70 protein-coding genes, 2 rRNA genes and 2 other annotated features are annotated in these 54,556 nt (G+C 48.0%); of the genes, 71 read left to right on the top strand and 1 reads right to left on the bottom strand.

What is annotated here, in order from left to right; genetic code table 11:
- The 67 genes from rrf to rpsI all read left to right on the top strand — a co-directional run.
- Positions 1 to 87, top strand: a 5S ribosomal RNA gene (gene rrf / locus AYO36_RS16080); the annotation flags it as partial.
- Positions 88 to 218: 131 nt separating this feature from the next.
- Complete coding sequence (locus AYO36_RS16075; protein WP_023466578.1) at positions 219 to 674, top strand: CtsR family transcriptional regulator; 456 nt, start codon at positions 219 to 221, stop codon at positions 672 to 674.
- A gap of 25 nt (positions 675 to 699) precedes the next feature.
- Positions 700 to 1,128 (top strand): hypothetical protein, encoded by a 429-nt coding sequence (locus AYO36_RS16070; protein WP_064300987.1) that lies wholly within the window; start codon positions 700 to 702, stop codon positions 1,126 to 1,128.
- Positions 1,121 to 2,194 (top strand): protein arginine kinase, encoded by a 1,074-nt coding sequence (locus AYO36_RS16065; RefSeq protein WP_064300986.1) that lies wholly within the window; start codon positions 1,121 to 1,123, stop codon positions 2,192 to 2,194. The genes AYO36_RS16070 and AYO36_RS16065 overlap by 8 nt, the downstream gene beginning before the upstream one ends.
- Positions 2,194 to 4,641 (top strand): ATP-dependent protease ATP-binding subunit ClpC, encoded by a 2,448-nt coding sequence (gene clpC / locus AYO36_RS16060; protein ID WP_023466588.1) that lies wholly within the window; start codon positions 2,194 to 2,196, stop codon positions 4,639 to 4,641. The genes AYO36_RS16065 and clpC overlap by 1 nt, the downstream gene beginning before the upstream one ends.
- A gap of 76 nt (positions 4,642 to 4,717) precedes the next feature.
- Positions 4,718 to 6,094 carry a DNA repair protein RadA gene (gene radA, locus AYO36_RS16055; protein WP_029343076.1) on the top strand — a complete coding sequence of 459 codons (1,377 nt, stop codon included), beginning with the start codon at positions 4,718 to 4,720 and terminating at the stop codon, positions 6,092 to 6,094.
- A gap of 127 nt (positions 6,095 to 6,221) precedes the next feature.
- A complete protein-coding gene (locus AYO36_RS16050; RefSeq protein ID WP_023466590.1) occupies positions 6,222 to 7,307 on the top strand; it encodes a PIN/TRAM domain-containing protein in 1,086 nt (361 codons plus the stop codon).
- 132 nt (positions 7,308 to 7,439) lie between these two features.
- Positions 7,440 to 8,123, top strand: coding sequence for a 2-C-methyl-D-erythritol 4-phosphate cytidylyltransferase (gene ispD / locus AYO36_RS16045; RefSeq protein ID WP_064300985.1), 684 nt, complete (start codon positions 7,440 to 7,442; stop codon positions 8,121 to 8,123).
- A 2-nt stretch (positions 8,124 to 8,125) separates the two neighbouring features.
- Positions 8,126 to 8,608: a 2-C-methyl-D-erythritol 2,4-cyclodiphosphate synthase gene (ispF, locus tag AYO36_RS16040; protein WP_029343079.1), complete on the top strand. Its 483-nt coding sequence runs from the start codon at positions 8,126 to 8,128 to the stop codon at positions 8,606 to 8,608.
- Positions 8,609 to 8,651: 43 nt separating this feature from the next.
- Complete coding sequence (gene gltX, locus AYO36_RS16035) at positions 8,652 to 10,100, top strand: glutamate--tRNA ligase (RefSeq protein ID WP_023466595.1); 1,449 nt, start codon at positions 8,652 to 8,654, stop codon at positions 10,098 to 10,100.
- Positions 10,100 to 10,318: a binding site (T-box leader), on the top strand. (Overlaps the previous gene by 1 nt.)
- Positions 10,319 to 10,327: 9 nt before the next feature.
- Complete coding sequence (epsC, locus tag AYO36_RS16030) at positions 10,328 to 11,047, top strand: serine O-acetyltransferase EpsC (protein WP_255343794.1); 720 nt, start codon at positions 10,328 to 10,330, stop codon at positions 11,045 to 11,047.
- Positions 11,001 to 12,398 (top strand): cysteine--tRNA ligase, encoded by a 1,398-nt coding sequence (cysS, locus tag AYO36_RS16025; RefSeq protein WP_058705176.1) that lies wholly within the window; start codon positions 11,001 to 11,003, stop codon positions 12,396 to 12,398. Before epsC ends, cysS begins: the two co-directional genes overlap by 47 nt.
- On the top strand, positions 12,395 to 12,799 hold the full coding sequence (locus AYO36_RS16020) for a Mini-ribonuclease 3 (RefSeq protein WP_023466600.1): 405 nt from the start codon (positions 12,395 to 12,397) through the stop codon (positions 12,797 to 12,799). Before cysS ends, AYO36_RS16020 begins: the two co-directional genes overlap by 4 nt.
- An 85-nt stretch (positions 12,800 to 12,884) precedes the next feature.
- Entirely contained in the window at positions 12,885 to 13,649 is a 765-nt protein-coding gene (gene rlmB, locus AYO36_RS16015; protein WP_035399377.1) for a 23S rRNA (guanosine(2251)-2'-O)-methyltransferase RlmB, read from the top strand.
- The gene (locus tag AYO36_RS16010) at positions 13,646 to 14,176 is read left to right on the top strand and encodes an NYN domain-containing protein (protein WP_050677145.1); all 531 of its coding nucleotides are present in this window, start codon (positions 13,646 to 13,648) and stop codon (positions 14,174 to 14,176) included. Before rlmB ends, AYO36_RS16010 begins: the two co-directional genes overlap by 4 nt.
- A 187-nt stretch (positions 14,177 to 14,363) precedes the next feature.
- Complete coding sequence (gene sigH, locus AYO36_RS16005; RefSeq protein ID WP_029343084.1) at positions 14,364 to 15,005, top strand: RNA polymerase sporulation sigma factor SigH; 642 nt, start codon at positions 14,364 to 14,366, stop codon at positions 15,003 to 15,005.
- Positions 15,006 to 15,160: 155 nt separating this feature from the next.
- Positions 15,161 to 15,307: a 50S ribosomal protein L33 gene (gene rpmG / locus AYO36_RS16000; RefSeq protein WP_023466603.1), complete on the top strand. Its 147-nt coding sequence runs from the start codon at positions 15,161 to 15,163 to the stop codon at positions 15,305 to 15,307.
- A 44-nt stretch (positions 15,308 to 15,351) separates the two neighbouring features.
- Positions 15,352 to 15,522, top strand: coding sequence for a preprotein translocase subunit SecE (gene secE / locus AYO36_RS15995; protein ID WP_023466605.1), 171 nt, complete (start codon positions 15,352 to 15,354; stop codon positions 15,520 to 15,522).
- Positions 15,523 to 15,541: 19 nt separating this feature from the next.
- Positions 15,542 to 16,093, top strand: a complete 552-nt coding sequence (nusG, locus tag AYO36_RS15990; protein ID WP_023466607.1) for a transcription termination/antitermination protein NusG — start codon at positions 15,542 to 15,544, stop codon at positions 16,091 to 16,093.
- 149 nt (positions 16,094 to 16,242) lie between these two features.
- On the top strand, positions 16,243 to 16,668 hold the full coding sequence (gene rplK, locus AYO36_RS15985) for a 50S ribosomal protein L11 (RefSeq protein WP_023466609.1): 426 nt from the start codon (positions 16,243 to 16,245) through the stop codon (positions 16,666 to 16,668).
- A gap of 117 nt (positions 16,669 to 16,785) precedes the next feature.
- The gene (gene rplA / locus AYO36_RS15980) at positions 16,786 to 17,472 is read left to right on the top strand and encodes a 50S ribosomal protein L1 (protein WP_064300983.1); all 687 of its coding nucleotides are present in this window, start codon (positions 16,786 to 16,788) and stop codon (positions 17,470 to 17,472) included.
- 55 nt (positions 17,473 to 17,527) lie between these two features.
- Positions 17,528 to 17,679, top strand: a sequence feature (ribosomal protein L10 leader region).
- Between the two features lie 50 nt (positions 17,680 to 17,729).
- Positions 17,730 to 18,236 carry a 50S ribosomal protein L10 gene (gene rplJ / locus AYO36_RS15975; RefSeq protein ID WP_023466611.1) on the top strand — a complete coding sequence of 169 codons (507 nt, stop codon included), beginning with the start codon at positions 17,730 to 17,732 and terminating at the stop codon, positions 18,234 to 18,236.
- 76 nt (positions 18,237 to 18,312) lie between these two features.
- Entirely contained in the window at positions 18,313 to 18,681 is a 369-nt protein-coding gene (gene rplL, locus AYO36_RS15970; RefSeq protein WP_023466613.1) for a 50S ribosomal protein L7/L12, read from the top strand.
- Positions 18,682 to 18,763: 82 nt separating this feature from the next.
- A complete protein-coding gene (locus tag AYO36_RS15965; protein WP_023466614.1) occupies positions 18,764 to 19,360 on the top strand; it encodes a class I SAM-dependent methyltransferase in 597 nt (198 codons plus the stop codon).
- A gap of 231 nt (positions 19,361 to 19,591) precedes the next feature.
- A complete protein-coding gene (gene rpoB, locus AYO36_RS15960) occupies positions 19,592 to 23,149 on the top strand; it encodes a DNA-directed RNA polymerase subunit beta (protein ID WP_064300988.1) in 3,558 nt (1,185 codons plus the stop codon).
- 20 nt (positions 23,150 to 23,169) lie between these two features.
- Positions 23,170 to 26,769 carry a DNA-directed RNA polymerase subunit beta' gene (gene rpoC / locus AYO36_RS15955; protein ID WP_050677143.1) on the top strand — a complete coding sequence of 1,200 codons (3,600 nt, stop codon included), beginning with the start codon at positions 23,170 to 23,172 and terminating at the stop codon, positions 26,767 to 26,769.
- An 80-nt stretch (positions 26,770 to 26,849) separates the two neighbouring features.
- Complete coding sequence (locus AYO36_RS15950; RefSeq protein ID WP_023466620.1) at positions 26,850 to 27,101, top strand: ribosomal L7Ae/L30e/S12e/Gadd45 family protein; 252 nt, start codon at positions 26,850 to 26,852, stop codon at positions 27,099 to 27,101.
- A 125-nt stretch (positions 27,102 to 27,226) separates the two neighbouring features.
- Positions 27,227 to 27,646, top strand: coding sequence for a 30S ribosomal protein S12 (rpsL, locus tag AYO36_RS15945; protein WP_023466621.1), 420 nt, complete (start codon positions 27,227 to 27,229; stop codon positions 27,644 to 27,646).
- A gap of 49 nt (positions 27,647 to 27,695) precedes the next feature.
- On the top strand, positions 27,696 to 28,166 hold the full coding sequence (gene rpsG / locus AYO36_RS15940) for a 30S ribosomal protein S7 (protein WP_023466623.1): 471 nt from the start codon (positions 27,696 to 27,698) through the stop codon (positions 28,164 to 28,166).
- Between the two features lie 124 nt (positions 28,167 to 28,290).
- Positions 28,291 to 30,369, top strand: a complete 2,079-nt coding sequence (gene fusA, locus AYO36_RS15935) for an elongation factor G (RefSeq protein WP_050677142.1) — start codon at positions 28,291 to 28,293, stop codon at positions 30,367 to 30,369.
- Positions 30,370 to 30,486: 117 nt separating this feature from the next.
- Positions 30,487 to 31,674 carry an elongation factor Tu gene (tuf, locus tag AYO36_RS15930; RefSeq protein ID WP_064300982.1) on the top strand — a complete coding sequence of 396 codons (1,188 nt, stop codon included), beginning with the start codon at positions 30,487 to 30,489 and terminating at the stop codon, positions 31,672 to 31,674.
- A 316-nt stretch (positions 31,675 to 31,990) separates the two neighbouring features.
- Positions 31,991 to 32,299 (top strand): 30S ribosomal protein S10, encoded by a 309-nt coding sequence (gene rpsJ / locus AYO36_RS15920; RefSeq protein ID WP_029343090.1) that lies wholly within the window; start codon positions 31,991 to 31,993, stop codon positions 32,297 to 32,299.
- 68 nt (positions 32,300 to 32,367) lie between these two features.
- Positions 32,368 to 32,994 carry a 50S ribosomal protein L3 gene (gene rplC, locus AYO36_RS15915; protein WP_023466629.1) on the top strand — a complete coding sequence of 209 codons (627 nt, stop codon included), beginning with the start codon at positions 32,368 to 32,370 and terminating at the stop codon, positions 32,992 to 32,994.
- Between the two features lie 29 nt (positions 32,995 to 33,023).
- On the top strand, positions 33,024 to 33,647 hold the full coding sequence (rplD, locus tag AYO36_RS15910) for a 50S ribosomal protein L4 (protein ID WP_023466630.1): 624 nt from the start codon (positions 33,024 to 33,026) through the stop codon (positions 33,645 to 33,647).
- Complete coding sequence (gene rplW, locus AYO36_RS15905) at positions 33,647 to 33,931, top strand: 50S ribosomal protein L23 (RefSeq protein WP_023466631.1); 285 nt, start codon at positions 33,647 to 33,649, stop codon at positions 33,929 to 33,931. The genes rplD and rplW overlap by 1 nt, the downstream gene beginning before the upstream one ends.
- A gap of 32 nt (positions 33,932 to 33,963) precedes the next feature.
- Positions 33,964 to 34,794: a 50S ribosomal protein L2 gene (rplB, locus tag AYO36_RS15900; protein ID WP_023466632.1), complete on the top strand. Its 831-nt coding sequence runs from the start codon at positions 33,964 to 33,966 to the stop codon at positions 34,792 to 34,794.
- A gap of 63 nt (positions 34,795 to 34,857) precedes the next feature.
- Positions 34,858 to 35,136: a 30S ribosomal protein S19 gene (gene rpsS / locus AYO36_RS15895; protein WP_012369013.1), complete on the top strand. Its 279-nt coding sequence runs from the start codon at positions 34,858 to 34,860 to the stop codon at positions 35,134 to 35,136.
- A 20-nt stretch (positions 35,137 to 35,156) separates the two neighbouring features.
- Positions 35,157 to 35,489 carry a 50S ribosomal protein L22 gene (gene rplV / locus AYO36_RS15890; RefSeq protein WP_012369014.1) on the top strand — a complete coding sequence of 111 codons (333 nt, stop codon included), beginning with the start codon at positions 35,157 to 35,159 and terminating at the stop codon, positions 35,487 to 35,489.
- A 12-nt stretch (positions 35,490 to 35,501) separates the two neighbouring features.
- Complete coding sequence (gene rpsC, locus AYO36_RS15885; protein WP_023466633.1) at positions 35,502 to 36,158, top strand: 30S ribosomal protein S3; 657 nt, start codon at positions 35,502 to 35,504, stop codon at positions 36,156 to 36,158.
- Between the two features lie 33 nt (positions 36,159 to 36,191).
- On the top strand, positions 36,192 to 36,629 hold the full coding sequence (gene rplP, locus AYO36_RS15880; RefSeq protein ID WP_012369016.1) for a 50S ribosomal protein L16: 438 nt from the start codon (positions 36,192 to 36,194) through the stop codon (positions 36,627 to 36,629).
- Positions 36,616 to 36,819 (top strand): 50S ribosomal protein L29, encoded by a 204-nt coding sequence (rpmC, locus tag AYO36_RS15875; RefSeq protein WP_012369017.1) that lies wholly within the window; start codon positions 36,616 to 36,618, stop codon positions 36,817 to 36,819. The genes rplP and rpmC overlap by 14 nt, the downstream gene beginning before the upstream one ends.
- A gap of 31 nt (positions 36,820 to 36,850) precedes the next feature.
- Positions 36,851 to 37,114, top strand: coding sequence for a 30S ribosomal protein S17 (gene rpsQ, locus AYO36_RS15870; protein WP_023466634.1), 264 nt, complete (start codon positions 36,851 to 36,853; stop codon positions 37,112 to 37,114).
- A 48-nt stretch (positions 37,115 to 37,162) separates the two neighbouring features.
- Positions 37,163 to 37,531 (top strand): 50S ribosomal protein L14, encoded by a 369-nt coding sequence (rplN, locus tag AYO36_RS15865; protein ID WP_012369019.1) that lies wholly within the window; start codon positions 37,163 to 37,165, stop codon positions 37,529 to 37,531.
- Between the two features lie 34 nt (positions 37,532 to 37,565).
- Complete coding sequence (gene rplX, locus AYO36_RS15860; protein ID WP_012369020.1) at positions 37,566 to 37,877, top strand: 50S ribosomal protein L24; 312 nt, start codon at positions 37,566 to 37,568, stop codon at positions 37,875 to 37,877.
- Between the two features lie 31 nt (positions 37,878 to 37,908).
- Positions 37,909 to 38,448, top strand: a complete 540-nt coding sequence (rplE, locus tag AYO36_RS15855; RefSeq protein WP_023466635.1) for a 50S ribosomal protein L5 — start codon at positions 37,909 to 37,911, stop codon at positions 38,446 to 38,448.
- 14 nt (positions 38,449 to 38,462) lie between these two features.
- A complete protein-coding gene (gene rpsN, locus AYO36_RS15850) occupies positions 38,463 to 38,732 on the top strand; it encodes a 30S ribosomal protein S14 (RefSeq protein ID WP_023466636.1) in 270 nt (89 codons plus the stop codon).
- A 31-nt stretch (positions 38,733 to 38,763) separates the two neighbouring features.
- Positions 38,764 to 39,162 (top strand): 30S ribosomal protein S8, encoded by a 399-nt coding sequence (gene rpsH, locus AYO36_RS15845; RefSeq protein WP_012369023.1) that lies wholly within the window; start codon positions 38,764 to 38,766, stop codon positions 39,160 to 39,162.
- 31 nt (positions 39,163 to 39,193) lie between these two features.
- Positions 39,194 to 39,730 (top strand): 50S ribosomal protein L6, encoded by a 537-nt coding sequence (gene rplF / locus AYO36_RS15840; RefSeq protein WP_023466637.1) that lies wholly within the window; start codon positions 39,194 to 39,196, stop codon positions 39,728 to 39,730.
- A gap of 37 nt (positions 39,731 to 39,767) precedes the next feature.
- Entirely contained in the window at positions 39,768 to 40,118 is a 351-nt protein-coding gene (gene rplR, locus AYO36_RS15835; protein ID WP_023466638.1) for a 50S ribosomal protein L18, read from the top strand.
- Between the two features lie 22 nt (positions 40,119 to 40,140).
- The gene (gene rpsE / locus AYO36_RS15830; protein WP_023466639.1) at positions 40,141 to 40,641 is read left to right on the top strand and encodes a 30S ribosomal protein S5; all 501 of its coding nucleotides are present in this window, start codon (positions 40,141 to 40,143) and stop codon (positions 40,639 to 40,641) included.
- An 18-nt stretch (positions 40,642 to 40,659) separates the two neighbouring features.
- A complete protein-coding gene (gene rpmD / locus AYO36_RS15825) occupies positions 40,660 to 40,845 on the top strand; it encodes a 50S ribosomal protein L30 (protein ID WP_023466640.1) in 186 nt (61 codons plus the stop codon).
- A gap of 35 nt (positions 40,846 to 40,880) precedes the next feature.
- Positions 40,881 to 41,321: a 50S ribosomal protein L15 gene (gene rplO / locus AYO36_RS15820; RefSeq protein WP_035399353.1), complete on the top strand. Its 441-nt coding sequence runs from the start codon at positions 40,881 to 40,883 to the stop codon at positions 41,319 to 41,321.
- Entirely contained in the window at positions 41,321 to 42,610 is a 1,290-nt protein-coding gene (gene secY / locus AYO36_RS15815; RefSeq protein WP_023466642.1) for a preprotein translocase subunit SecY, read from the top strand. Before rplO ends, secY begins: the two co-directional genes overlap by 1 nt.
- 71 nt (positions 42,611 to 42,681) lie before the next feature.
- Positions 42,682 to 43,329, top strand: a complete 648-nt coding sequence (locus AYO36_RS15810) for an adenylate kinase (RefSeq protein ID WP_023466643.1) — start codon at positions 42,682 to 42,684, stop codon at positions 43,327 to 43,329.
- Positions 43,329 to 44,081 carry a type I methionyl aminopeptidase gene (map, locus tag AYO36_RS15805; RefSeq protein ID WP_023466644.1) on the top strand — a complete coding sequence of 251 codons (753 nt, stop codon included), beginning with the start codon at positions 43,329 to 43,331 and terminating at the stop codon, positions 44,079 to 44,081. Before AYO36_RS15810 ends, map begins: the two co-directional genes overlap by 1 nt.
- Positions 44,082 to 44,230: 149 nt before the next feature.
- Complete coding sequence (gene infA, locus AYO36_RS15800) at positions 44,231 to 44,449, top strand: translation initiation factor IF-1 (RefSeq protein WP_012369032.1); 219 nt, start codon at positions 44,231 to 44,233, stop codon at positions 44,447 to 44,449.
- 33 nt (positions 44,450 to 44,482) lie between these two features.
- On the top strand, positions 44,483 to 44,596 hold the full coding sequence (rpmJ, locus tag AYO36_RS15795; protein ID WP_003156543.1) for a 50S ribosomal protein L36: 114 nt from the start codon (positions 44,483 to 44,485) through the stop codon (positions 44,594 to 44,596).
- A 20-nt stretch (positions 44,597 to 44,616) separates the two neighbouring features.
- Positions 44,617 to 44,982: a 30S ribosomal protein S13 gene (gene rpsM, locus AYO36_RS15790; RefSeq protein ID WP_023466646.1), complete on the top strand. Its 366-nt coding sequence runs from the start codon at positions 44,617 to 44,619 to the stop codon at positions 44,980 to 44,982.
- 16 nt (positions 44,983 to 44,998) lie between these two features.
- Positions 44,999 to 45,394, top strand: coding sequence for a 30S ribosomal protein S11 (gene rpsK / locus AYO36_RS15785; RefSeq protein ID WP_023466647.1), 396 nt, complete (start codon positions 44,999 to 45,001; stop codon positions 45,392 to 45,394).
- Between the two features lie 137 nt (positions 45,395 to 45,531).
- Positions 45,532 to 46,476 carry a DNA-directed RNA polymerase subunit alpha gene (locus AYO36_RS15780; protein ID WP_023466648.1) on the top strand — a complete coding sequence of 315 codons (945 nt, stop codon included), beginning with the start codon at positions 45,532 to 45,534 and terminating at the stop codon, positions 46,474 to 46,476.
- 33 nt (positions 46,477 to 46,509) lie between these two features.
- Positions 46,510 to 46,881 (top strand): 50S ribosomal protein L17, encoded by a 372-nt coding sequence (gene rplQ / locus AYO36_RS15775; protein ID WP_023466649.1) that lies wholly within the window; start codon positions 46,510 to 46,512, stop codon positions 46,879 to 46,881.
- Positions 46,882 to 46,979: 98 nt separating this feature from the next.
- A complete protein-coding gene (locus AYO36_RS15770) occupies positions 46,980 to 47,810 on the top strand; it encodes an energy-coupling factor ABC transporter ATP-binding protein (protein ID WP_029343095.1) in 831 nt (276 codons plus the stop codon).
- Positions 47,798 to 48,652 carry an energy-coupling factor transporter ATPase gene (locus AYO36_RS15765; RefSeq protein WP_064300981.1) on the top strand — a complete coding sequence of 285 codons (855 nt, stop codon included), beginning with the start codon at positions 47,798 to 47,800 and terminating at the stop codon, positions 48,650 to 48,652. Before AYO36_RS15770 ends, AYO36_RS15765 begins: the two co-directional genes overlap by 13 nt.
- Positions 48,649 to 49,440: an energy-coupling factor transporter transmembrane component T family protein gene (locus tag AYO36_RS15760; RefSeq protein ID WP_064300980.1), complete on the top strand. Its 792-nt coding sequence runs from the start codon at positions 48,649 to 48,651 to the stop codon at positions 49,438 to 49,440. The genes AYO36_RS15765 and AYO36_RS15760 overlap by 4 nt, the downstream gene beginning before the upstream one ends.
- Entirely contained in the window at positions 49,440 to 50,174 is a 735-nt protein-coding gene (gene truA, locus AYO36_RS15755) for a tRNA pseudouridine(38-40) synthase TruA (RefSeq protein WP_035399345.1), read from the top strand. The genes AYO36_RS15760 and truA overlap by 1 nt, the downstream gene beginning before the upstream one ends.
- 168 nt (positions 50,175 to 50,342) lie before the next feature.
- Positions 50,343 to 50,780, top strand: a complete 438-nt coding sequence (rplM, locus tag AYO36_RS15750; protein ID WP_023466654.1) for a 50S ribosomal protein L13 — start codon at positions 50,343 to 50,345, stop codon at positions 50,778 to 50,780.
- Positions 50,781 to 50,804: 24 nt separating this feature from the next.
- The gene (gene rpsI / locus AYO36_RS15745) at positions 50,805 to 51,197 is read left to right on the top strand and encodes a 30S ribosomal protein S9 (protein WP_023466655.1); all 393 of its coding nucleotides are present in this window, start codon (positions 50,805 to 50,807) and stop codon (positions 51,195 to 51,197) included.
- Between the two features lie 92 nt (positions 51,198 to 51,289).
- On the opposite strand, the gene AYO36_RS15740 is transcribed toward rpsI, so the two are convergent.
- The gene (locus AYO36_RS15740; protein WP_064300979.1) at positions 51,290 to 51,577 is read right to left on the bottom strand and encodes a hypothetical protein; all 288 of its coding nucleotides are present in this window, start codon (positions 51,575 to 51,577) and stop codon (positions 51,290 to 51,292) included.
- Positions 51,578 to 51,672: 95 nt separating this feature from the next.
- Here AYO36_RS15740 and AYO36_RS15735 point away from each other — a divergent pair, with 95 nt between their 5' ends.
- From AYO36_RS15735 to AYO36_RS15720, 4 genes are all read left to right on the top strand, one after another.
- Complete coding sequence (locus AYO36_RS15735; protein ID WP_064300978.1) at positions 51,673 to 52,323, top strand: M15 family metallopeptidase; 651 nt, start codon at positions 51,673 to 51,675, stop codon at positions 52,321 to 52,323.
- Positions 52,324 to 52,467: 144 nt separating this feature from the next.
- On the top strand, positions 52,468 to 53,499 hold the full coding sequence (locus AYO36_RS15730; protein WP_023466657.1) for an Mrp/NBP35 family ATP-binding protein: 1,032 nt from the start codon (positions 52,468 to 52,470) through the stop codon (positions 53,497 to 53,499).
- Between the two features lie 2 nt (positions 53,500 to 53,501).
- The gene (locus tag AYO36_RS15725) at positions 53,502 to 54,104 is read left to right on the top strand and encodes a KinB-signaling pathway activation protein (RefSeq protein ID WP_064300977.1); all 603 of its coding nucleotides are present in this window, start codon (positions 53,502 to 53,504) and stop codon (positions 54,102 to 54,104) included.
- A 343-nt stretch (positions 54,105 to 54,447) separates the two neighbouring features.
- Positions 54,448 to 54,556: ribosomal RNA gene (locus tag AYO36_RS15720) — 16S ribosomal RNA — on the top strand; the annotation flags it as partial.

Below are 54,556 nucleotides of genomic sequence, written 5' to 3'. Positions count from 1 at the left end.
CGTTCCCATGCCGAACACGGAAGTTAAGCACTTGAACGCCGAAAGTAGTTGGGGGCTTCCCCCTGTGAGGATAGGACGTTGCCAGGCACTTGACCGATCTGCAGATTGCAGGTCGGTCTTTTTGTGTTTTCTAAAAAGCCTTATCAGTTGCATTTCTTTTTTTAGATGATTACTATTAAATCAAACAATAGTCAAAGATGGTCAGAGAGGTGGTGCCAATGCAAAACATCACAGATATCATCGAAGCCTATTTAAAGCAAATTTTACACGACGAAAAGACGATTGAAATCAAACGTCAAGAAATTGCACAACGTTTTGACTGTGTTCCATCACAAATCAACTACGTCATCAATACTCGTTTTACGGTCGAAAAGGGTTATTTTGTTGAAAGTAAACGGGGTGGCGGTGGATACATTCGGATTCAAAAAATCGTTGTGCTCGATAGTCACGATCTATTAGACGAAGTCAGTTCATGGATTGGTGATCATTTGACGGAACAAGCTGCAGAAGATTATTTGATTCGTTTGATGAACGAACAATTATTGACGCGGCGGGAAGCTATTTTGATTCAATCGCTGTTGCAAAAAGAGAGTTTGCCAATGGCGGTCGAAGATCAACACCGGATGCGTGCCCACTTGATGCGGACGCTTCTTCAAACCATGAAGCGACTCTAGTCGTCGGACATTGGAGGAATGCATGATGCGTTGTCAACGATGTGGCGAACGAGAAGCAATCGTCCGTGTCAAACTTCCACAAGAATCGGAAACCGATGAGAAGTTCTTATGCTCGGTTTGTGTGCGGGAGTTAGCACGTGAATATCAAGGGACGGCGTGTCCGTCTTGTGGTATGACCCGTCAACAATTGCTTCATCTTCGTAAAGTCGGTTGCCCGACTTGTTATTCATTTTTTAAAGACGAAGTCGACGGCATGGTTCGTCAGTTCCAACACGGTCATACGCAACATTATGGCTCACGGCCTGATGAGGAATCCGTTGAAAAACGATTGAACCAGCAGCTCAGTCGATTGAAAGAACAACTTAACCGCAAAATCTTAGCAGAAGATTATGAAGAAGCAGACATCATAAAACAACAGATTGAGAGTGTCGAGGAGGATTTGCGTCATGTTTGAAGAGTTGCTCCAACACCCTTTAAGCGAATCGATGAATCAATCTTCTCCCTTTGACGACATCGTCGTTTCGACACGGATCCGGTTGGCGCGTAATACGACACGTTATCCGTTCTCAACGATGTTGTCAGAAACACAAGCGAATGCGCTCATTGAAGAGACAGAACGCCAACTAAACGGGATGAAAGGGTTCCGGTTTGGTCGCGTCGATCAAGCAGATGTCCTGACGCGAACCGCTTTAGTAGAAAAGCATCTGATCAGTCCAGCGTTAGCAAGTCATCCACGGACAGGACTCTTCATTAGTGAGGATGAGCAGATCAGTGTCATGGTAAACGAAGAGGATCATTTCCGAATTCAGACGTTATTACCGGGACTTCAACTTGAAGAAGCGTTTCGGATCGCAAAACAAGTCGATCGTTTGATCAGTGAACGATTTAAAATTGCTTTTGATGATACGCTTGGTTATTTAACGACATGTCCGAGTAACGTCGGAACAGGTCTTCGTGCTTCCGTGATGTTGCACTTACCGGGACTGGTCCTGACGAATCAGATTCAAGGCTATATCAAACACTTACGACAGCTCGGATTCGCGATTCGTGGGCGTTACGGCGAGGGAAGCGATGCCTCTGGTCGCATGTTCCAACTTTCGAACCAACGGACGCTTGGGGCAAGTGAGGATATGCTGATTACGGACTATCAATTTGCCGTCGAAGCATTAATTGAAGCAGAACAGGCAGCACGAAAAGGATTATTGGAGATGTATCAAGAAGAACTAGAGGACAGACTATATCGTTCCTACGGTATCCTGACATCAGCTCGACTGATTACAGCGCGGGAAGCAACGGAACGACTATCGGATGTTCGCTTAGCAGACAGTCTGGGACTAGAGGTCAATCTTCCTCCAAATCTTTTTCATCAACTGCTCGTTTCATTACAAACAGGTTTTCTACAAAAGCATTTCGGGAAACAATTAACATCTAGAGAACGGGACATCGAACGGGCGAAACGAATCCGGACGATGTTAACCGAACAGACAAACAGGGATCACACACAAGGAGGTTTTGCATAATGATGTTTGGACGATTCACAGAACGTGCACAACGTGTATTGGCACTTGCTCAAGAAGAGGCAGTACGGTTGGGGCACCACAATATCGGAACAGAACACATTTTACTCGGACTTGTACGTGAAGGAGACGGAATCGCTGCGAAAGCCTTAACAGCACTCGGTCTCAGTTCAGATAAAATTCAGATGGAAGTCGAAGCATTAATCGGTCGCGGACAAGATGGTGCAACGACGATTCACTATACACCACGTGCGAAAAAAGTCATTGAGTTATCAATGGATGAGGCACGTAAACTAGGTCACTCTTACGTTGGAACAGAACACCTCTTGCTCGGATTGATTCGAGAAGGAGAGGGCGTTGCTGCTCGTGTCTTGAACAACTTGGGTATCAGTCTTTCAAAAGCCCGTCAGCAAGTACTCCAGTTGCTCGGGAACAGCGAAACGACAGCAAACGCGTCGCAAGCAGGTTCAGGTGTCGCAACACCAACACTTGATGGTCTTGCTCGTGATTTGACACAACAAGCGCGCGAAACACGTCTTGATCCAGTTATCGGTCGTGCGAAAGAAATTCAACGCGTCATCGAAGTCTTGAGCCGCCGGACGAAGAATAACCCGGTCTTGATCGGGGAACCAGGGGTCGGTAAAACGGCTGTCGTCGAAGGTCTCGCTCAACAAATCATCAACAATGAAGTACCGGAGACGTTACGCAATAAACGCGTCATGGTACTCGATATGGGGACACTCGTCGCCGGTACAAAATACCGTGGTGAATTCGAGGATCGTTTGAAAAAGGTCATGGATGAGATTCGTCAAGCGGGGAACATCATTCTCTTCATTGATGAGTTGCATACATTGATCGGAGCGGGTGGAGCAGAAGGTGCGATCGATGCATCGAACATCCTTAAACCATCGCTCGCACGAGGCGAACTCCAGTGTATCGGAGCAACGACTCTTGATGAGTACCGAAAATACATCGAGAAAGATGCGGCACTCGAACGTCGTTTCCAACCGATCCAAGTCGCAGAGCCAACAACGGATGAAGCAACACAAATCCTATTTGGTCTTCGCGATCGTTATGAAGCACACCACCGTGTGACGATCACAGACGAAGCGATTCAAGAAGCCGTCACATTGTCAGATCGATACATTTCGGATCGTTTCCTTCCGGATAAAGCGATCGATTTGATTGATGAAGCGGCATCGAAAGTTCGGTTGCGTTCATACACAGCACCACCGAACTTAAAAGAAGTCGAAGCGAAACTTGAAGGCATCCGCAAGGACAAGGACGAAGCTGTCCAAAGCCAAGAGTTCGAAAAAGCAGCAAGCCTCCGTGATACGGAACAAAAATTACGCGATGAGCTTGAGCGTTTGAAAGAGGAATGGCAGAATAAACAAGGCAACGAAAAACTTGAAGTCACAAAAGATGACATCGCACAAGTCGTTGCCAACTGGACAGGTGTACCGGTCACGAAGATCGCGGAAGAAGAGACGGATCGTCTCCTTCGCCTCGAAGAAATCCTTCACGATCGTGTCATCGGTCAAAATGAAGCCGTTAAATCAATTTCAAAAGCCATCCGTCGCGCACGTGCCGGACTCAAAGATCCAAAACGTCCGATTGGTTCGTTCATCTTCCTCGGTCCTACTGGGGTTGGTAAGACAGAACTCGCCCGTGCGGTTGCCGAAGCGATGTTCGGAGATGAGGATGCGATCATCCGGATCGACATGTCAGAGTACATGGAGAAACATGCAACGAGCCGTCTCGTCGGATCACCTCCAGGATATGTCGGTTACGAAGAAGGCGGTCAATTAACGGAAAAAGTTCGCCGGAAACCATACTCAGTCATCTTACTTGATGAAATCGAGAAGGCGCACCCGGAAGTCTTCAACATTCTCTTGCAAGTACTTGATGATGGACGCTTAACAGACTCGAAAGGTCGGACGGTTGATTTCCGTAACACGATCATCGTCATGACATCGAACGTCGGTGCAAGTGCCCTTAAACGTAATAAATATGTCGGATTCGCTGTTTCTGAAGATACGGATCGCGAATACAAAGACATGAAAGATAAAGTCATGGAAGAACTCAAACGGGCGTTCCGTCCAGAGTTCTTGAACCGGATTGATGAAACGATCGTCTTCCACTCACTCGAGAAACAACACATCGAAGAGATCGTGAAGTTGATGGCGAAAACCCTTGAAAAACGTTTGGCTGAACAGGAAATTCATTTCGAATTGACACCAGCTGCCCTCTCGAAGATTGCCGATATCGGATACGATCCAGAGTACGGCGCACGTCCAATCCGTCGTGCCCTTCAACGGGAAGCGGAAGACCGGTTGTCAGAAGCATTGCTCGCAGGCGATATCCAAAAAGGAGAACGTGTTGCGCTTGATGTCGAAGAGAACGAATTCATCGTTCGCCGGAATCACGTGAGTTCTGCCGCAACGGAATAAGCACTGAGCACAGGGCCAGCTTTCGCACTTTCTGAGCGAAGCTGGTTCTTTTTTTGAAATAGAAAGGATGAATCGATTGGCTAAGTTAAAAACAAAATTCGTTTGTCAAAGCTGTGGGACCGAATCTCCGAAATGGATGGGACGTTGTTCAGGATGCGGGGAATGGAACACGATGGTCGAAGAAGTCGTCGAAGAAAAAAAAGGACGGCGCGGTGCCGCTTTCGTTCATACGACGACAAAACAATTGAAGCCAGAGCGCCTCGCGAACATCGTCTCGCAAGAAGAGAGTCGCGTCTTTACCGGAAGTGGTGAATTCGACCGTGTCCTCGGAGGCGGTATCGTTCCAGGTTCGATGGTGCTTGTTGGAGGAGATCCGGGGATCGGGAAGTCGACGATCTTACTTCAGACGAGTGCACGTCTTGCCCAACGCGGCGAAAAAGTGCTCTACATCTCAGGAGAAGAATCGCTCAAACAAACTAAATTGCGCGCAGAACGGCTTGGCTTACCGACTCAGGATTTGTTCGTCCTTAGTGAGACGGATATGAACATGATTGAACGTGTCGTCGATGAAGAACAGCCACGTTTTTTAATCATTGACTCGATTCAAACCGTCTACATTGATGAAATCCAGTCTGCACCCGGGAGTGTGACACAGGTACGTGAATGTACGGCGATGCTGATGAAAATTGCGAAGAGTCGCGGTATTGCGATCTTCATCGTCGGTCACGTCACGAAACAGGGTTCGATTGCTGGACCACGTTTACTGGAGCACATGGTGGATGCTGTCTTGTATTTCGAAGGCGAACGTCATCATACGTTCCGGATTCTGCGTGCCGTCAAAAACCGATTTGGTTCAACGAATGAGATCGGAATTTTTGAGATGCGGGAGTCTGGTCTTGAAGAGGTCTTGAATCCATCAGAAATTTTCCTCGAGGAGCGGACATCCGGTGTATCCGGTTCGACGATCGTCGCTTCCATGGAAGGTACACGGACGGTCCTTGTCGAACTGCAAGCACTGATTTCACCGACGTCATTCGGAAATCCAAGACGGATGGCGACCGGAATCGATCAAAACAAGGTAGCCTTATTGATGGCTGTGCTTGAGAAACGGTCGGGTCTTCTCCTTCAGACACAAGATGCGTACCTCAAGGCAGCCGGTGGTGTGAAGCTGGATGAACCGGCGATTGACTTGGCGGTTTGTGTGGCAATTGCTTCTAGTTTCCGTGACAAGCCGACGCGTCCGACGGATGTCGTGATTGGTGAAGTCGGATTGACAGGTGAGGTTCGCCGTGTATCGCGGATTGAACAACGTGTAGCAGAAGCAGCTAAACTCGGTTTCACGCGGGCGATCATTCCGAAAAACAACTTGGGTGGTTGGACGTATCCGGACGGAATTACGGTCGTCGGTGTCGAGAGTGTGGACGAAGCATTACGTGAAACGATTCCGTTTTAAGCTGGAATGACGCAAAAAATGGGGGAACTGTAATGGATATGTAAACAGTTTCCCCTCCTTCCGGCGTAGGTAGTTCAAATCAGTACATGTTACAATGAACTTAAAATAAGCAAAGGAGGTGAGAAGATTGAAAATCGTCATTCGGGTATTTTTTGCATTACTCGGACTTGCCCTCGGGATTTTGTTGCTTCCTCAGTTCTTCCAATTAATTGAAACGGCAACGAATACGACATTCCCTGCATGGTTGATGAGCGAATACGTAACTGGAACGATTGGTGCACTCATATTCTTATTAATTGGATTATTCATTACGGATTCGGTAATTCGACTTCTCCGATTTTTAGAAGAACGACTCGTCAAAGCCCCAGTAGCAGATCTCTTTTTTGGAACATTTGGTTTGTTGATTGGGTTGGTACTGGCCTTTCTCGTCAGTACATTGATTGATTTAGTAGGTATTCCTGTCCTCAGTAACGTCTTAACAATCTTCGTGACCGCGTTATTCGGATATCTTGGCTTTACGGTCGGATATCGTAAACGTCATGAATTGACGAAAATCTTCTTACGTAGCAACCAAAGTGAGAAAAAGGCGACGCCAGAAGTCGTTGTCCCAGTTAAATCAAACAGCAAGGTACTTGATACGAGCGTCATCATCGACGGACGAATTACGGATATCACAAAAACCGGCTTCGTCGAAGGAAAACTGATCGTCCCGCAATTCGTCATCGGTGAGTTGCAATACATTGCCGATTCTTCGGATACGTTGAAACGAAACCGTGGACGTCGTGGACTCGATGTCTTAAAAGAGTTACAAGAGATTCCTGGAGTCGAAGTCGAAATTTATGATGGCGATTTCGAGGATGTACCGGAAGTCGATATTAAACTGATCAAACTCGCGGAACTCGTCAAAGGGATCGTCGTCACGAACGACTATAACTTGAACAAAGTCTGTGAAGTCCGACATGTTCCTGTTCTTAACATCAATGATCTGGCGAATGCCGTCAAACAAGTCGTCATTCCAGGAGAAGAGATGACCGTCCTTGTCATCAAGGAAGGAAAAGAACAAAAACAGGGCATCGCCTATCTCGAAGATGGGACGATGGTCGTTGTTGAAGGAGGCAAACACCTCATTTCGAAAACGATTGGCGTTGTCGTCACGAGTGTCTTGCAGACGTCAGCTGGACGAATGATTTTTGCGAAACCACAAGAAAAATGAGACACTATGCCTAGAGAGACATCGAGAGGCATTCGGATAGACCCCGCAACGGATTCGATTTCATGATCGAGTCCGTTTTCGGTGTGATGGAATGGATCACGATGATCAGTGAGAGAGAAAAGAGGGAATGGGATGTCTACAGCCACATATCGCGTCGTCATCCCCGCTGCCGGTGCCGGTAAGCGGATGGGCGCAGATCGTAATAAATTGATGCTTGAACTAAGAGACCGTCCAATCATCGCTTGGACACTGGATGTCTTCGAGGCAGATCCGGCATGTACGGAAATCGTCCTTGCGATCAATCCACTAGAACAAGAATGGTTTACAAGTATTATCGCGTCTTATAAGACATCGATTAGACTTGTCGCGGGTGGTGCCGAACGTCAGGAAAGTGTGCTCCGTGGTCTTGAGGCGTTAGAAGGCGAAGGGATCGTTCTGATCCATGATGGTGCCCGACCGTTCATTTCACAAGCAGCGATTCATGCGGTCGTCCAAGCGGCAGTCCTAGATCAGGCGGCGATTCTTGCCGTACCGATCAAAGACACGGTCAAACGGGTTGAAGCGAACCATATCAGCGAGACCGTCCCGCGGGAACACCTGATGGCAGCGCAGACACCACAAGCGTTTGATCTTACGACGATTCGCACGGTTCACGAAAAAGCGGCAACGAAATACCTAGGAACCGATGATGCAAGTTTGATAGAATGGGACGGAGGAAAAGTAACGATCGTCCACGGTCACTACGAAAATATCAAGATGACGACACCGGACGATTTGTGGTTCGGTGAAGCGATTCTAATGAAACGAGGGAAATGACGATGATTCGAATTGGACAAGGTTTTGATGTACATGCCTTTGCAGAGGATCGGAAATTGATTTTAGGCGGCATCGAGATTCCGCACACGAAAGGATTGCTCGGTCACTCGGATGCAGACGTCTTGTTACATACGATTGCCGACGCGGCACTTGGTGCAATCGCAGCAGGGGATATCGGAAAACATTTTCCGGACACGGATCCGGAATTCAAGGATGCCGATTCAGCAAAATTGCTGCAGCATGTCTACGCGCTCGTTAAACAACAAGGGTATGAGCTTGGCAACCTAGATGCGACAGTCATCGCACAGGCACCAAAGCTTCGTCCGTACATCGACACGATGCGTGCGCGAATCGCGGAATTACTCGAAGCGGACATTGAACAGATCAATGTCAAGGCAACGACGACGGAATGGTTAGGTTTTACGGGACGAGAAGAGGGAATCGCTTGTCAAGCAGTGATTCTACTGAAACGAATCGAAGAATAAGGTATACTAGATAAGCGAATTTTAGTCGAAGGAGTGATTGGCAATGGCAGAAGTACGAGTACGTTATGCCCCAAGTCCAACAGGACACTTGCATATCGGGAATGCCCGGACTGCATTATTTAACTATCTCTTTGCGCGCCACTTAGGCGGTAAGATGGTATTACGAATCGAGGATACGGACCAAAAGCGGAACATCGCAGGTGGTGTCGAGAGTCAAATGAAGAACCTCGAGTGGCTCGGTGTCGATTGGGACGAAGGTCCAGGTCGCGGTGGCGAGTACGGTCCTTATTCACAAATGGAGCGTCTCGATATCTATCAAAAGTACACGGATGAGTTACTTGAAAAAGGACTTGCTTACCGTTGCTACATGACATCGGAAGAGCTCGAAGCAGAACGCGAAGCACAAATCGCACGCGGAGAAGCACCACGTTATTCAGGAGCGCACCGTAACCTGACAGCAGAACAAGAAGAAGCGTTCCGCGCAGAAGGTCGCACGCCGTCGATTCGAATTCGTGTACCGGAAGATGTCACGTATACATGGAATGATATCGTCAAAGATGACGTCTCGTTCGAATCAAAAGACTTCGGTGACTGGGTCATCGTCAAAAAAGATGGCATTCCGACGTACAACTTTGCCGTCGTCATCGACGATCATTTAATGGCGATCAGCCATGTTCTTCGTGGGGATGATCATATTTCGAACACACCGAAACAAATGATGATCTACGATGCGTTCGGTTGGGAATACCCGACGTTCGGTCACATGACATTGATCGTCAACGAATCACACAAGAAACTCTCGAAACGTGATCACTCGATCATTCAGTACATCGAGCAGTATAAAGAACTCGGTTATCTCCCGGAAGCATTGCTCAACTTCATCACGCTTCTCGGTTGGTCACCAGTTGGCGAACAAGAAATCTTCACGAAAGAAGAGTTCATCGAAATCTTTGACGCGGATCGTCTCTCGAAGAGTCCAGCTGTCTTTGACCAAAACAAACTAGCTTGGATCAACAGCCAGTACATGAAACATCAATCGTTCGAAGAAGTATTCGAAGCCAGTCTTCCGTTCTTACAAGAAGCAGGTCGCGTCGAAGCGTCACCTTCAGAAGAAGAGCTCGCTTGGGCACGTGATCTCGTCGCGTTATACCGCGAACAGATGACACATGGCGCGGAAATCGTCAAGCTTTCAGAGATGTTCTTTGAGGACGAAGTGGTGTATGATGAAGAGGCAAACACTGTCTTGAGTGGCGAGACGGTTCCGACTGTACTTGCAGAATTCGCGAACCAGTTACGCGCTCTCGAAGAGTGGACACCAGAAGCGATTAAAGCATCGATCAAAGCGACGCAAAAAGCGACTGGTCAAAAAGGTAAAAACTTGTTCATGCCAATTCGTGTCGCGACGACAGGACAGACGCATGGTCCAGAACTCCCGAACACGATTCAATTACTAGGAAAAGACCGTGTGCTTGCACGGCTTGAAGCAGAATAACGAAAGCGTAGACGAGGAAAGTAACGATGCGTCTTCTTCTCCAGAGACAAGCTCGAATGGTGCGAGGGCTTGAAGAAGCGAATCATGAAATGCCCCTCTGAGTGCTGCCCGAAATCCGTGAGAGTAGGCGCAGACGTATCTCCGGCGTTAACGGACGTCGAGAGGGACGAGTCAATCGTCCAAACAGAGTGGGACCGCGCTTCGTTAGCGTCTCTGTGCAGCAATGCATAGAGGCGCTTTTTCTTATGGAGAGGAGAACGTATATGACACGGATACGAGAAGATATCCGCAATGTGTTTGAGCAAGATCCAGCTGCCCGCAGCACGTTAGAAGTCATTTTGACATACCCGGGCTTACATGCGATTTGGATGCATCGTCTGGCCCATCGACTCTGGAACGCAAAGTTCCGCTTACTCGGTCGATTAATTTCGCAGTTCAGTCGCTTTTTGACAGGCATCGAGATTCATCCAGGAGCGACGATCGGACGCCGATTCTTTATTGACCACGGGATGGGTGTCGTCATTGGTGAGACGACGATCATTGGTGATGACGTCACGTTGTTTCAAGGCGTGACACTCGGCGGAACGGGGAAAGAAACAGGAAAGCGTCATCCGACGATTGAAGACGGCGTACTTGTCTCTGCCGGTGCCCGTGTCCTTGGTGATATCACGATTGGGGCATACTCAAAAATCGGTGCTAGTTCTGTCGTCTTAAAACACGTTCCTCCCAATGCGACTGTCGTCGGCATTCCGGGACGTGTCGTCATTCAAGACGGCATGAAGGTCGAAGCACCACTTGATCATCGTTTCCCGGATCCGGTCAGCGAATGCCAAGAGCGGATTGAAATGGAACTAGAAGTATTAAAACAAGAAATTGAACGGATTAAAGGAGGGCGACGTCATGATTCAACTGTACAACAGCATGACCGGAAAAAAGGAACCATTTAAACCATTAGAAGAAGGAAAGGTCAAGATGTATGTCTGTGGCCCGACGGTTTACAACTACATTCATATCGGGAACGCGCGTCCAGCAATCGTTTTCGATACGGTCCGTCGCTACTTCACATACCGCGGATACGAAGTTAAATATGTCTCGAACTTCACGGACGTCGATGATAAGATCATCCGGACAGCAAACGAACTCGGAGAAGACTATCATGCGTTGACGAAACGTTTCATCGAGGCGTATCACGCGGATACGGGCGCCTTGAATGTCCAAAAAGCGGATATCCATCCACTCGTCACGGAAACGATGGACGATATCATCGCCTTCATCGAAGTCCTCGTCGAAAAAGGCAATGCCTACGCATCGAGCGGGGATGTCTACTTCCGGACGCGTAGTTTCAAGGATTATGGTCAATTGAGCCAACAGTCGATCGATGAATTGCGTGCAGGCGCACGAATTGAAGTCGGAGAGAAAAAAGAAGATCCGCTTGATTTCGTGCTCTGGAAAGCAGCAAAACCAGGTGAGCCGGCATGGACGAGTCCATGGGGCGAAGGACGACCAGGCTGGCACATCGAGTGCTCGGCGATGGCGAAGAAATACCTCGGGGAGACGATTGATATCCATGCTGGTGGACAAGACTTGAAGTTCCCGCACCATGAGAATGAGATCGCCCAGTCGGAAGCATGCAACTCACAGAAATTCGCGAACTACTGGATGCATAACGGGTTCTTGAACATCGAAAACGAGAAGATGTCGAAGTCGCTCGGTAACTTCTTGACGGTCCATGAAGCGATCCAAGCGGTTGATCCGATGGTGTTACGTTTCTTCATGTTATCGGTTCAGTATCGTCACCCGATCAACTACAGTCGTGAACTGATCGATCAAGCAGCGAATGGTCTCGCACGGATTCGGGAATCGGTCGCAAACATCGAACACCGCCTTGAAATGACGGCCGATCTCGGAACAGGTGACGAGAAGTGGTTGAATCGTCTAGCGGCGATCAAGGAACATTTCATCACATCGATGGATGATGATTTCAATACAGCGAACGCTGTGACGGATTTATTCGATCTCTCGAAAGAAGCCAACTTGTACCTTGGAGAAGCACATGTGTCGAAACAGGTGCTCGAACAGTTCCTCGCACTCTTCTCGGAATTATCAGATGTCCTCGGTGTCACGTTGACAGTCGACAAAGGCTTACTCGATGAAGAAGTCGAACAGTTGATCGAAGAGCGGAACACAGCCCGTCAAAATCGTGACTTCGCACGAGCGGACGCAATCCGCGATCAGCTACGTGATCAAGGGATCTTGCTGGAAGACACAGCGCAAGGGATGCGGTGGAAGCGCGGATGAAGAATTACAAACAACTGAATGCACTCGCGTTAGCGTACATGGGCGATGTCGTCTATGAGATTCGTGTGCGGGAGCGATTGCTCGAACAAGGTTATGTGAAGCCGGGCGAGTTGCATAAAGCAGCTGTCCGGTACGTTCGGGCTCAAGCACAAGCGACGGTCGTGACGCACTGGTTGAACACGGATGCGCTGACGGAAGAAGAAGCAGCGGTCGTTCGGCGCGGAAAGAACGCGAAATCCGGTTCTGTTCCGAAGAGCACGGACGTCCACACGTATCGCTACGCGACAGCATTTGAAGCATTGCTCGGTTATATTTATCTTTCAGAAGGAGGGGATCGCCTTGAAGAACTCATCGGACAAGCGTTCGAACTACTCGAAGCCGAAAAAACAGACGAATCCTAAGGCTACCGGTGCGAAGCCGAAAACGAAGGCACAGCGCCCAGCACAAGAGAAACGAAAAGCCGCTCCAGTCAAGGAACAGCCCGTCGTGATCGAACCGCTCGAAGAAGGACAAGATTTCTTGTCAGGTCGTAATCCGGTCCTAGAGGCATTGCGGAGTGGACGAGAGATGAACAAGCTGTTCTTGCAGGAAGGACAACAAAAAGGACCGCTCGCCGTCATCCATGCGATGGCGCAGGAAGCGGGCATTCAAATCCAGCTCGTCCCGCGTTCGCGGTTAACCGGTTTAGCTGGAACGGAAAATCACCAAGGTGTCGTCGCAGCGGTTGCTGCGTATGAATACGCCGAGATGGAAGACATCTTCGAGCTTGCACGTCAAAAGGATGAAACACCGCTCTTGATCATGCTTGATGAGCTCGAGGATCCACATAACCTCGGATCAATCTTGCGGACAGCAGATGCTGTCGGAGCACACGGAATCATCATTCCGAAGCGTCGCTCAGTCGGGTTGACGCAAGTCGTCGCCAAGGCATCAACGGGCGCGATCGAACATATCCCGGTCGTTCGTGTGACGAACCTCGCTCGGACGATGGAGGATCTAAAGAAACAAGGTATCTGGTTCGTCGGAACGGATGCACGTGAAAGTGACGACTACCGGACACTCGATGGTACGATGCCGCTCGGAATCGTCATTGGAAGTGAAGGAAAAGGAATGAGCCGGCTCGTCCGTGAGAAATGTGACTTCCTCGTCCACCTCCCGATGGCAGGACATGTCACGTCGCTCAACGCATCGGTCGCGGCTTCGCTATTATTATATGAAGTCTACCGGACTAGAAAGCCGTATGCGCGATGAAATATGATCGCCTCATCGTAGATGGCTACAATATCATTGGCGCATGGCCAGAATTTCGGACGTTGCGGGAGCAAGACTTTGAATTAGCACGGGAACGGTTGATTCATGCGATGGCGGAGTACCAAGCCGTCACAGGGATCAGCGTTACGATCGTCTTTGATGCCTATCTGCAACCAGGGCGTGAGTCTCGGATGCTAAAAAGCGGAATCGATATCGTCTATACACGAGAAAACGAGACGGCGGACGAGTGGATTGAGAAAACCGCCGCTGACTGGCTGCAGGATATCCGGGTCAAGCTGACGGTAGCGACGAACGACTACACGGAGCAATGGGTCATCTTCACGCTTGGAGCACTCCGTATATCGGCGCAGGAACTAAGGCGTGAGTGGAAAGCAGCAGTTGCCGTCATCAAGCAACAAACGACGTCTGCGAAGACGACGGCTCAACCGCGCTCGAAGATTGATTTACCGGAAGATGTCGTCGCGCGCCTCGAAGCGATTCGTCGACGAAAGAATTCAGATACATGATATGAACCATTCGTATGAGCAATCCGCCGTTCTCCTTCATTCGAGAGCGGTGGATTTTTTTGTAGAAAAGATACATTTTGGATACAACAAAAGAGGTCATGCCAATTTTCATTGTCGTGCGACAGGTAATTATTGTATAATTAAAAACAATTGAACTATTCGTCAATGATGCTTGGAGGGATACAGGATGAGTTTGGTTTCGTTCGACCAGTTTGAGTGCATGACCGATGAAGCGCTTGTAGAACAAGCGAAAGAGTTCGATAACAGCGATGCGCTCGAATTTTTGATCGAGCGGTATCGAAATTTCGTACGTGCCAAAGCCCGTTCTTACTTTTTGATTGGGGCAGACCGCGAAGACATCATTCAAGAAGGAATGATCGGTCTCTATAAGGCGGTACGGGATTACCGAACGGATAAGCTCGCCTCGTTTAAAGGATTTGCCGAATTATGCATCACGCGACAGATGATCACTGCGATCAAGACGGCGACACGTCAGAAACATATCCCGTTGAACTCGTACATCTCGCTCGATAAACCGATCTATGACGATGAATCGGAGCGGACGTTACTTGATATCATCACGTCGACAGCACCTTCTGATCCACAAATCTTGATCATCAACCGGGAAGAATACGCAGACATCGAATCGAAGATGGATGAGATTCTGAGCGACCTCGAACGGAAGGTCCTCGCGCTCTATCTCGACGGACGGACGTATCAGGAAATCTCTGACGACCTCGATCGTCACGTCAAATCGATCGACAATGCCTTGCAACGTGTCAAGCGCAAGCTTGAGCGATATCTTGAAGCACGAAAGATGACGGTCTAACAGAGAGGTAGATTGACCGTAATCCCTTCCTATGCTACTGTATAACTAGCGCCTTACTAGCGAGACGCCGCTCATAGGCGTTTTTTTTTACGCTCTTTTTCGGAAGGAAAGTACCTTAACAGAAGAGAAGAGTGGCAAAGAAGGAGGACTTTGAGATGGCGAAGAAAGTAGGCCTTGCTTGTGATAATTGCGGTGCCCGCGACTATACGACGATGAAAAAAGAGGACGTCACTGTCCGCTTGGAATTGAAGAAATTCTGCCGTCGTTGTAACGCGCATACGATTCATAAAGAAGCGAAATAAGGCTTCATCTGTCCCGATTTATTACATCCTGGAGGGAAAGTACGATGAAATTTTTGCGTGACGTATGGAATGAATTGAAAAAGACGAGCTGGCCAAAACGGAAAGAGCTGACGAAATACACATTGACGGTCATCGGTATGGTGATCTTCATGGGTGTCTTCATCTTCGGCGTCGATTCAGGGCTTAGCGCATTGATGAGCTGGTTGATTAAGTAAAAAGAAGAGGTGGCCTACCATGGAGAAACAATGGTTTGTCGTCCAAACGTATTCCGGATTCGAAAACAACGTCAAGGCGAACCTTGAACGTCGGATTGAATCCATGAACATGGACGAAAAAATCTTCCGTGTACTCGTTCCGATTGAAACGGTACAAGAAGAAGTAACGAACAAAAAGGGAGAAACGAAAATCAAGGAACGTGAAGTCAAGATCTTCCCGGGGTATGTCCTCGTCGAGATGGTCATGACGGATGATTCTTGGTATGTCGTCCGGAATACTCCGAACGTCACGGGCTTCCTCGGATCAGTCGGCGGCGGTTCAAAACCGACACCGCTCCTTCCGGAAGAAGCAGAAAACATCCTTGGATCAATGGGTCTCGTCGATCTGAAGAGCCGTTACGACTTCTCACTCGGACAAATCGTCCGAATCAAAGAAGGAGCTTTCGAAAATCTCGAAGGTACGATCGAGGAGCTTGATACAGATGCTGAGAAAATGAAAGTCTCTGTTGATATGTTCGGTCGCGAAACGAAGGTCGAGCTTGATTTCGCACAGGTCGATAAAATCGATTAAGTTTCCTATTGCGAATGTTTTGTTTTAATGATACAATTTTTCGTGTTTGATGTTGTGCTTATTTCGATAAATAACTCGTCGAATAGAATGAGTGGGAGGACGCGCAACGTCCAATTAAACCACATTAAAGAATTAAGGAGGTGTGTCTCGTGGCGAAGAAGGTTATGAAACTCGTAAAACTTCAAATTCCTGCGGGCAAAGCAAACCCAGCTCCACCAGTTGGACCGGCACTCGGTCAAGCAGGTGTGAACATCATGGGCTTCTGTAAAGAGTTCAACGCTCGTACACAAGACCAAGCCGGCTTGATTATCCCTGTAGTCATCACGGTTTTTGAAGATCGTTCATTCACATTCATCACTAAAACTCCTCCAGCAGCAGTTCTCTTGAAGAAAGCAGCTGGAATTGAGAGTGGTTCAGGTGAACCGAACCGTAAGAAAGTAGCGACTGTCAAACGTGACAAAGTTCGTGAAATCGCTGAAACAAAAATGCCAGACCTTAACGCATCATCTGTTGAAACAGCAATGTTGATGGTTGAAGGTACTGCACGTTCTATGGGTATCGTAATCGAAGACTAATGTCTTTTTGATTACCATGAACAACGATGAGGGTCGCAGGCGGATAGTTTCTTGAAGCCTGCTACCCTTTCATTATGTGGGAGGATTTTCCGCACAACCACAAAGGAGGAACCTAAAATGGGTAAGAAGTACAAAGAAGCTGCTAAGCTTATCGATCGTACGGTTTCATACGAACTCGCAGAAGCTGTAGATTTGACTAAAAAATCTGCAACTGCGAAATTCGATGAGACTATCGAATTGGCTGTTCGTCTCGGAGTAGATCCGAAGAAAGCAGACCAACAAATCCGTGGAGCAGTCGTATTGCCACACGGTACTGGTAAAACACAAAAAGTTCTCGTCTTCGCGAAAGGTGAGAAATTAAAAGAAGCGGAAGCTGCTGGAGCAGATTACGCTGGTGATGCTGAGTACATCAACAAAATCCAACAAGGATGGTTCGACTTCGACGTTATCGTCGCGACACCAGACATGATGGGTGAAGTTGGTAAACTTGGTCGCGTTCTCGGACCAAAAGGCCTCATGCCAAACCCGAAAACAGGTACAGTTACATTTGACGTCACAAAAGCAATCAACGATATCAAAGCTGGTAAAGTTGAGTACCGTGTCGACAAATCAGGTAACATCCACGTTCCTGTCGGTAAAAAATCATTCGATAACGAGAAACTCGTTGATAACATCAACACAGTTATCGAAACTCTCGTAAAAGTTAAGCCTGCTACTGCTAAAGGTGTATACCTTAAGAACATCGCGATCGCTTCTACAATGGGTCCTGGTGTAAAAGTATCTTCAGCTGACTTCGCGAAATAATTTCGTCTAAAACGAACTTGACAACGTTCTAAGAACGCTGTTACAGTATAAAACGTTGATATATTTCGACATACCGTAGACAGAAGGTGCTCACATGGGCATAAATCCTTCCGAGGTGTTCTTGCTCAGAGAGCCTGTTTGTTCAGGTATCCTTTTTGACGATTACGCCTCCTCTGCTCTGCAGACGGAGGCTTTTTATTTGAAATCGAGCAGCCCCTCGCACCGGTACATTTCATCTACCAGGAGGTGCAACAGAAATGGCAAACGAAAAAGTTATCGCTGTCAAAGCGGATCTCGTATCTGAGATCGCTGAGAAACTCCAAGCGAGCGCAGGAACAGTTGTCGTCGACTACCGTGGTCTCACAGTAGAAGAAGTCACTGAACTTCGTAAACAACTCCGCGAAGCGGGCGTTGAATTCAAAGTTTACAAAAACGGTCTCCTCCGCCGCGCGGCAGTTCAAAGCAACCTCGAAGGTCTTGATGAAGTCTTCACAGGTCCTAGTGCGATCGCCTTCAGCAATGAAGATGTTATCGCGCCAGCTAAGATCTTGAACGACTTCGCTAAAACGCACAAGGCTCTCGAACTTAAAGGTGGTATCATCGAAGGCAAAGTCACTTCAGTAGAAGATGTCAAAGCCCTTGCGGAACTTCCATCACGCGAAGGTCTCCTTTCGATGCTCCTCAGCGTGCTTCAAGCGCCAATCCGTGGACTCGCGGTGGCAACGAACGCAATCGCAGAGCAAAAAGAAGAACAATCTGCTTAATTTCTGCTTAGCGGGATAGGCAACCAACACAATTTTCACACCCCAACGTGGGCTAAATCAAAGGAGGAAAACCATAATGGCTTTCAACAAAGAGCAATTTATCGAAGACCTCAAGGGCATGACTGTTCTTGAACTTAACGAACTCGTAAAAACAATCGAAGAAGAATTCGGCGTATCAGCAGCAGCTCCAGTAGCAGTTGCAGGTGCTGGCGCAGGCGCAGCAGCTGAAGAGCAAACTGAATTCGACGTTATCCTTACTAACGCTGGATCTGGTAAAATCAACGTCATCAAAGCAGTTCGCGAATTGACTGGTCTCGGTCTTAAAGAAGCGAAAGCTCTCGTAGACGGAACTCCAGCACCAGTTAAAGAAGGCGTTTCGAAAGAAGACGCTGAAGCAATGAAAGCTAAGCTTGAAGAAGCTGGCGCTACTGTAGAAGTTAAGTAATTTTCTTCTTCCGTAGAAACAAGAGAAGCTCGCATTGCGAGCTTCTTTTGTTTTCATCTTTTACATGAGAGGGGAAGGAAACATGGCGGATCATTATTATACGAATGACCCTTCATCGAAACGAGATCCGAAGACGTGGGAATATGTCCTGCGTGGTCAGACGCTCCGCTTTACATCGGACCATGGTGTCTTTTCGAAGAATGGAATCGATTTTGGTTCCCGTCTGTTGATCGAGGCATTCACGGAACCGGCTGTAGCGGGAGACATCTTGGATGTCGGTTGCGGATACGGACCGATGGGCATCGCGCTTTCGAAGTCGACGGGTCGTCCGGCACACTTGATCGATGTCAATGAACGGGCGCTCGAACTAGCGGCAGACAATGCGCGCGCGAACGGTGTTTCCGTGACGACCGGTGTGAGTGACGGGTATGATGGGGTAGGCGAATCGACATTCGCAGCGATCGTGACGAATCCACCGATTCGGGCGGGAAAAACGGTCGTTCATCGTATTCTCCGGGAAGCGTATGATCATCTTGTCGTCGGCGGCGAGCTTTGGGTCGTCATTCAAAAGAAACAAGGTGGACCATCAGCGAAGAAATTGATGGAAGACGTATTCGGTATGTGTGAGACAGTTACCCGCGATAAAGGGTACTCGATATTTAAATCAATTCGGTCTTGACAAATCGAAGGATTTGTCGTTGACCGCATGTTGTGTCTATGATAGTATTATAAAATGCCATTGGAGTGATTTTTGGATAAGATGTTTGAAAGCAGCTGGCGTTCTCGACTACAGATGATTGAGTAGACAAGACGTCGCTTTTTTGCGCTTATCAATCAAAAAATGGCTTCAATGTTCGATATTACACCCGTCCTTCTCTATAAGAAGAAGTGGGTCTGAGAGGTGAATCAGTTGACTGGTCAACTTGTTCAGTACGGTCGTCACCGTCAGAGAAGAAGCTATGCACGTATCAGCGAAGTATTGGAACTTCCAAACTTAATCGAGATTCAAACGAATTCGTATGAGTGGTTCCTGCGGGAAGGTCTTCGTGAGATGTTTCATGACATTTCGCCGATTTCCGATTTCACAGGGAATCTCGTATTAGAATTCATCGACTACTCGCTCGGAGAGCCGAAGTATTCGATCGATGAATCGAAAGAGCGCGACGTGACCTATTCGGCACCACTACGCGTTAAAGTCCGTCTTCAAAATAAAGAGACGGGTGAATTGAAAGAACAAGAAGTCTTCATGGGTGACTTCCCGCTTATGACGGAGTCGGGAACATTCATCATCAATGGAGCGGAGCGCGTAATCGTTTCGCAGCTTGTTCGTTCGCCAAGTGTTTATTACAACAATAAGTTAGATAAGAACGGTAAGCGTGGATTCTCCGCGACAGTCATCCCAAACCGTGGTGCATGGCTCGAGCTCGAGACAGACGCGAAAGACATCGTTTATGTTCGCATTGATCGCACGCGTAAGATTCCAGTAACGGTTCTTTTACGTGCTCTTGGTTTCGGTACGGATCAGGAAATCATCGATCTTCTCGGTGATGATGAGTACCTCCGGAATTCACTTGAAAAAGATAATACGGAATCAACGGAAAAAGCCCTCATCGAGATTTATGAGCGTCTACGTCCGGGAGAGCCGCCGACAGTCGAAAACGCAAAAGCGTTGCTCGTGTCGCGCTTCTTTGACCCGAAACGTTATGATTTGGCAAACGTTGGTCGTTATAAAATCAATAAAAAGCTTCATCTTAAGAACCGTCTCTTCGGTCAAAAACTCGCGGAAACGCTTGTTGATCCTGAGACAGGTGAAGTCATCGCGGAAGCAGGAACGGTCCTTGATCGTCGTATGCTCGATAAAGTCCTTCCATTCCTCGAAGGATCCGTTGGTTACATCGAAGCGACGCCTACAGGCGGCGTGACGCAGGGTGAGGCTTTCAACTTACAGTCAATCAAGGTGTTCGCACCGGACGATGCTGAAGGTGAACGCATCATCAATATCATCGGTAACGGTAACATCGATCGTGACATCAAGCACATCACGCCTGCTGACATGATTGCTTCCATCAACTACTTCTTCAACTTGTTGCATGAAGTCGGTACGACAGACGATATCGACCACCTCGGTAACCGTCGTCTTCGTTCAGTCGGTGAGCTGCTCCAGAACCAATTCCGGATCGGTCTCTCACGGATGGAACGTGTCGTTAAGGAACGGATGTCGATTCAGGATCAGAATGCGATCACGCCACAGGCATTGATCAACATTCGTCCAGTTATCGCATCGATTAAAGAGTTCTTCGGTAGCTCGCAGTTGTCTCAGTTCATGGACCAAACGAACCCGCTTGCGGAATTGACGCACAAACGTCGTCTTTCAGCACTCGGACCTGGTGGTTTGACACGTGAGCGCGCTGGTTTCGAAGTTCGTGACGTACACTACTCGCACTATTCCCGTATGTGTCCGATCGAAACGCCAGAGGGACCAAACATCGGTTTGATCAACTCGTTGTCTTCGTACGCGAAGGTCAATGAGTACGGCTTCATCGAAGCGCCATATCGTCGTGTCGATCCGGAAACGGGCGTTGTCACGGATGAAATCCACTACATGACTGCTGACGAAGAGGATCTCTACGTCGTCGCACAGGCAAACATGTTGTTGACGGAAGAGAAGACGTTTAAAGATTCACACGTCCTTTCACGTTTCCGTGGACAAAACTTGTCTGTCGAACCAGCACGTGTCGATTACATGGACGTTTCACCGAAGCAGGTTGTATCTGCCGCAACGGCTTGTATCCCGTTCCTTGAGAACGATGACTCGAACCGTGCCCTCATGGGAGCGAACATGCAACGTCAGGCCGTCCCACTTCTGAACCCGGAATCTCCGATTGTCGGTACAGGAATGGAGTACGTGTCTGCGAAAGACTCAGGAGCCGCTGTCGTTGCGAAGCACGCAGGGATCGCTGAGCGTGTCACGGCGCGTGAAATCCTTGTCCGTCGTACGACGGAAGTCGATGGCAACATCGTTGAAGGGGAACTCGACCGTTACAAGATTCAAAAATTCATCCGTTCTAACCAAGGAACGTGTTATAACCAAAAACCAATCATCAAAGCAGGCGACCCAGTCGATAAAGGCGAGATCCTTGCAGATGGTCCATCGATGGACGGTGGGGAACTTGCGCTTGGTCGCAACGTACTCGTCGGTTTCATGACATGGGATGGTTACAACTATGAGGATGCTGTCATCATGAGTGAGCGTCTTGTCAAAGACGACGTCTACACATCGATTCACATCGAAGAATACGAATGTGAGTCGCGTGATACGAAACTCGGACCGGAAGAAATCACACGTGATATTCCGAACGTCGGTGATGATGCCTTGAAAAACCTCGACGATCGCGGAATCATCCGCGTCGGTGCGGAAGTCAAGGACGGCGATATCCTCGTCGGTAAAGTTACGCCGAAGGGTGTAACGGAATTGACAGCGGAAGAACGTCTTCTTCATGCAATCTTCGGTGAAAAAGCACGTGAAGTCCGTGATACATCTCTCCGTGTACCACACGGTGGTGATGGAATCATCCTCGACGTCAAAATCTTCGACCGCGATAATGGGGACGAGCTCTCACCTGGTGTCAACCAGTTGATCCGTGCTTACATCGTTCAGAAGCGTAAGATTCACGAGGGTGACAAAATGGCGGGTCGTCACGGTAACAAAGGTGTTATCTCGCGTATCCTTCCAGAAGAAGACATGCCGTACATGCCAGACGGTACGCCAATTGACATCATGTTGAACCCACTGGGGGTTCCATCACGGATGAACATCGGGCAGTTGCTCGAGCTTCACCTCGGGATGGCAGCACGTCAACTCGGCATCAAAGTCGCATCACCGGTATTCGATGGTGCGCGTGAGGAAGATGTTTGGGCAACGATTGAAGAAGCAGGTATGGATCGCGACGCGAAGACTGTCCTTTATGATGGTCGTTCGGGTGAAGCATTCGATAACCGCATCTCTGTCGGTGTCATGTATATGATTAAACTTGCTCACATGGTCGATGATAAACTTCACGCACGTTCGACAGGACCATACTCACTCGTCACACAACAACCGCTCGGTGGTAAAGCCCAGTTCGGTGGTCAGCGTTTCGGTGAGATGGAAGTATGGGCACTTGAAGCATACGGCGCAGCCTACACGCTCCAAGAGATCCTTACAATCAAGTCGGATGACACGATCGGTCGTGTTAAAGCGTACGAAGCAATCGTCAAAGGTGAGAATGTACCACAACCGGGCGTACCGGAATCGTTCCGAGTCCTCATTAAAGAGCTTCAATCCCTCGGTATGGACGTCAAGATGATGTCTGCTGATGATGAAGAAATCGAAATGCGCGACGAAGACGAGGACAATATCCCGAACGCGACTCCAGCACTCGAAGAAGTTCAAGCGCCTGTCGCACCAGTTGTTACTGAAGAGGAATAAGCGAAAGGGAGGTCCACCCCTTGGTAGATGTTAATAGATTTGAATATATGCAAATCGGCCTCGCTTCCCCCGAAAAGATCCGTTCATGGTCTTTCGGGGAAGTGAAAAAGCCGGAGACGATCAACTATCGTACACTCAAACCGGAGAAAGACGGTTTGTTCTGTGAACGTATCTTTGGTCCAACAAAAGACTGGGAATGTTACTGTGGTAAATACAAACGGATCCGCTATAAAGGAATCATTTGTGACCGCTGTGGCGTTGAAGTCACGAAGTCGAAAGTCCGTCGTGAGCGCATGGGTCACATCGAGCTCGCAGCACCGGTTTCGCACATCTGGTACTTCAAAGGAATTCCTAGCCGTATGGGACTCGTCCTCGACATGTCACCGCGTGCGTTAGAAGAGATCATCTACTTCGCGTCGTACGTCGTCACAGATCCAGGCGAATCGACACTTGAGAAGAAACAACTCCTTTCAGAGAAAGAATACCGTGCATATCGTGAGAAGTTCGGTCGTTCGTTCACTGCTGAAATGGGTGCGGAAGCAGTTCGTAAATTGCTCCGTGACGTGGAACTCGATAAAGAAGTCGCTGCATTACGTGAAGAGCTTCGTATGATTCAAGGACAACGTCGTACGCGTGCGATCAAACGCCTTGAAGTCCTCGATGCGTTCCGTAACTCAGGCAACAATCCAGAATGGATGGTGCTTGAAGTACTTCCAGTCATCCCACCGGAACTTCGTCCGATGGTTCAACTCGATGGCGGACGTTTCGCAACGTCTGACTTGAACGACTTGTACCGCCGCGTCATCAACCGTAACAACCGTCTCAAGCGTCTTCTTGACCTTGGCGCTCCGAACATCATCGTTCAGAATGAAAAACGGATGCTTCAAGAAGCAGTCGATGCTTTGATCGATAACGGTCGTCGTGGTCGTCCAGTCACTGGACCAGGTAACCGTCCACTTAAATCACTTTCACACATGTTGAAAGGGAAACAAGGACGTTTCCGTCAAAACTTGCTCGGTAAACGTGTCGACTACTCTGGTCGTTCAGTTATCGTCGTTGGTCCAAACCTGAAGATGTATCAATGTGGTCTTCCAAAAGAAATGGCCCTTGAGCTCTTCAAACCGTTCGTCATGAAAGAACTCGTCTCTCGTGGCATCGCACCGAACATTAAGAGTGCGAAACGGAAAATCGAGCGCGTTCAACCTGAAATCTGGGATGTCCTCGAAGAAGTCATCCGTGAGCATCCGGTTCTCTTGAACCGTGCACCGACACTTCACCGTCTCGGTATCCAGGCATTCGAACCAACGCTCGTCGAAGGACGCGCGATTCGCCTTCACCCACTCGTATGTACGGCGTACAACGCCGATTTCGATGGTGACCAAATGGCGGTTCACGTACCACTTTCGGCAGAAGCACAAGCAGAAGCGCGTCTTCTCATGCTCGCTGCACAAAACATCTTGAACCCGAAAGACGGTAAACCTGTTGTTACACCATCGCAGGATATGGTCCTCGGTAACTACTACCTCACGCTCGAGCGCGAAAACGCGATCGGCGAAGGTAAAATCTTCTCGACAGTGAACGAAGCGCTCATCGCTTACCAAAATGGTTATGCGCACTTCCATACACGTGTTGCGATTCCAGCCGGCGTTCTGAAAAACCCGACATTCACGGAAGAGCAAAACGAGAAATTATTGATTACAACAGTCGGTAAGTTGATCTTCAACGAGATCCTCCCAACGACGTTCCCTTACTTGAACGAACCAACGATGACGAACCTTCAAGAAGCGACGCCAGACAAGTACTTCCTTGAAAAAGGAACAGATGTCGCGGCAGAACTGAAGAACCGTCCGATCATCGACCCGTTCAAAAAAGGATTCCTTGGAAATGTCATCGCGGAAGTCTTCAAACGGTTTGAGACGACAGAAACAAGCCGCATGCTCGACCGCATGAAAAACCTCGGATTCAAACACTCGACTCGTGCCGGTATCACGGTAGGGATCGCGGACATCATCGTTCTTCCAGATAAACAAGAAATTCTTGTTGAAGCGCAGGACAATGTCGACCGCGTCATGAAATCGTACCGTCGTGGTCTCATCACAGAAGACGAGCGCTATGAGCGCGTCGTTAAATCGTGGAATGATGCGAAGGATGAAATTCAGTCTCGTCTGATGAAATCCCTCAACCGTCTCAACCCGATCTTCATGATGAGTGACTCCGGTGCCCGTGGTAACGCGTCGAACTTCACGCAGCTCGCTGGTATGCGTGGACTCATGGCCGCTCCAAGTGGACGGATCATCGAGCTCCCGATCAAATCATCGTTCCGTGAGGGTCTAACGGTACAGGAATACTTCATCTCGACACACGGTGCGCGTAAAGGTCTTGCCGATACAGCCTTGAAAACGGCTGACTCAGGTTACCTGACTCGTCGTCTCGTTGACGTCGCTCAAGACGTCATCATCCGTGAAGATGATTGTGGAACGGATCGTGGTATCCGCGTCACAGCACTCCGTGAAGGAACGGAAGAGATCGAAAGCCTCTACGACCGCCTCGTCGGCCGTACTGCATTCGAAAACGTCGTTCACCCAGAAACAGGAGAAGTCCTCGTTTCAACGAACGAACTCATCGATGAAGACATCGCTCGTGCAATCACGGACGCAGGTGTCGATAACGTTGAGATCCGCACTGCCTTCACATGTAACACAAGCCATGGTGTCTGTAAGAAATGTTACGGACGCAACTTGGCAACAGGCAACGACGTCGAAGTCGGCGAAGCTGTCGGTATCATCGCGGCACAATCAATCGGTGAGCCAGGAACGCAGCTTACGATGCGTACCTTCCACACAGGTGGGGTTGCCGGGGATGATATCACACAAGGTCTTCCGCGTATCCAAGAGTTGTTCGAAGCGCGTAACCCGAAAGGTCAAGCGGTCATCTCGGAAATCGATGGTCAAGTCATCGACTTCACGGAATCGCGTGACAAACGTGAATTGACGGTCCAAGGACTCAGCGAAACCCGCACATACACGATCCCATTCGGTTCGCGTCTACGTGTTCAGCTCGGGGACGAGGTCAAAGCCGGTCAAGTCTTCACGGAAGGTTCGATCGATCCGAAAGAACTCTTGAACGTTAAAGGTGTATCCGGCGTTCAGAACTACTTGCTCCAAGAAGTTCAAAAAGTATACCGGATGCAAGGGGTTGAGATCGGTGACAAACACGTCGAGGTCATGGTTCGCCAAATGATCCGTCGCGTACGTGTCATCGAGTCTGGTGAGACTTCACTCTTACCAGGTTCGCTCGTCGATATCAGCACGTTCAAGGAAGCTTGTAAAGAAGCGCTCCGTAACGGGAAAGCTCTCGCTTCGGCGAAACCAGTTCTTCTCGGTATCACGAAAGCGTCACTTGAAACAGATTCATTCCTATCGGCTGCGTCGTTCCAAGAAACGACTCGTGTCCTTACGGATGCAGCGATTAAAGGGAAGAGCGACTACCTTCGCGGCTTGAAAGAGAACGTCATCATCGGTAAGTTGGTTCCAGCTGGTACTGGGATGGCACGTTACCGTCAGATCGATCTCGAAGTAGCTGGCGAAGCACCTGTAGAAGCCGATTCTCCGGTAGAATAAAACGCCTTGACACGCCGGTATGGCGGTGCTACTATGATATAGTGTTGCCAACCGGCTGTGTTATTTTGGAGGATATCTTCATGTCTTACAAAAAAGTAGTCGGCGCAGATTTGAAGTTTGTCGGTCAAAAGCAAACGCTCAAAGCATTGCGATCTGGCAAGGCGTCGGAAGTGATCATTGCGGATGACGCAGATGAACACGTAAAACAAGCATTGCTCGATGCGGCGAAACAAGCTAACGTTCCAGTCGTGAATGTTCCTTCTAAGCAAGAGCTTGGAAAAGCTTGTGGAATCGATGTCGCAGCAACCGCTGTTGCCATTAAGAAAGTTTGATAATGCGTTTTGTGTGGCGATGGAATGCCTGAGCCACGCAAAACGTTTCATTATGACTTTCGATGAACCACCCGGCTCGGTGGTTTTGAAATTTGTCATGAATTCAGGAAGGGAGGATCTCAAAGATGCCTACTATCAACCAATTAGTCCGTAAAGGACGTCAATCAAAAGTTGTGAAATCAGATTCGCCAGCGCTGAACAAAGGGTACAACAGCTTCATTAAAGCTCGTACTGACATCAGCTCACCACAAAAACGTGGTGTTTGTACTCGTGTAGGTACAATGACTCCGAAGAAACCGAACTCGGCTCTTCGTAAATACGCACGTGTACGTTTGACGAACACAATGGAAGTAACAGCTTACATCCCAGGTATCGGCCACAACCTTCAAGAGCACAGTGTTGTTCTTATCCGCGGCGGCCGCGTAAAAGACTTACCAGGGGTACGTTACCACATCGTTCGTGGTGCGCTTGATACAGCTGGTGTTGACGGCCGTATGCAAGGTCGTTCGAAATACGGTACTAAACGTCCTAAAGTTAAAAAATAATCTAGATATCTTAAGATATCACCTCACTATATGAAAGGAGGGACTCGGAATGCCACGTAAAGGTCAAGCAGAACGTCGTGATGTAATGGCTGATCCGATCTACAACTCTAAACTCGTTACCCGCCTTATCAACCGTCTTATGTTAGATGGTAAAAAAGGTACTGCTCAACAAATCTTATACAAAGCTTTCGAAACTATCGCTGAACGTTCAGGTCGCGATGCAATGGAAGTCTTTGAAGAAGCGATGAACAACATCATGCCAGTTCTTGAAGTTAAAGCACGCCGTGTAGGTGGAGCTAACTATCAAGTTCCTGTCGAAGTTCGCCCAGAGCGTCGTACGACACTCGCACTTCGTTACCTCGTGAACTACTCACGTCTCCGTAACGAAAAAACTATGGATGCGCGCCTTGCTAACGAAATCATGGACGCTGCAAACAACACTGGTGCTTCTGTTAAGAAGCGCGAAGATATGCACAAAATGGCGGAAGCGAACAAAGCGTTTGCTCACTATCGCTGGTAATTCCGAAAATCACCACCTCATGCATGCCATTTTTAATGGAATTATGAGGTGGCTTTCGGGTATAGTCATGACGTGTGGCAACACACGACCACTAAACTAAAATGCGAAAGGAGAATGTTTAAAGATGGCAAGAGAATTCTCCCTTAAGAACACTCGTAACATCGGGATCATGGCTCACATCGATGCTGGTAAAACAACAACGACTGAGCGTATCCTGTATTACACGGGTCGTATCCACAAGATTGGTGAAACGCACGAAGGTGCTTCACAAATGGACTGGATGGAGCAAGAGCAAGAGCGTGGGATCACGATTACATCGGCAGCAACAACTGCTCAATGGAAAGGTAACCGCGTAAACATCATCGATACACCTGGACACGTAGACTTCACAGTTGAGGTTGAACGTTCACTTCGCGTACTTGATGGTGCGGTAGCAGTACTTGACGCTCAGTCTGGTGTTGAGCCACAAACTGAGACAGTATGGCGCCAAGCTACAACTTACGGCGTACCACGTATCGTTTTCGTTAACAAAATGGATAAAATCGGTGCAGACTTCTTGTACTCGGTTGGAACGCTTCGCGAACGCCTCCAAGCGAACGCACACGCGATCCAAATTCCAATCGGTGCGGAAGATGAATTCAAAGGAATCATCGACCTCGTCGAACAGAAAACATACATGTACGGCAACGATCTCGGAACTGACATCGAAGTGACTGACGGTTTCCCAGCTGATCTCGCTGATCAAGCTGAAGAACTCCGTGGATCATTGATCGAAGCAGTTGCGGATTACGAAGAAGAATTGATGATGAAATACCTCGAGGGTGAAGAAATCACAATCGACGAGTTGAAAGCGGCTATCCGTAAAGCAACTCTGACAGTTGACTTCTATCCTGTACTCGTAGGTTCGGCATTCAAGAACAAAGGTGTTCAGCTTATGCTTGACGCAGTTCTCGATTACCTCCCATCACCAATCGACGTAAAAGCGATCTCAGGTATCGACATGGATACGGATGAAGAAATCGTGCGTGAGTCTTCGGACGAAGCACCATTCTCTGCACTCGCGTTCAAAGTCATGACTGACCCTTACGTCGGTAAACTTACATTCTTCCGTGTGTACTCTGGTACAGCTTCGGCAGGATCGTACGTTAAAAACTCAACAAAAGGCAAACGTGAGCGTCTTGGACGTATCCTTCAAATGCACGCAAACAGCCGTGAAGAGATCCCGATGGTATACGCGGGTGACATCGCTGCAGCTGTAGGTTTGAAAGATACAACTACTGGAGATACGCTTTGTGCAGAGAAAGACAACGTCGTTCTCGAATCAATGACATTCCCAGAACCAGTTATCTCGGTCGCTATCGAACCAAAAACGAAAGCTGACCAAGATAAAATGGGTCAAGCCCTCGCTAAGCTTGCTGAAGAGGATCCAACGTTCCGCACTGAAACAAACCCAGAGACTGGTCAAACGATCATCTCAGGTATGGGTGAGCTTCACCTCGACATCATCGTTGACCGTATGCGTCGCGAGTTCAAAGTCGAAGCAAACGTTGGTGCTCCACAAGTAGCTTACCGTGAAACGATCCGCCAAGCGGCGAAGATCGATTCGAAGTTCGCTCGTCAATCTGGTGGTCGTGGTCAGTATGGTCACGTCGTCGTAGAATTCGAGCCGAACGAAGAAGGCGCTGGCTTCGAGTTCAACAACAAAATCGTCGGTGGTGTTGTTCCACGTGAATACATCCCAGCGGTTGAGCACGGAATCGAAGAAGCACTTCAAAACGGTATCCTTGCTGGTTACCCGGTCGTTGACGTAAAAGCTTCACTCGTCTTCGGATCGTACCACGATGTCGACTCAAACGAGATGGCATTTAAAGTTGCGGCTTCAATGGCAGTCAAACAACTCAAAGATAAGAGCGGCGCTGTTATCCTTGAGCCAATGATGAAAGTTGAAATCGTCATCCCAGACGAATACATGGGAGACATCATGGGTGATGTTACATCACGCCGTGGTCGCGTAGAAGGTATGGAAGCACGCGGTAACGCTCAAGTTGTCCGTTCAATGATTCCACTTTCTGAAATGTTCGGATACGCTACTGGTCTTCGTTCACGCACACAAGGTCGCGGAACGTACTCGATGCACTTCGATCACTACGAAGAAGTACCGAAATCAGTTGCGGAAGAAATCATCAAAAAAGCGAACGGCTAATCCTTCACAGGTTGTCACGCTTTTATGATTAGTGTAAGCTAAGGAAGGTGTACGTTATCTTACGACTCACCTTCCTAGTTATAAAAAATTATTAGACACATAGAGGAGGAATTCAGAATGGGTAAGGAAAAATTCGACCGTTCTAAACCGCACGTTAACGTTGGTACAATCGGCCACGTCGACCACGGTAAAACAACTTTGACAGCAGCTATCTCAGCTGTACTTGCAAAATCACAAGGTAAAGCTGCAACTAAGTTTGACCAAATCGATGGTGCTCCAGAAGAGCGCGAGCGCGGTATCACAATCGCAACAGCTCACATCGAGTACGAAACAGACAAACGCCACTATGCACACGTTGACTGCCCAGGTCACGCTGACTATGTTAAAAACATGATCACTGGTGCTGCACAAATGGACGGCGCGATCCTCGTTGTTTCTGCAACAGATGGTCCAATGCCACAAACACGTGAGCACATCTTGCTTTCACGTCAAGTAGGTGTTCCTTTCATCGTAGTATTCATGAACAAAGTTGACATGGTTGACGACGAAGAGCTTCTTGAGCTCGTCGAAATAGAAATCCGTGAGCTTCTTTCTGAGTACGACTTCCCAGGTGATGACCTCCCAGTTATCCAAGGTTCTGCTCTTGGCGCGCTTAACGGCGAAGCTAAATGGGAAGAAAAAATCATGGAACTCATGGCAGCTGTCGATGAGTACATCCCAGAACCAACTCGTGACACTGAAAAAGACTTCATGATGCCAGTTGAGGATGTCTTCTCAATCACTGGTCGTGGTACAGTTGCTACTGGCCGCGTTGAGCGTGGAGTTCTTAAAGTCAACGACGAGATCGAAATCGTTGGTCTTCACGAAGAAACTAAAAAATCAGTATGTACTGGTGTAGAGATGTTCCGTAAGCTTCTTGACTATGCTGAAGCTGGCGACAACATCGGTGCTCTTCTCCGTGGTGTATCACGTGACGACATCGAGCGTGGACAAGTTCTCGCGAAACCAAACACAATCACACCACACAAAAAGTTCAAAGCGCAAGTTTACGTTCTTTCTAAAGAAGAGGGTGGCCGTCACACGCCATTCTTCGCGAACTACCGCCCGCAGTTCTACTTCCGTACAACTGACGTAACTGGTATGGTTCAACTTCCAGAAGGTACTGAAATGGTTATGCCTGGGGACAACATCGAAATGACTGTTGAACTCATCGCACCAATCGCTCTTGAAAAAGAAACTCGTTTCTCAATCCGTGAAGGTGGCCGTACAGTAGGCGCTGGATCAGTTACAGAAATCGTTGAGTAATTTTTAAGACAAAGGTCTTCCGTCTCCCGTGGCGGAAGACCTTTTTTCATTTCTTTGAAAACAGTCTTGCAACATGGTCTGACATCTTATATACTGAGGAAAGTGTTTGTGCGAGTGGTGAGAGACTTGAATACATATTCTATTTTATTAGTGCTTGCATTCTTGCTGGTGATTCAGTATGATAGAATATGTTGGTCACAAACACAACGCGATGAAGCGGGAGGTTATGACACACCAGGCGGCATTGCCATGGCTAGTGTGGAAATTTCCGCGGAGAATGTCTATTTACGAAATAGGCGAAAAGGAGGGAAATAACATGGCAAATGAAAAAATTCGGATCCGTTTGAAAGCATACGATCACCGCGTGCTTGATCAATCGGCTGAGAAGATTGTCGACACAGCAAAACGTTCAGGTGCTACTGTATCTGGTCCGATCCCACTCCCAACGGAGAAAGCGGTCTACACAGTACTTCGTGCCGTTCACAAGTACAAAGATGCTCGTGAGCAGTTCGAAATGCGTACACACAAACGTTTGATCGACATCGTTAACCCAACACCGAAAACTGTTGATGCGCTTATGCGTCTCGAACTTCCATCGGGCGTTGACATCGAAATCAAACTTTAATTTTTCTTCTATAGATAGTTGATACTAGCCAGAAGATCAAAATCATTCAATATTAGGAGGTGTATCTCATGGCTAAAGGAATCTTAGGAACTAAACTCGGTATGACACAAATCTTCAACGAGTCAGGCGAAGTCGTCCCTGTTACTGTCGTTTCAGTCGAAGGTAACGTTGTTCTTCAATTGAAAACAACGGAAGTTGACGGTTACGAAGCAGTTCAACTCGGCTTTGGTGATATCAAAGAAGGTCGTCAAAACAAACCGCAAAAAGGTCACGCTGCGAAAGCAAACGCGACACCTAAGCGCTTCATTAAAGAAATCCGTACATCAGTAGCAGATTTCGAAATCGGTCAAGAGATTAAAGCAGATACTTTCGCTGCAGGCGAAATGGTTGATGTAACAGGTACGTCGAAAGGTAAAGGTTTCGCTGGTGCAATCAAGCGTCACAACCAATCACGTGGTCCAATGGCTCACGGTTCGCGTTACCACCGTCGCCCAGGTTCAATGGGTCCTGTTGCTCCTAACCGTGTATTCAAAGGGAAATTGCTCCCTGGACGCATGGGTGGAGAGCAAATCACTGTTCAAAACCTTGAAATCGTAAAAGTTGATGCAGAACGCGGCTTACTCCTCGTCAAGGGTGCTATCCCAGGCGCACGTAAGAGCCAAGTTGTCATCAAAACTGCGGTTAAAGGCAACTAATCCGTTTGCAAGGAAAGGAGGAATAACGAATGCCTAAAGTAGCTTTGCTTAACCAAACAGGTACACAAGTTGGAGACATCGAGCTCGCAGATGCCGTTTTCGGAATCGAGCCAAATGAAGCAGTCGTATACGATGCAATCGTCATGCAACAAGCTTCACGTCGCCAAGGTACACATGATACAAAAGGTCGCTCGGAAGTTCGCGGTGGCGGCCGTAAACCATGGAAACAAAAAGGTACTGGTCGTGCACGCCAAGGTTCGATCCGTTCGCCACAATGGGTTGGCGGTGGAACAGTCTTTGGTCCAACACCACGTTCGTACGCTTACAAACTTCCTAAAAAGGTTCGTCGTCTCGCACTTCGTTCAGCACTTTCTTCGAAAGTCGCTAACAACGAGTTCATCGTTCTTGAAGGATTGACAATCGATGCTCCTAAAACTAAGGACATGATCGCAGTATTCGCTGCTCTTTCAATCGAACGTAAAGTTCTCGTCGTTACTGCTGATTACAACGAGTCAGTCGTTCTTTCAACACGCAACATCCCAGGTGTCACAGTCGTTGACGCTGCAGGTGTAAACGTCCTTGATCTTGTCGCTCATGACAAAGTCATCATTACGAAGGACGCTGTTGCGAGAGTAGAGGAGGTGCTTGCATAATGGCACACACACACGACATTATCAAACGTCCTGTCATTACTGAACGTTCAGTAAACCAAATGGCTGAGAAAAAGTACACATTCGAAGTAGACGTGAAGGCATCTAAGACTCAAATCAAAGATGCAGTTGAAGCGATCTTCGGAGTGAAAGTTGACAAAGTCAACACATTGATCTCAAAACCAAAAGCAAAACGCGTAGGTCGTCACGCTGGTTACACAGCACGCCGCAAAAAAGCGGTCGTCACGCTTACTGCAGATAGCAAAGAACTCGATTACCTCGGTTAATCGGAACTCTGTAGAAAAGGAGGGAACTCTCGATGGGAATTAAAAAGTTTAAACCGACCACTAACGGTCGTCGTAATATGACTGCACTTGACTTTGCTGAGATTACGGCTTCACGTCCTGAAAAATCGTTAACTGAAAAGCTTTCGAAAAAGGGCGGACGTAACAACCAAGGTCGCTTGACAGTACGTCACCAAGGTGGCGGACACAAACGTAAATATCGTATCATCGACTTCAAACGGAACAAGGATGGCATCGCTGGTCGTGTCGCTACAATTGAGTACGATCCAAACCGCTCTGCTAACATCGCATTGATCCACTACATCGATGGTGAAAAACGCTACATCCTCGCACCGAAAGGCTTGAAAGTAGACATGCAAGTCATGGCTGGACCAGAAGCTGACATTAAAGTCGGTAATGCTCTTCCACTTTCAAACATCCCAGTCGGTACGTTGATCCACAACATCGAACTTAAGCCAGGTAAAGGTGGTCAGCTCGTTCGCGCAGCTGGTACTTCTGCTCAGCTTCTCGGTAAAGATGGTAAATACGCAATCGTTCGTCTTCAATCAGGCGAAACTCGTATGATCCTTGCTACTTGCCGTGCAACAGTCGGCGCTGTCGGTAATGAAGAGCACGAGCTCGTCAATATCGGTAAAGCTGGTCGTTCACGCTGGCTCGGAAAACGTCCTACAGTTCGTGGTTCTGTCATGAACCCAGTCGATCACCCACACGGTGGTGGTGAAGGACGTGCTCCAATCGGTCGTTCGGGCCCACTTACTCCTTGGGGTAAACCGGCACTCGGATACAAAACTCGTAAGAAAAACAAAGCGAGCGATAAATATATCGTCCGTCGTTCTAAAAAATAATTACATGATTTCTGGACGGTTCGTAGGAACCGTTCCTGAATCATGCCAAAGGGAGGTACAACTATGGGTCGCAGCTTGAAAAAAGGTCCATTCGCAGATCACCATCTGCTCGCTAAGGTTGATAAAGCCAACGAAGCTGGTGACAAACATGTCATCAAAACTTGGTCACGCCGCTCGACAATCTTCCCAGAGTTCATCGGTCACACGATCGCTGTCTACGATGGTCGTAAACACGTACCGGTTTACGTGACAGAAGATATGGTCGGTCACAAACTTGGTGAATTCGCTCCAACACGTTCTTACAAAGGACATGCTGGAAACGATAAGAAAACGAAACGTTAATCTGAGGGGAGGTACTCATTATGCAATCAAAAGCATCGGCTAATATGGTTCGCATTGCTCCTCGTAAGGCACGTCTCGTAGTAGACTTAATCCGCGGGAAGCAAATCGGCGAAGCACTTTCGATTCTTGCTTACACGAACAAGGCAGCAACGCCAATCGTTGAGAAAGTATTGAAATCGGCAATCGCGAACGCTGAGCACAACTTCGACATGAACATCGAAAACCTCGTAGTCACTGAGGCTTACGTAAACGAAGGTCCAACGCTCAAACGTTTCCGCCCACGTGCAATGGGTCGCGCAAGCCGCATCAACAAACGTACGAGCCACGTTCACATCGTGGTATCTGAAAAATAAGGAGGGATTACCGTGGGTCAGAAGATTAACCCAACTGGTCTTCGCGTAGGTATCATCAAAGACTGGGAATCACGTTGGTTCGCAGATAAAGACTATGCTGATCTCCTTCATGAAGACTACGTAGTTCGTGAATATATCGAAAAACGTCTTAAAGACGCTAGTGTCTCTAAAGTAGAAATCGAGCGCGCAGCTAACCGCTTGAACATCTCACTTCACACTGCTAAGCCTGGTATGGTTATCGGTAAAGGCGGTTCTGAAATCGAAACACTTCGTAAAGACATCACTAACCTTGCAAAAGGCAAACGCGTTCACGTTAACGTCGTTGAAGTGAAAAACCCGGATGCAGTTGCTAAGCTCGTCGCTGAGAACATCGCTCGCCAACTTGAAGGTCGCGTATCGTTCCGTCGTGCTATGAAGCAATCAATCCAACGCTCAATGCGTTCTGGTATCAAAGGAATCAAGACTGAAGTTTCTGGTCGTCTTGGTGGCGCTGATATCGCTCGTTCTGAGAAGTATTCGGAAGGAACAGTTCCACTTCATACACTCCGTGCAGACATCGATTACGGTACTGCAGAAGCTGATACAACTTACGGCAAAATTGGCGTAAAAGTATGGCTCCACCACGGTGAAGTGCTTCCTACGAAAAAAGCAGCAGCAAACGAAGAATAATCCACATCCGTCTAGGGAAGGAGGCAACACAACATGTTGTTACCAAAACGTGTAAAATATCGTCGTGTTCACCGCGGCAACATGCGTGGTAAAGCGAAACGTGGTACTACAGTACACTTCGGCGAGTTCGGTATCCAAGCTCAAGAAGCTAGCTGGATCACTAGCCGTCAAATCGAATCAGCGCGTATCGCGATGACTCGTTATATGAAACGTGGTGGTAAAGTGTGGATCAAGATCTTCCCACACAAGCCATACACTAAAAAACCTCTTGAAGTCCGAATGGGTTCAGGTAAAGGTGCTCCGGAGGGCTGGGTAGCAGTCGTCAAACCGGGTAAAGTAATGTTCGAAATCGCAGGAGTATCGGAAGAGATCGCACGCGAAGCTCTCCGTCTTGCATCACACAAACTTCCAGTAAAATGTAAGTTCGTAAAACGTGAAGAAAATGGTGGTGATACGAATGAAAGCAACTGATCTCCGTCAGCAAACAACTGAAGAGCTTAACGGTAAAGTCGGTTCGTGGAAAGAAGAGTTGTTCAACCTTCGTTTCCAACTCGCGACTGGTCAGCTTGAGAACCCTGCTCGTATCCGTGAAGTGCGCAAGTCGATTGCACGCGCGAAAACCGTTCTTCGTGAACGCGAACTCGGCATCAACAACGCATAATTCACTCGGATTCTGAGAGGAGGAACACTCAATGGAACGCACTAACAACCGCAAAGTGTTAACTGGACGCGTCGTTTCTGACAAAATGGACAAAACGATCGTAGTTACAGTTGAAACAAAAGTAAAGCACAAGCTTTACGGCAAACGCGTAAACTACTCTAAAAAGTACAAAGCGCATGATGAAAACAACACAGCTAAAATCGGTGATGTTGTACGCATTCAAGAAACACGTCCATTATCTAAGGACAAACGTTTCCGTCTCGTAGAAGTCATTGAAGAAGCAGTAATCATCTAAACTCTAATTAGTTCGGGTGAATAAACATCCGGAGGGAGGTACAATCGTATGATTCAACAAGAATCTCGCTTAAAAGTAGCAGACAACTCAGGAGCTCGTGAAGTCTTGACGATCAAAGTCCTCGGTGGTTCTGGTCGTAAAACTGCTAACATCGGTGACGTTATTGTTTGTACAGTAAAACAAGCAACACCAGGTGGCGTTGTCAAAAAAGGTGAAGTTGTACGCGCAGTAGTCGTTCGTACTAAACGTGGCGTTCGTCGTAAAGACGGTTCGTACATCCGTTTTGACGAAAACGCAGCAGTCATCATCAAAGATGACAAAAGCCCACGTGGCACACGTATCTTCGGACCAGTCGCACGCGAACTTCGTGAAAAAGACTTCATGAAGATCGTCTCGTTGGCACCGGAAGTACTTTAATTCCAAAGAATTCCTACAAGGAGGTGCTCTAACGATGCATGTCAAAAAAGGTGATAAAGTTCAGGTTATGACTGGTAAAGACAAAGGCAAACAAGGCGTTGTCCTTACAGCTATGCCTAAAAAAGATCGCGTAATCGTCGAAGGCGTTAACATGATCAAAAAACACTCAAAACCTTCTCAACTCAACCCGCAAGGCGGAATTGTCGAGAAAGAAGCACCGATTCACGTATCGAACGTTATGCTCATCGACCCTAAGACAGGTAACCCAACACGCGTTGGTTTCACTGTGGTTGACGGCAAGAAAGTACGTATCGCTAAAAAATCGGGCGAAGCTTTAGATAAATAAGAAGATTTAAAGAAAGGAGGTCCACTTTCTGATGAACCGTTTAAAAGCTAAATACCAAGACGAAATCGTCAAAGTAATGATGGAGAAATTCAATTACAGTTCTGTAATGCAAGCGCCGAAAGTCGATAAAATCGTAATCAACATGGGTGTTGGTGACGCTGTTACGAACTCTAAGGCACTTGACATGGCAGTTGAAGAGCTTCAGCTCCTCACTGGTCAGAAACCACTCATCACGAAAGCTAAGAAATCAATCGCTGGTTTCAAACTTCGTGAAGGTATGCCAATCGGTGCGAAGGTTACACTTCGTGGCGAGCGCATGTACGAATTCCTCGACAAGTTGATCAACGTGTCACTTCCACGTGTACGTGACTTCCGTGGCGTATCGAAAAAATCTTTCGATGGCCGTGGTAACTACACGCTAGGCGTGAAGGAACAATTGATCTTCCCAGAGATCGACTACGATCGCGTATCGAAAGTCCGTGGTATGGACATCGTTATCGTAACTACTGCTAACACGGATGAAGAGTCACGTGAGCTTCTCACTGCACTCGGCATGCCATTCCAAAAATAAGGGAGGTCGACAACATGGCTAAGAAATCAATGATCGCACGTGAAGTAAAACGTCAAGCACTCGTTGAGCGCTACGCTGAAAAACGCGCAGAATTGAAAGCACAAGGCGACTACATCGGCTTGAGCAAACTCCCACGTAACTCTTCAGCGGTTCGTTTACACAACCGTTGTAGTATCACTGGCCGTCCACACGGTTACATTGGTAAATTCGGTATCAGCCGTATTAAGTTCCGTGATCTTGCTCATAAAGGTCAAATCCCTGGTGTTAAAAAAGCAAGCTGGTAATTCATTAAAGTTGTGAAAGGAGGTACATCGCATGGTTATGACAGATCCGATTGCAGATATGCTTACACGCATTCGTAATGCAAACATGGTTCGCCATGAGAAGTTGGAAATGCCAGCTTCTACAATCAAACGTGAAGTCGCTGAAATCCTCAAACGTGAAGGTTTCATCCGCGATGTTGAATATCTCGAGGACAGCAAACAAGGTACGCTCCGCGTATTCCTTAAATACGGCGCAAGCAACGAGCGCGTCATCACTGGACTCAAACGTATCTCGAAACCAGGTCTTCGCGTTTACGCGAAAGCTGATGAAATCCCGAAAGTACTCGGTGGTCTCGGAATCGCTATCGTTTCAACATCTAAAGGTGTAATGACTGATAAAGAAGCTCGCCAACAAAAAGTCGGCGGCGAAGTGATCGCATACATCTGGTAATACACGCATAAAAAGAACGGAGGTGTCTTAAATGTCACGTATTGGTAAAAAGCCAGTCGTCATCCCAGCAGGCGTTACAGTAACAGTTGAAAACAACACGGTTACGGTAAAAGGTCCTAAAGGGGAACTCTCACGCGAGTTCAGCCCAGCTATGGCGATCAACGTAGAAGGTAATGAATTGACTGTCACTCGTCCGAACGACGAGAAAGCAAGCCGTACGATCCACGGAACGACTCGTGCGCTTATCGCGAACATGGTCGAAGGTGTAAGCAACGGTTTCGCTAAGACACTCGATATCCAAGGTGTTGGTTACCGTGCACAAAAGCAAGGTAACAAAATCGTACTCAACCTCGGTTACTCACACCCAATCGAGTACACTCCGGAACAAGGCATCGAAGTCGAAGTTCCTACGAATACGCAACTCATCGTTCGCGGAATCAGCAAAGAACGTGTTGGTCACGTCGCTGCATTGATCCGTTCGTACCGTCAACCTGAGCCGTACAAAGGTAAAGGTATTCGTTACAGTGATGAAGTCGTTCGTCGTAAAGAAGGTAAAACAGGTAAGTAATTCGCGAATGCGAATTGACCGGAAAGGAGTGGCATAAATGATCTCAAAGGCAGATAAAAACGCTACGCGTAAAAAACGTCATGGTCGTGTCCGTCGTACAATCATCGGGACTGCAACACGTCCACGTATGAACGTATTCCGTTCGAACAAGAACATTTACGTACAAGTCATTGACGATGCAACACATGCAACACTCGCATCTGCATCATCACTCGACCTTGAAAAAGGCAACACGACTGACGCTGCGGCAGCAGTTGGTAAGCTCGCAGCTGAGCGCGCTCTTGAAAAAGGTATCGAAACAGTCGTTTTCGACCGTGGAGGATATCTCTATCATGGACGTATCAAAGCTGTAGCTGAAGCAGCTCGTGAAGCTGGTCTCAAATTCTAATAGAAAAGGAGGGAACCTCTACATGCGCCAGTTAGAAATTAACATGGATCAACTCGAAGAACGCGTTGTTACCGTAAACCGCGTCGCGAAAGTAGTAAAAGGTGGCCGTCGCTTCCGTTTTGCTGCCCTCGTCGTCGTTGGTGACAAGAATGGTCACGTAGGTTTCGGTACGGGTAAAGCTCAGGAAGTGCCTGAAGCGATCCGTAAAGCAATCGAAGATGCTAAGAAAAACATGGTTAACGTTCCAATCGTTAACACAACAATTCCACACGAAGTCAACGGTGTATTCGGTGCAGGTCACGTCTTCTTGAAGCCTGCTTCTGAAGGTACTGGAGTCATCGCTGGTGGTCCAGTTCGTGCGGTTCTCGAATTAGCGGGAATCAACGACATTCTTTCAAAATCACTTGGATCAAGCACTCCAATCAACATGGTTCGTGCGACTGTCGAAGGTCTCACATCACTCAAACGTGCTGAAGAAGTTGCGAAACTCCGCGGTAAAACCGTCGAAGAACTTCGCGGTTAAGAAAGGGAGGGAAAACAGATGGCGAAACTCGCAGTTACCCTCACACGCAGCATGATCGGTCGTCCGGAGAACCAACGCGTTACTACTCGTACGCTTGGTCTCCGTAAGATGCACCAGACTGTTGTCGTACCTGACAACGCTGCTATGCGTGGGATGATTAACCACGTGTCACACTTAGTGACAGTAAAAGAAATTCAAGAGTAATAGTTCGATATAATTTTATGAGGAGGTGCCCCACTATGAAACTCCATGAATTGAAACCAGCTGCTGGTTCACGTTCAGAACGCAACCGTGTAGGTCGCGGTATGTCTTCTGGTAACGGTAAGACTTCTGGCCGTGGTCACAAAGGTCAAAAAGCTCGTTCAGGCGGTGGTGTTCGTCCAGGTTTCGAAGGTGGACAAAACCCACTTTACCGTCGTTTACCAAAACGCGGCTTCAACAACCCAACTCGTAAAGAGTTCGCGGTCATTAACCTTGACACACTCAACCGTTTTGAAGAAGGAACTGAAGTCACTCCAGAACTTCTTGTCGAGACTCGTGCAGTCAAAGGCATGAAAGACGGCGTGAAAATTCTTTCTAACGGTAAGATCGAAAAGAAACTAACAGTCAAAGCTCATAAGTTCTCCGACGCTGCGAAGCAAGCAATCGAAGCTGCCGGCGGTACGGTTGAGGTGATCTAATGTTTCAAGCGATCTCCAATATGTGGCGCGTAGCTGACATTCGTCGGCGCATTCTCTTTACCTTGGCATTGGTTATCGTGTTCCGGATTGGAGCACATATCCCGGTGCCGATGGTAAACACGGAAGTGTTCAAGATTGACCAGAATGGTATTCTTGGTTTCTTGAACTCGTTCGGCGGGAATGCTTTGCAGAATTTCTCACTCTTTGCGATGGGAATCATGCCGTATATCACGGCCTCGATCGTTGTCCAACTCTTACAGATGGACGTTGTTCCAAAGTTTGCCGAATGGGCAAAACAAGGAGAGGCGGGCCGTAAGAAGTTAGCAACGGTAACGCGCTATGGAACGATCGTACTCGGCTTAGTCCAAGCGTTTGGAATCGCGCTTGGATTTAACCGTATCTACCCAGGTCTTGTCGACGAACAGTTCGGCACCTGGACATACGTTATGATTGCACTCGTATTGACAGCGGGAACAGCATTCTTGATGTTCATTGGTGAACTCATCACGGAGAAGGGCATTGGTAACGGGATATCAATGATCATCTTCGCTGGGATCGTCGCGGGCTTCCCGAATGCATTCCGCCAGATTTACGAAACGAAGCTCCAAAATGCAGGGGATGCTTTGTTTGTAAACGTGCTTTATATCGTACTCTTGCTTTTAATCATCATTGCGGTCATCGTCGGAGTCATCTATGTTCAGCAAGCTGCACGTAAGATTCCGATTCAGTACGCTAAGCGTACGGTGAACCGGACACCAGTTGGCGGTCAATCGGCACACTTGCCGATCAAATTGAACGCTGCCGGTGTTATTCCAGTCATCTTCGCGGTGTCGTTCATGGTGACGCCACCAACGATTGCGAGTTTCTTTGCAAGTCCGGAGACGGCAACGAAGATCCGTGACATTTTCGACTACACGAGTCCAATCGGTATGTCGATCTATGTGGCACTGATCATCGCGTTCTCGTACTTCTACACATTCGTTCAGGTTAACCCGGAACAAATGGCAGAGAACCTTCAAAAACAAGGCGGATACATTCCTGGTATTCGTCCTGGTAAGCAAACGGAGCAGTACATCACGAAGATTCTATACCGTCTGACATTCTTCGGTTCACTCTTCCTCGCTGTCATCGCGGTGACGCCGACATTCTTTATTAAGTTTGCTGGCTTACCGAACTCGGTGCAGATTGGTGGAACGAGCTTGTTGATCGTCATCGGTGTAGGACTAGAGACGATGAAACAGATTGAAAGTCAATTGGTTAAACGACACTACAAAGGCTTTATCCGATAAGGCGGGAGGAAGGGGACCATCCCTTTCCTTTCTGTTGTGTCTATAGAGCTATAGAAGTGGAGGCTACCGACATGAATCTAGTATTGATGGGTTTGCCGGGTGCTGGTAAAGGAACGCAGGCTGCGAAAATCATCGAAGACTATGCGATCCCCCACATCTCGACAGGCGACATGTTCCGCGCGGCGATCAAAGATTCAACGCCACTCGGACAAGAAGCGAAATCATACATGGATAAAGGGGAACTCGTTCCGGACGAAGTCACAATCGGCATCGTACGTGAGCGTCTCGCCAAAGAAGACTGTGCAAATGGTTTTCTCCTTGACGGTTTCCCACGCACAGTGAAACAAGCAGATGCTCTTGAAGCATTACTTGAAGATCTGGGCAAACAAATTGATCACGTCATCCACATCGGTGTAGACCCGGAGAAACTTGTCCCTCGTTTGACAGGTCGCCGGATTTGCCCAACTTGCGGAGCAACGTATCATGTTCTCTACAACCCACCAAAAGTGGAGGGGATCTGTGATATCGACGGATCAGCACTTGTACAACGTGAAGATGACCAAGAGGAGACAGTACGTCGTCGCTTGGAAGTCAACGTCGCTCAAGCGCAACCTTTGATTGACTTTTACGCAGAAAAAGGGTATCTTCGTAATTTGGACGGTGATCGTCCAATCAACGATGTATATTCCGATGTTCAGGCACTCCTTGGTGATCAGTAATGATCATCACGAAAGCGCCGCGTGAAATCGACATCATGCGTAAAGCAGGACAAATCGTCGCCCGGACGCATAAGGAGCTTCAAGCTCACATTCGCCCAGGTATCACGACGGGGCAACTCGACGCGATCGCTGAACGCTATATTCGAAGTCAAGGGGCAACACCATCGTTTAAAGGGTATAATGGTTTCACGGGTAGCATCTGTGCTTCCGTGAACGAAGAGCTTGTCCATGGTATTCCGGGAGATCGTGTACTTCAGGACGGTGACATCATCTCGATTGACATCGGAGCAGAGTACAATGGGTATCACGGAGATTCAGCCTGGACATATCCGGTAGGTACAATCTCTGAAGAGACGAAGCGGTTACTTGACGTAACTGAAGAATCTCTGTATAAAGGATTGGAGCGCGCCAAAGCTGGCGTGCACCTGACAGATATTTCGCATGCGATTCAGTCACATGTTGAAGCTGCGAATTTTTCTGTAGTCCGCGAATATGTGGGCCACGGCGTGGGACAAAATTTGCATGAAGATCCGCAAATTCCACATTATGGACCACCGGGGAAAGGGCCGCGCCTGAAAACCGGCATGACACTGGCAATTGAGCCAATGGTCAACGTCGGGAAACGCTATGTTCGCACACTATCCGACAATTGGACGGTAGTGACGGTGGACGGTAGCATGTGCGCCCACTTTGAGCACACCATCGCCATCACAGACGACGGCTACGAGATCTTAACGGTCGATGCAGAGTGAGCTGTGCGCGTTATTGGTGTCACCTTTCTATAAGCCAGTATCCACTCGTGTTTGTGACCGATGATCTCTCAATGGCTCTTGTAGAAAGCCCCTAGCGCTACAAATCGTCTGGGCTCCCAATCAACTTTATAGAGAAAGGGGTATAATTGATGGCGAAACAAGATGTAATCGAAGTGGAAGGTACGGTTATCGAGCCGCTTCCAAACGCGATGTTTAAGGTGGAGTTAGAAAACGGCCACACGGTCCTCGCGCACGTCTCAGGAAAAATTCGGATGCACTTCATTCGGATCTTGCCAGGAGATAAAGTAACGGTTGAGTTGTCACCATACGACTTGACTCGCGGACGGATCACATACCGTTTCAAATAAAAACTCCGATTTTTTCAGGAGGAGGTATTCACAATGAAAGTAAGACCTTCGGTTAAACCGATCTGTGAAAAATGTAAAGTTATCCGCCGTAAAGGCAAAGTAATGGTTATTTGCGAAAACCCTAAGCATAAACAAAAACAAGGGTAATTAAACAAGGAGGTGCACACATGGCACGTATTGCTGGTGTAGATATTCCACGTGAGAAACGCATCGTCATCTCACTCACTTACATCTATGGTGTTGGTAAAACGACTGCTCAAAAAGTCTTGAAAGAAACTGGTATCTCTGAAGATACTCGTACTCGCGACTTGACTGAGGAACAATTGAACCAACTTCGTGATGGTTTAGACAAAATCAAAGTTGAGGGTGACCTTCGTCGTGAAATCTCACTCAACATCAAACGTTTGATCGAAATCGGTTGCTACCGTGGTGTTCGTCACCGTCGTGGTCTTCCAGTTCGTGGTCAAAACACTAAAAACAACTCGCGTACTCGTAAAGGCCCACGCCGTACAGTAGCGAACAAGAAGAAGTAAGGGAGGGTAAACTAAGATGGCAAAACGCAAACAGAACGTTCGTAGTAAACGTAAAGTCAAAAAGAATATTGAATCTGGTATCGTGCATATCCGTTCAACATTCAACAACACGATCGTTACGATCACTGATATGCAAGGGAATGCAATCTCTTGGGCAACTGCAGGTAACATGGGCTTCAAAGGCTCACGTAAATCGACTCCTTTCGCTGCACAAATGGCATCTGAAACAGCTGCTAAAACAGCAATGGATAACGGTATGCGTACTGTAGAAGTTAACGTTAAAGGTCCTGGTGCAGGTCGTGAAGCAGCTATCCGTGCTCTTCAAGCAATCGGTCTAGAAGTCACTGCAATCCGTGACGTTACTCCAGTACCACACAACGGTTGCCGCCCTCCAAAACGTCGTCGCGTGTAACCCGTCTTGTACTGCAGAGCGGGGATTCGAGTAGACTTTTGTTGATCGTTTGACCAAGCAAGGCAGTAGAAACGTACACAAGGCGGTTGGCGATTGAACGCGATGGCCAACATGACGATATTCAAGGAGGGGTTCAGATGATCGAAATCGAAAAACCGAAGATTGAAACGATCGAGTTAAGCGAGAACGCTACGTTTGGTAAATTCGTAGTTGAGCCGCTTGAGCGTGGATTCGGTACAACGCTTGGTAACTCATTGCGTCGTATCCTATTGTCTTCACTTCCGGGTGCTGCAGTCACTGCAGTCCAAATCGATGGCGTTCTTCATGAGTTCTCGACGATTGATGGCGTTGTAGAAGACGTTACCCAAATCATCTTGAACCTTAAGAAACTCGCCCTCAAAGTGTACTCGGAAGAAGAGAAAACGCTTGAGATCGATATTCAAGGCGCTGGTGTTGTCACTGCTGCGAACATTACGCATGACAGCGACGTCGAAATCCTCAACCCAGAACTTCACATCGCAACGCTTGCAGAAGGTGCATCACTTCATATGCGTCTTACAGCACGCCGTGGTCGTGGGTATGTTCAGGCTGAAGATAACAAACGGGACGATATGCCAATCGGTGTAATCCCAATCGACTCGATTTACACGCCAATTCAACGTGTAAATTATCAAGTTGAAAAAACACGTGTCGGTCAAGATGCGAGCTTCGATAAGTTGACGCTAGATGTTTGGACGGACGGTTCAATCCGCCCTGAAGAAGCAGTGTCACTCGGTGCGAAAATCATGACAGAACACTTAAATATCTTTGTTGGTCTTACAGACGAAGCGCTCCATGCTGAAATCATGGTCGAAAAGGAAGAAGATCAAAAAGAAAAAGTACTCGAAATGACGATCGAAGAACTCGATCTCTCAGTTCGTTCGTACAACTGTTTGAAACGCGCTGGTATCAACACGGTTCAAGAACTCGCGAACAAGAGCGAAGACGAGATGATGAAAGTCCGTAACCTCGGACGTAAATCACTCGAGGAAGTTCAAGCGAAACTCGACGAACTCGGACTAGGCTTGCGCAAAGAAGACTAATACTATTAATTGCACGAAGGAGGGAATCCATCCATGGCATACTCGAAATTAGGCCGTACAAGCTCACAACGTAAGGCACTTTTGCGTGACCTTGCGACTGATCTCATCATCAATGAGCGTATCCAAACTACAGAACAAAAAGCGAAGGAACTTCGTCCAGTCGTAGAGAAACTCATCACTTTAGGTAAACGCGGTGATCTCCACGCTCGTCGTCAAGTTGCATCGTTCGTTCGCCGTGAAGCTGCTGGTCAAAACGCAGAGGGCAAAGCACAAGACGCGATCCAAAAATTATTCGCTGATGTGGCTCCACGTTTTGCTGAGCGTCAAGGTGGTTACACACGCATCATGAAAATGGGACCACGTCGTGGTGACGGCGCAGAAATGGTCATCATCGAACTCGTTTAATCCTCATTAAATGATTCGCCATAAAAGGGCAGTGCGTATCCCGCTTCTGCCCTTTTGCTACAAAATGAAAGTATTGATTTGATGAAGGAGGAGAGATCATGGACAAGCTGATTGAACTGGAACAGGTCACCTATCGGTATCCGGAACAGGAGCAAGCAGCCTTACACGAGGTCTCTCTGACGATTCGTTCAGGTGAATGGGTCGCCATCGTTGGTCACAACGGCTCTGGAAAATCAACGCTGACGAAATTGTTTAATGGATTGTTGTTACCGGAGACAGGGACCGTTACGGTTGCTGAGCGCTTTTCAAGTGCGAATCCGGAGCAACTGTGGGAGATGCGCCGAGCAATCGGCATCGTCTTCCAAAATCCAGATAATCAATTCGTTGGCACGACCGTGCGCGACGACGTGGCATTTGCTCTAGAAAACTGGGGTGTGCCACGCGAGGAAATGGTTCGTCGTATCGACGACAGTCTAGCGCGCGTTGGCCTTACGGATTTTGTTGATCGGGAACCCCATCAACTATCCGGCGGACAGAAGCAGCGTGTCGCAATCGCTTCGGCGCTTGCGATGCGCCCTGATGTTCTCGTGCTCGATGAAGCTACATCGATGCTTGATCCATTAGCACGACAAGAGGTCATGTCGACCGTTCAGGAACTCCATGCGACTCACCCAATGGCGGTCATCGCGATTACACACGAATTAGACGAAGTATTACGGGCTAGTCGTGTCATCGTCATGGATGCCGGGAAAATCGTATTAGAAGGATCCCCTCAGGAAGTCTTTCGTCATGCATCGTTCTTAGAAGACATCGGACTCGATGTTCCATTCGTTGTTCGGGTACAAGAACGTTTACGGGCGCAAGGTCTCTCACTCGAGGAGACGATACTAGATGAAAGAGAATTGGTGAACCGTTTATGCCAATCTTAATCCAGGAATTAAATTATACGTATCAACTCAATAGTCCGTTCGAACGAGTCGCGCTACGTGATGTGAATCTTGAGATTCCGTCAGGGGCGCTTGTTGCGTTTGTAGGGCATACCGGATCCGGGAAATCGACGCTCGTGCAGCACATCAATGGGTTGCTCAAGCCGACAGCGGGGAAGGTACAAGTCGATGACATCATCGTCGAACCGAAGAAAAAACAGGACCTCAAGCCATTAAGACGTCGCGTCGGGCTTGTTTTTCAATATCCGGAATATCAATTGTTCGAAGAGACGGTCTTAAAGGATGTCATGTTCGGTCCGATGAACTTCGGTCATGATGCCGCGATGGCTGAGCAATTAGCGAAAGAGGCATTACGGACTGTCGGACTCGATGAAGTCTTTTGGAGTCGTTCGCCGTTTGACCTGTCTGGTGGGCAAATGAGGCGTGTTGCAATTGCCGGCGTACTCGCTAGTCAACCAGACGTGTTGATCGTCGATGAGCCGACGGCAGGACTCGATCCGCAAGGGCGCAAGCATATGCTGAGTCTGTTTGCCCGGCTCCATGCAGAGACCGGTATGACGTTGCTCCTGATCACGCACGACATGGATCAGGTGCTTGAGTATGCTGAGCGTGTGATCGTCATGGAAGACGCCCAGGTGGCGTTTGACGGGCTACCGCTTGATCTGTTTAAAGAAGAGACATTGCTCGAGCAATTCCACCTCGATCTCCCGCACGTCCTATCGCTTGCTTGGCAAGTCGCTGATCGGCGTGGATTGCAACGACCGGAGATCCGGACGGAGACCGAATTGATCGAGTGGTTGATGACGAAAGGGGTGAGCGAATGATCGTCGGACAACATATTCCCGGTCAGTCGTACTTGCATCGGTCGTCGGCACTTGCGAAGATCATCTTTGCTTTCTGCTTCATTCCGCTCGTCTTTCTCGCAAACAATGCAGCAACGAACATCTTTTTACTTGTCTTTACGTTCTTAGCACTCATGAGTAGTCGGTTACCACTTCGGTATGTTCTAAAAGGACTGCGACCGATTCTTTTCCTGATCGTCTTTACGTTCGTCATCCAGCTGTTCTTCACGCGCGAAGGGTCTGTCCTCTTTGAGTTCGGCTGGCTTCGGATCTACGAAGAAGGACTGCGACTCGCGATCATCGTCTCATTACGTTTCTTCTATCTTGTCTCGATCACGACACTCGTCACGCTGACGACCTCACCGATCGAATTGACAGATGCGATTGAGTTGTTATTAAAGCCGTTCAAGGTCGTCCGTGTTCCAACGCATGAGATCGCGCTCATGTTATCGATCTCACTTCGGTTCTTACCAACCTTAGCGGAGGAGACGGAGAAAATCATGAAGGCACAGCAAGCACGTGGTGTTGATTTATCGGCAGGACCGATCAAGGAACGTTTACGGGCGATCATTCCGTTATTGATTCCGTTGTTCATCTCCGCCTTTAAGCGGGCAGAGGATCTTGCGACAGCAATGGAAGCGCGGGGATACCGTGGAGGAGAGGGAAGGACACGCTTACGGGAGTCCAAGTGGACGATGCGGGATACAGGTCTGATGATCCTACTCGTCCTCCTAACGATCAGTTTAGTAGGATTGCGAGGGATCGGGTAATGCGTCGTTTAAAATGTACGATTCAATATGACGGAACCGGCTACGCCGGGTATCAGGTGCAACCAAACGGATTGACGATTCAAGAAGTAATTGAAACGACGCTTGCGCGGATGCACAAACATCCCGTCAAGATCATCGGGTCGGGACGGACGGATGCGAGGGTGCATGCCTACGGACAAGTCATTCATTTTGATACGGAACTAGCGATTCCCCCGGAGAACGTCGTCAAGGCACTGAATACGCTCTTACCAGCGGATATTCGTGTCCGGAGCTGTGAGGAGGTCGAACCGACCTTTGAAGCGCGTTACGATGTCGTAGGGAAGGAATACCGCTATTTCGTCCGCCGCGAAGAAAATGCGTTTCGTCGGAATCTATCGGTTCATATTCCGTATCCGCTCGATCTCGAGCGCATCCGTCAAGGGATGGCACATCTCGTCGGCACGCACGATTTCAGTTCGTTCTGTGTCGCGAAGACGGAAACGGATAACCGGGTCCGGACGATTTACGAGGCAGAGTTGATGACAGTCGGTGACGAACTCGTCTTTCGGTTCCAGGGCAGTGGGTTTCTTTATAATCAAATCCGGATTATGGTCGGGACGTTACTTGACGTCGGACGCGGTCGTTTTGCACCAGAGGACATTAAAAAAATGTTGCTGGCAAAGGACCGGAACGTCGCAGGCGTGACAGCGCCTCCCCATGGACTCTATCTATGGGAAGTTTTCTATCCGGAGTGAAAAAAGGCAATTGACATTGGCTATTAAAAAACATACAATGTTTATTGGCATTTCATTTATTATGAAACCACAATCTTAGCCCCGTACACCTAAGATTATGATAGATTCACCTAGTGAATAAATGAAAAATCAAAAACAGAACTTTTAATTCCTTAGGAGGTATTTTACATGCGCACAACTTTCATGGCGAAAGCTACTGATGTAGAACGCAAATGGCTCCTTATCGACGCTGAAGGTAAAACACTCGGTCGCCTTGCGAGCGAAGTTTCATCACTTCTCCGTGGTAAGCACAAGCCTACGTTCACACCACACGTTGACTGTGGGGATAACGTTATCCTCATCAACGTTGAGAAAATCGTTTTAACTGGTAACAAACTCGACAAAAAAGTCTACTACCGTCACTCTGGTCATCCAGGCGGCTTAAAGCAGACTGTTGCACGCGATATGCTTGCTAACAAACCTGAGCGCATGCTTGAACTCGCGATCAAAGGGATGCTTCCAAAAGGTAGCCTCGGTCGTCAAATGTTCAACAAACTCCACGTCTACGCTGGAGCTGCACACAAGCACGAAGCACAACAACCAGAAGTTTACGAACTTCGCGGTTAATACGAATTTAGGAGGAACTACACGATGGCAGATGTACGTTACTACGGCACTGGTCGCCGGAAACACGCGGCAGCGCGCGTTTTCCTCGTTGCTGGAGACGGTAAAGTCACAGTTAACGGTCGCGATATCAGCGAATACTTCGGTTATGAGACATTGATCATGACTGCAAAAGAACCACTCGTAATCACAGAAACAGAAGGCAAGTACGATGTAATCGTAACGGTCAAAGGCGGCGGCTTCACTGGTCAAGCAGGCGCTATCCGTCACGGTATCTCACGTGCTCTTCTTCAAGCGGATCCAGAATTCCGCGGCGCACTCAAAGCGAAAGGCTTCTTGACTCGTGATGCTCGTATGAAAGAGCGTAAAAAATACGGTCTTAAAGCAGCTCGTCGTGCACCACAATTCTCGAAACGTTAATTCTTTTCGAATCCCTCTCACCCTTGTGGTGGGAGGTTTTTTTGTGCACTAAAAAATCGCTCTCCTGAGAAGTGTCAGAACAGCGATTCAAGTCAAGTCGATTTAGTGGAGCGTAATCGGTGCAACACCGTCAGAAGAAGATAGAAGATGACGATCGTCAGCGGGATGCTCCAAACAAAGAGAGATTGTATGAATTGGGTAGGTGTATGTGCCGTCGTTTGACCGACATGTCCTGTAAAAGAGGTTTCTTCACTTAAGACGGTTGCATTGTCCGGTAACTCCGTCTTGGTAGCGACAGTCGGTTGCAGCGTCAGATACAGGACGAAGCTAAGATGTAAAAGACAGGTGACGCTAAGTGTCCAAATGATGCGTTTTTTCATAGGATGCTCCTTTTGATATGAGTTAAAATCATTCTACATTCCATAAGTATAGCGGATTTTGTTTTCGGGAACAGGAGACAAAGGGGTGAGCGTAGATGGCATTATCGATCAGCTGGTTACTCGAGCGAGCGAATCGGAAGTTGAATGCTTCGGGACTGTCACGAGAAGTCGCTAAACGAACGCAAGAGGTCATTCGGGAGATGCATGCACAAGGGATTTATGTAGGCGTCGCACAAGGGTACCGATCGATCGCAGAACAGAATCGGTTGTACGCACAGGGACGGACACTACCGGGACCAATCGTAACGAATGCACGCGGGGGACAATCGAATCATAACCGTGGAATTGCCGTCGACCTCTTTCAATATTCCCAAGACGGTACACAAGCGCTATTTCGAAATGACCAAAGCTTTCAAAAGATTGTTGCTGCGATGAAACGACGTGGCTTTTCTTGGGGTGGGGACTGGACGAGCTTTAAGGATTATCCACACTTTGAATTACTAGGAGTGTCTGAAGAAACGCCGAATCGCTCTCGTGCGATCGTTCCGTATCCAGGTCGTCCGTTGTATCAAGGGGCAACCAATATGAATCCACGGGATATCGAACGAATTCAGCGTGCAGTCAAAGCAACCGTGACTCGGCGCTTTGATGCAGAGACGGCTCAGAAGGTGCGTGCCTATCAAACACGTCAAGGACTTGACGTTGATGGTGTCGTGGGTCCTCGTACATGGAACCGAATGTTCTAAAACGAGCGAATGATCGAGTAAAATGATGAAAACTGACACTGGACATGGAAAAGTCATCCTTTCCGGTGTCGAAATGTGCAAGCGCTCTCTTATTTTTGTTATACTAACAGGGATTAAATCGAACGTTTTCAGGGGGAAGGCACTATGTTGAATGAACAAGAAATTCGCGAGGTAGTCGGAACGCTCGTCGATCCGACGATTGACCGCCCGCTTGCAGATACGAACGGCATTCGTGACGTCCGGATTAAAGGTGATTATGTCAGTCTGAAAATCGCTTTAGCACAATCCGGTTCTGGGGAGCAACTCGTGCTCCAACAGCAAATCGTCAAGGAACTGAAAGAAAAAGGATTCAAGACGGTGGGACTCCGTTTTGAGGCACTCGGTGATCACGGGATTCAAGCAGCTACGACACCATCAATTCTCAAACCAGAATCTGGTACGACGTTCATCGCGATTGCTTCTGGTAAAGGGGGCGTCGGGAAATCGACGGTTTCCGTTAACTTAGCAGTCGCCCTCGCACGAGCAGGGAAGAAGGTCGGTTTGATTGATGCCGATATCTACGGCTTTAGTGTTCCAGACATGATGGGAATCGAAACACGTCCGACTGTCGTGAACGACCGAATCGTTCCACCAGAACGCTTTGGCGTCAAGGTCATCTCAATGGGCTTCTTCGTCGAAGATAATGCACCAGTCATCTGGCGGGGACCAATGCTCGGGAAGATGCTCAACAACTTCTTCGCAGACGTCGAATGGGGCGATCTCGATTACTTGTTGCTTGATCTTCCACCGGGAACAGGGGATGTCGCACTCGATATTCATTCGATGCTCCCGAGCTGTCAGGAAGTCATCGTCACGACACCTCACGCAACAGCCGCTTTCGTTGCAGCACGAGCAGGAGCAATGGCAATCAAAACGAACCATCGTCTCCTCGGAATCGTCGAGAACATGGCGTACTTTGAAAGTAAAGTGACAGGCGAAAAAGAATATGTCTTCGGTAGTGGTGGCGGAGAGAGGTTGTCAGAAGCGTTAAAAACCGATATTCTAGCTAAGATTCCACTTGGACAACCATATGCGAATGATGCGGACTTCGCCCCATCGATCTATCGCGATGAACATCCATTTGAGACGTACTATAATGAACTCGCCACGCGTGTCATCGAAAAAGTAGAGGGATAAGAATGAAGATTAAAGGATTTTTGAAGCTGTTTTGGATGACGCTCCTAATCGGAACGCTCGCCGGCTTCGTGTTTAACTTGGTAGCAGAACCTGGATATATCCGAAATCAATCGATTAGCGGATATGTGACGGCTCTCTCCTACAGTAGTACGTGGACAGCCATCAGTTTGATGGGATTCTTCTCGTACTTGATCTTACATCGCGTCGGACTCGATTTATTCCGCGGTGCAAAGCTTTGGAACCGTGTCCAGGTCGTCTTGATCGCATTTGCACTATTTGATGGTGTCTACCTGCGCGGATTAGCATACGGCTTTGATAAGACGAGTCTTTATATTGGTGAGATGGTCGTCTTGCTTGTAATAGCGTTCTTAGTCGCGCGGACGAAAGCACGGGAAACGAACTTCACAGCGTTCATTCCGACTTTGTTCCTCATGACAGTCATCACGTTGATCGAATGGGTACCTGCTTTGCAGGCAACACAAGATAAGCGGATGTTATGGGCGGCGCTTGCGACACTTTTAATCTGTAATGCGTATCAGATTCTAATGCTGCATCGCTTGCAAGAAAAGCCAGCTTCTCAAGGACAATCGCAAAAACAGGCGTAACGAAAAAGACCCGCGAACGGGTAGTATTTTACCGGTTCAAGCGGGTCTATCTTTTTTCTAAAGTTTTTTTAGAAAAACAGTTGACGAAAAAAACAAGAGTTGATATATTAATACATGTCGCTGAGGCACACGCCAAACGCGAGCGTCACAGACGAAAAAAACTTCAAAAAAGTAATTGACATCACTTATTACTTTACTGTAAGATTTAAAAGTCGTCAAATGACATATTGGACTTTGAAAACTGAACGATGAGGCAAAAATCGTATTCTACGGAATACAAAAACGAATGAAGCGCAAGCTTCGTCAATCGTGACTTCGGTCACACAACGAGCAAGTCAAACACTTCATGGAGAGTTTGATCCTGGCTCAGGACGAACGCTGGCGGCGTGCCTAATACATGCAAGTCGAGCGCAGGAAACTGACGGAACTCTTCGGAGGGAAGGCAGTGGAAT

Source organism: Exiguobacterium sp. KKBO11 (genome assembly GCF_001644945.1).
GTDB classification, from domain to species: domain Bacteria; phylum Bacillota; class Bacilli; order Exiguobacteriales; family Exiguobacteriaceae; genus Exiguobacterium_A; species Exiguobacterium_A abrahamii.
This window is presented reverse-complemented; position numbering and strand designations above follow the sequence as displayed.

Bases quoted from the DNA above. Each gene is read 5' to 3' on its own strand.
- rpmJ (WP_003156543.1), top strand. From the start codon at position 44,483: ATGAAAGTAAGACCTTCGGTTAAACCGATCTGTGAAAAATGTAAAGTT.
- rpsI (WP_023466655.1), top strand. From the start codon at position 50,805: ATGGCAGATGTACGTTACTACGGCACTGGTCGCCGGAAACACGCGGCA.
- rpsK (WP_023466647.1), top strand. From the start codon at position 44,999: ATGGCAAAACGCAAACAGAACGTTCGTAGTAAACGTAAAGTCAAAAAG.
- secY (WP_023466642.1), top strand. From the start codon at position 41,321: ATGTTTCAAGCGATCTCCAATATGTGGCGCGTAGCTGACATTCGTCGG.
- rplV (WP_012369014.1), top strand. From the start codon at position 35,157: ATGCAATCAAAAGCATCGGCTAATATGGTTCGCATTGCTCCTCGTAAG.
- rpmG (WP_023466603.1), top strand. From the start codon at position 15,161: ATGGCGAAGAAAGTAGGCCTTGCTTGTGATAATTGCGGTGCCCGCGAC.
- ispF (WP_029343079.1), top strand. From the start codon at position 8,126: ATGATTCGAATTGGACAAGGTTTTGATGTACATGCCTTTGCAGAGGAT.
- sigH (WP_029343084.1), top strand. From the start codon at position 14,364: ATGAGTTTGGTTTCGTTCGACCAGTTTGAGTGCATGACCGATGAAGCG.
- rplF (WP_023466637.1), top strand. From the start codon at position 39,194: ATGTCACGTATTGGTAAAAAGCCAGTCGTCATCCCAGCAGGCGTTACA.
- AYO36_RS15770 (WP_029343095.1), top strand. From the start codon at position 46,980: ATGGACAAGCTGATTGAACTGGAACAGGTCACCTATCGGTATCCGGAA.
- secE (WP_023466605.1), top strand. From the start codon at position 15,352: ATGAAATTTTTGCGTGACGTATGGAATGAATTGAAAAAGACGAGCTGG.
- rplA (WP_064300983.1), top strand. From the start codon at position 16,786: ATGGGTAAGAAGTACAAAGAAGCTGCTAAGCTTATCGATCGTACGGTT.
- AYO36_RS15965 (WP_023466614.1), top strand. From the start codon at position 18,764: ATGGCGGATCATTATTATACGAATGACCCTTCATCGAAACGAGATCCG.
- rplO (WP_035399353.1), top strand. From the start codon at position 40,881: ATGAAACTCCATGAATTGAAACCAGCTGCTGGTTCACGTTCAGAACGC.
- rplX (WP_012369020.1), top strand. From the start codon at position 37,566: ATGCATGTCAAAAAAGGTGATAAAGTTCAGGTTATGACTGGTAAAGAC.
- rplD (WP_023466630.1), top strand. From the start codon at position 33,024: ATGCCTAAAGTAGCTTTGCTTAACCAAACAGGTACACAAGTTGGAGAC.
- rpmD (WP_023466640.1), top strand. From the start codon at position 40,660: ATGGCGAAACTCGCAGTTACCCTCACACGCAGCATGATCGGTCGTCCG.
- truA (WP_035399345.1), top strand. From the start codon at position 49,440: ATGCGTCGTTTAAAATGTACGATTCAATATGACGGAACCGGCTACGCC.
- rpsL (WP_023466621.1), top strand. From the start codon at position 27,227: ATGCCTACTATCAACCAATTAGTCCGTAAAGGACGTCAATCAAAAGTT.
- AYO36_RS16065 (WP_064300986.1), top strand. From the start codon at position 1,121: ATGTTTGAAGAGTTGCTCCAACACCCTTTAAGCGAATCGATGAATCAA.
- tuf (WP_064300982.1), top strand. From the start codon at position 30,487: ATGGGTAAGGAAAAATTCGACCGTTCTAAACCGCACGTTAACGTTGGT.
- rplQ (WP_023466649.1), top strand. From the start codon at position 46,510: ATGGCATACTCGAAATTAGGCCGTACAAGCTCACAACGTAAGGCACTT.
- rplL (WP_023466613.1), top strand. From the start codon at position 18,313: ATGGCTTTCAACAAAGAGCAATTTATCGAAGACCTCAAGGGCATGACT.
- AYO36_RS15760 (WP_064300980.1), top strand. From the start codon at position 48,649: ATGATCGTCGGACAACATATTCCCGGTCAGTCGTACTTGCATCGGTCG.
- AYO36_RS15725 (WP_064300977.1), top strand. From the start codon at position 53,502: ATGAAGATTAAAGGATTTTTGAAGCTGTTTTGGATGACGCTCCTAATC.
- AYO36_RS15810 (WP_023466643.1), top strand. From the start codon at position 42,682: ATGAATCTAGTATTGATGGGTTTGCCGGGTGCTGGTAAAGGAACGCAG.
- cysS (WP_058705176.1), top strand. From the start codon at position 11,001: ATGATTCAACTGTACAACAGCATGACCGGAAAAAAGGAACCATTTAAA.
- rpmC (WP_012369017.1), top strand. From the start codon at position 36,616: ATGAAAGCAACTGATCTCCGTCAGCAAACAACTGAAGAGCTTAACGGT.
- AYO36_RS16070 (WP_064300987.1), top strand. From the start codon at position 700: ATGCGTTGTCAACGATGTGGCGAACGAGAAGCAATCGTCCGTGTCAAA.
- AYO36_RS15740 (WP_064300979.1), bottom strand. From the start codon at position 51,577: ATGAAAAAACGCATCATTTGGACACTTAGCGTCACCTGTCTTTTACAT.
- AYO36_RS15780 (WP_023466648.1), top strand. From the start codon at position 45,532: ATGATCGAAATCGAAAAACCGAAGATTGAAACGATCGAGTTAAGCGAG.
- gltX (WP_023466595.1), top strand. From the start codon at position 8,652: ATGGCAGAAGTACGAGTACGTTATGCCCCAAGTCCAACAGGACACTTG.
- fusA (WP_050677142.1), top strand. From the start codon at position 28,291: ATGGCAAGAGAATTCTCCCTTAAGAACACTCGTAACATCGGGATCATG.
- rplP (WP_012369016.1), top strand. From the start codon at position 36,192: ATGTTGTTACCAAAACGTGTAAAATATCGTCGTGTTCACCGCGGCAAC.
- rplW (WP_023466631.1), top strand. From the start codon at position 33,647: ATGGCACACACACACGACATTATCAAACGTCCTGTCATTACTGAACGT.
- rplM (WP_023466654.1), top strand. From the start codon at position 50,343: ATGCGCACAACTTTCATGGCGAAAGCTACTGATGTAGAACGCAAATGG.
- infA (WP_012369032.1), top strand. From the start codon at position 44,231: ATGGCGAAACAAGATGTAATCGAAGTGGAAGGTACGGTTATCGAGCCG.
- rplB (WP_023466632.1), top strand. From the start codon at position 33,964: ATGGGAATTAAAAAGTTTAAACCGACCACTAACGGTCGTCGTAATATG.
- rpsG (WP_023466623.1), top strand. From the start codon at position 27,696: ATGCCACGTAAAGGTCAAGCAGAACGTCGTGATGTAATGGCTGATCCG.
- rpsJ (WP_029343090.1), top strand. From the start codon at position 31,991: ATGGCAAATGAAAAAATTCGGATCCGTTTGAAAGCATACGATCACCGC.
- rplC (WP_023466629.1), top strand. From the start codon at position 32,368: ATGGCTAAAGGAATCTTAGGAACTAAACTCGGTATGACACAAATCTTC.
- AYO36_RS16075 (WP_023466578.1), top strand. From the start codon at position 219: ATGCAAAACATCACAGATATCATCGAAGCCTATTTAAAGCAAATTTTA.
- AYO36_RS15730 (WP_023466657.1), top strand. From the start codon at position 52,468: ATGTTGAATGAACAAGAAATTCGCGAGGTAGTCGGAACGCTCGTCGAT.
- AYO36_RS16020 (WP_023466600.1), top strand. From the start codon at position 12,395: ATGAAGAATTACAAACAACTGAATGCACTCGCGTTAGCGTACATGGGC.
- rpsM (WP_023466646.1), top strand. From the start codon at position 44,617: ATGGCACGTATTGCTGGTGTAGATATTCCACGTGAGAAACGCATCGTC.
- rplE (WP_023466635.1), top strand. From the start codon at position 37,909: ATGAACCGTTTAAAAGCTAAATACCAAGACGAAATCGTCAAAGTAATG.
- rpsE (WP_023466639.1), top strand. From the start codon at position 40,141: ATGCGCCAGTTAGAAATTAACATGGATCAACTCGAAGAACGCGTTGTT.
- rplJ (WP_023466611.1), top strand. From the start codon at position 17,730: ATGGCAAACGAAAAAGTTATCGCTGTCAAAGCGGATCTCGTATCTGAG.
- nusG (WP_023466607.1), top strand. From the start codon at position 15,542: ATGGAGAAACAATGGTTTGTCGTCCAAACGTATTCCGGATTCGAAAAC.
- rpsN (WP_023466636.1), top strand. From the start codon at position 38,463: ATGGCTAAGAAATCAATGATCGCACGTGAAGTAAAACGTCAAGCACTC.
- AYO36_RS15950 (WP_023466620.1), top strand. From the start codon at position 26,850: ATGTCTTACAAAAAAGTAGTCGGCGCAGATTTGAAGTTTGTCGGTCAA.
- AYO36_RS15735 (WP_064300978.1), top strand. From the start codon at position 51,673: ATGGCATTATCGATCAGCTGGTTACTCGAGCGAGCGAATCGGAAGTTG.
- ispD (WP_064300985.1), top strand. From the start codon at position 7,440: ATGTCTACAGCCACATATCGCGTCGTCATCCCCGCTGCCGGTGCCGGT.
- rplN (WP_012369019.1), top strand. From the start codon at position 37,163: ATGATTCAACAAGAATCTCGCTTAAAAGTAGCAGACAACTCAGGAGCT.
- AYO36_RS16010 (WP_050677145.1), top strand. From the start codon at position 13,646: ATGAAATATGATCGCCTCATCGTAGATGGCTACAATATCATTGGCGCA.
- rplR (WP_023466638.1), top strand. From the start codon at position 39,768: ATGATCTCAAAGGCAGATAAAAACGCTACGCGTAAAAAACGTCATGGT.
- clpC (WP_023466588.1), top strand. From the start codon at position 2,194: ATGATGTTTGGACGATTCACAGAACGTGCACAACGTGTATTGGCACTT.
- map (WP_023466644.1), top strand. From the start codon at position 43,329: ATGATCATCACGAAAGCGCCGCGTGAAATCGACATCATGCGTAAAGCA.
- AYO36_RS15765 (WP_064300981.1), top strand. From the start codon at position 47,798: ATGCCAATCTTAATCCAGGAATTAAATTATACGTATCAACTCAATAGT.
- rpsQ (WP_023466634.1), top strand. From the start codon at position 36,851: ATGGAACGCACTAACAACCGCAAAGTGTTAACTGGACGCGTCGTTTCT.
- rpsH (WP_012369023.1), top strand. From the start codon at position 38,764: ATGGTTATGACAGATCCGATTGCAGATATGCTTACACGCATTCGTAAT.
- rpsS (WP_012369013.1), top strand. From the start codon at position 34,858: ATGGGTCGCAGCTTGAAAAAAGGTCCATTCGCAGATCACCATCTGCTC.